The organism is Corynebacterium comes (assembly GCF_009734405.1).
In the GTDB taxonomy this organism is placed as follows: domain Bacteria; phylum Actinomycetota; class Actinomycetes; order Mycobacteriales; family Mycobacteriaceae; genus Corynebacterium; species Corynebacterium comes.
In genome coordinates this window covers 909084-965108 of the sequence record NZ_CP046453.1, presented here as the reverse complement: position 1 = coordinate 965108, position 56025 = coordinate 909084, and the positions used below count along the sequence as shown (strand labels likewise).

Annotated in this window: 56 protein-coding genes (2 of these 56 running past the window's edge); 33 read left to right on the top strand and 23 right to left on the bottom strand. The window is 66.8% G+C overall.

All coding sequences use genetic code 11. From position 1 onward, the window contains the following. Together CETAM_RS04760 and CETAM_RS04755 are read left to right on the top strand one after the other, a co-directional pair. A protein-coding gene (locus CETAM_RS04760) for an ATP-binding cassette domain-containing protein (RefSeq protein WP_156229372.1) crosses the window boundary here: on the top strand, positions 1–1217 show its 3' portion. The gene continues 1126 nt to the left of window position 1, outside the view; the window shows 1217 of its 2343 coding nt (coding positions 1127–2343); its start codon lies off the left edge, out of view; its stop codon occupies positions 1215–1217. Positions 1218–1442: 225 nt separating this feature from the next. Continuing rightward, a complete protein-coding gene (locus tag CETAM_RS04755; RefSeq protein ID WP_156227467.1) occupies positions 1443–2546 on the top strand; it encodes a baeRF2 domain-containing protein in 1104 nt (367 codons plus the stop codon). A gap of 63 nt (positions 2547–2609) precedes the next feature. On the opposite strand, the gene CETAM_RS13700 is transcribed toward CETAM_RS04755, so the two are convergent. From CETAM_RS13700 to CETAM_RS04740, 3 genes are read right to left on the bottom strand one after another with little or no spacing between them, the layout of a single operon-like run. Beyond that, positions 2610–3116: an SRPBCC family protein gene (locus tag CETAM_RS13700; RefSeq protein WP_197085797.1), complete on the bottom strand. Its 507-nt coding sequence runs from the start codon at positions 3114–3116 to the stop codon at positions 2610–2612. A gap of 5 nt (positions 3117–3121) precedes the next feature. Further along, positions 3122–3664 carry an O-acetyl-ADP-ribose deacetylase gene (locus CETAM_RS04745; RefSeq protein ID WP_156229371.1) on the bottom strand — a complete coding sequence of 181 codons (543 nt, stop codon included), beginning with the start codon at positions 3662–3664 and terminating at the stop codon, positions 3122–3124. Between the two features lie 18 nt (positions 3665–3682). Then, the gene (locus CETAM_RS04740; protein WP_156227463.1) at positions 3683–4123 is read right to left on the bottom strand and encodes a methyltransferase family protein; all 441 of its coding nucleotides are present in this window, start codon (positions 4121–4123) and stop codon (positions 3683–3685) included. Positions 4124–4314: 191 nt separating this feature from the next. On the opposite strand from CETAM_RS04740, the gene CETAM_RS04735 reads away from it, so the two are divergent. The 7 genes from CETAM_RS04735 to CETAM_RS04705 all read left to right on the top strand — a co-directional run bounded on the left by CETAM_RS04735 (position 4315) and on the right by CETAM_RS04705 (position 11576). Beyond that, the gene (locus CETAM_RS04735) at positions 4315–5112 is read left to right on the top strand and encodes a hypothetical protein (protein ID WP_156227461.1); all 798 of its coding nucleotides are present in this window, start codon (positions 4315–4317) and stop codon (positions 5110–5112) included. Continuing rightward, the gene (locus CETAM_RS04730; protein WP_156227459.1) at positions 5099–5836 is read left to right on the top strand and encodes a GntR family transcriptional regulator; all 738 of its coding nucleotides are present in this window, start codon (positions 5099–5101) and stop codon (positions 5834–5836) included. Before CETAM_RS04735 ends, CETAM_RS04730 begins: the two co-directional genes overlap by 14 nt. 304 nt (positions 5837–6140) lie before the next feature. Then, entirely contained in the window at positions 6141–7091 is a 951-nt protein-coding gene (locus CETAM_RS04725) for a phosphotriesterase family protein (protein WP_156227457.1), read from the top strand. Between the two features lie 10 nt (positions 7092–7101). After that, positions 7102–8070, top strand: coding sequence for a phosphotriesterase family protein (locus CETAM_RS04720; protein WP_156227455.1), 969 nt, complete (start codon positions 7102–7104; stop codon positions 8068–8070). A 28-nt stretch (positions 8071–8098) separates the two neighbouring features. Continuing rightward, the gene (locus CETAM_RS04715) at positions 8099–9226 is read left to right on the top strand and encodes an FAD-dependent monooxygenase (RefSeq protein WP_156227453.1); all 1128 of its coding nucleotides are present in this window, start codon (positions 8099–8101) and stop codon (positions 9224–9226) included. 108 nt (positions 9227–9334) lie between these two features. After that, positions 9335–10225: an alpha/beta hydrolase gene (locus tag CETAM_RS04710; protein ID WP_156227451.1), complete on the top strand. Its 891-nt coding sequence runs from the start codon at positions 9335–9337 to the stop codon at positions 10223–10225. 85 nt (positions 10226–10310) lie between these two features. Beyond that, positions 10311–11576, top strand: a complete 1266-nt coding sequence (locus CETAM_RS04705; protein ID WP_156227449.1) for an MFS transporter — start codon at positions 10311–10313, stop codon at positions 11574–11576. Between the two features lie 72 nt (positions 11577–11648). Here CETAM_RS04705 and CETAM_RS04700 read toward each other — a convergent pair whose 3' ends face one another. Continuing rightward, positions 11649–12704 (bottom strand): zinc-dependent alcohol dehydrogenase family protein, encoded by a 1056-nt coding sequence (locus CETAM_RS04700; RefSeq protein ID WP_156227447.1) that lies wholly within the window; start codon positions 12702–12704, stop codon positions 11649–11651. A gap of 636 nt (positions 12705–13340) precedes the next feature. On the opposite strand from CETAM_RS04700, the gene CETAM_RS04695 reads away from it, so the two are divergent. The 3 genes from CETAM_RS04695 (at position 13341) to CETAM_RS04685 (ending at position 14992) form a co-directional block, all read left to right on the top strand. Beyond that, entirely contained in the window at positions 13341–13670 is a 330-nt protein-coding gene (locus CETAM_RS04695; RefSeq protein WP_156227445.1) for a hypothetical protein, read from the top strand. A 46-nt stretch (positions 13671–13716) separates the two neighbouring features. Continuing rightward, on the top strand, positions 13717–14187 hold the full coding sequence (locus tag CETAM_RS04690) for a hypothetical protein (RefSeq protein ID WP_156227443.1): 471 nt from the start codon (positions 13717–13719) through the stop codon (positions 14185–14187). Between the two features lie 346 nt (positions 14188–14533). Next, complete coding sequence (locus CETAM_RS04685) at positions 14534–14992, top strand: GNAT family N-acetyltransferase (protein WP_156227441.1); 459 nt, start codon at positions 14534–14536, stop codon at positions 14990–14992. 34 nt (positions 14993–15026) lie between these two features. Here the strand turns inward: CETAM_RS04685 and CETAM_RS04680 are convergent, their stop codons facing one another. Beyond that, on the bottom strand, positions 15027–15626 hold the full coding sequence (locus tag CETAM_RS04680) for a L,D-transpeptidase (protein ID WP_156227439.1): 600 nt from the start codon (positions 15624–15626) through the stop codon (positions 15027–15029). Between the two features lie 79 nt (positions 15627–15705). Beyond that, complete coding sequence (locus CETAM_RS04675) at positions 15706–16617, bottom strand: MBL fold metallo-hydrolase (RefSeq protein WP_156227437.1); 912 nt, start codon at positions 16615–16617, stop codon at positions 15706–15708. 132 nt (positions 16618–16749) lie between these two features. Between CETAM_RS04675 and CETAM_RS04670 the strand changes: the two genes are divergently transcribed. The 5 genes from CETAM_RS04670 (at position 16750) to CETAM_RS04650 (ending at position 21127) form a co-directional block, all read left to right on the top strand. After that, positions 16750–18465, top strand: a complete 1716-nt coding sequence (locus CETAM_RS04670) for a CocE/NonD family hydrolase (protein WP_156227435.1) — start codon at positions 16750–16752, stop codon at positions 18463–18465. Positions 18466–18578: 113 nt separating this feature from the next. Further along, the gene (locus CETAM_RS04665; RefSeq protein WP_156227433.1) at positions 18579–19193 is read left to right on the top strand and encodes a metallophosphoesterase family protein; all 615 of its coding nucleotides are present in this window, start codon (positions 18579–18581) and stop codon (positions 19191–19193) included. A gap of 87 nt (positions 19194–19280) precedes the next feature. Then, positions 19281–19820 carry a PepSY domain-containing protein gene (locus CETAM_RS04660; RefSeq protein WP_156227431.1) on the top strand — a complete coding sequence of 180 codons (540 nt, stop codon included), beginning with the start codon at positions 19281–19283 and terminating at the stop codon, positions 19818–19820. Positions 19821–19859: 39 nt separating this feature from the next. Further along, complete coding sequence (locus CETAM_RS04655) at positions 19860–20486, top strand: MBL fold metallo-hydrolase (RefSeq protein WP_156227429.1); 627 nt, start codon at positions 19860–19862, stop codon at positions 20484–20486. Between the two features lie 74 nt (positions 20487–20560). After that, the gene (locus CETAM_RS04650; RefSeq protein WP_156227427.1) at positions 20561–21127 is read left to right on the top strand and encodes a protein-L-isoaspartate O-methyltransferase family protein; all 567 of its coding nucleotides are present in this window, start codon (positions 20561–20563) and stop codon (positions 21125–21127) included. Here the strand turns inward: CETAM_RS04650 and CETAM_RS04645 are convergent. Continuing rightward, entirely contained in the window at positions 21124–21843 is a 720-nt protein-coding gene (locus CETAM_RS04645) for a PIG-L deacetylase family protein (RefSeq protein ID WP_156227425.1), read from the bottom strand. The genes CETAM_RS04650 and CETAM_RS04645 overlap by 4 nt on opposite strands. A gap of 57 nt (positions 21844–21900) precedes the next feature. Further along, the gene (locus tag CETAM_RS04640) at positions 21901–22536 is read right to left on the bottom strand and encodes a MarR family winged helix-turn-helix transcriptional regulator (protein ID WP_156227423.1); all 636 of its coding nucleotides are present in this window, start codon (positions 22534–22536) and stop codon (positions 21901–21903) included. Between the two features lie 93 nt (positions 22537–22629). On the opposite strand from CETAM_RS04640, the gene CETAM_RS04635 reads away from it, so the two are divergent. After that, complete coding sequence (locus CETAM_RS04635; RefSeq protein WP_156227421.1) at positions 22630–24798, top strand: MMPL family transporter; 2169 nt, start codon at positions 22630–22632, stop codon at positions 24796–24798. An 18-nt stretch (positions 24799–24816) separates the two neighbouring features. Here the strand turns inward: CETAM_RS04635 and CETAM_RS04630 are convergent, their stop codons facing one another. The 4 genes from CETAM_RS04630 to CETAM_RS04615 all read right to left on the bottom strand — a co-directional run bounded on the left by CETAM_RS04630 (position 24817) and on the right by CETAM_RS04615 (position 29246). Continuing rightward, the gene (locus tag CETAM_RS04630; protein WP_156227419.1) at positions 24817–25650 is read right to left on the bottom strand and encodes a GNAT family N-acetyltransferase; all 834 of its coding nucleotides are present in this window, start codon (positions 25648–25650) and stop codon (positions 24817–24819) included. A gap of 106 nt (positions 25651–25756) precedes the next feature. Continuing rightward, positions 25757–26608 (bottom strand): formate dehydrogenase accessory sulfurtransferase FdhD, encoded by an 852-nt coding sequence (fdhD, locus tag CETAM_RS04625; RefSeq protein WP_156227417.1) that lies wholly within the window; start codon positions 26606–26608, stop codon positions 25757–25759. Then, positions 26609–28924: an FdhF/YdeP family oxidoreductase gene (locus CETAM_RS04620; RefSeq protein WP_156227415.1), complete on the bottom strand. Its 2316-nt coding sequence runs from the start codon at positions 28922–28924 to the stop codon at positions 26609–26611. A 31-nt stretch (positions 28925–28955) separates the two neighbouring features. Further along, on the bottom strand, positions 28956–29246 hold the full coding sequence (locus CETAM_RS04615; protein ID WP_156227413.1) for a DUF6457 domain-containing protein: 291 nt from the start codon (positions 29244–29246) through the stop codon (positions 28956–28958). Between the two features lie 519 nt (positions 29247–29765). Between CETAM_RS04615 and CETAM_RS04610 the strand changes: the two genes are divergently transcribed. Next, a complete protein-coding gene (locus CETAM_RS04610; protein ID WP_231587584.1) occupies positions 29766–31673 on the top strand; it encodes a BCCT family transporter in 1908 nt (635 codons plus the stop codon). Positions 31674–31679: 6 nt separating this feature from the next. On the opposite strand, the gene CETAM_RS04605 is transcribed toward CETAM_RS04610, so the two are convergent. Next, positions 31680–32837 carry a PQQ-dependent sugar dehydrogenase gene (locus CETAM_RS04605; protein ID WP_156227409.1) on the bottom strand — a complete coding sequence of 386 codons (1158 nt, stop codon included), beginning with the start codon at positions 32835–32837 and terminating at the stop codon, positions 31680–31682. A 241-nt stretch (positions 32838–33078) separates the two neighbouring features. Between CETAM_RS04605 and CETAM_RS04600 the strand changes: the two genes are divergently transcribed. Continuing rightward, a complete protein-coding gene (locus CETAM_RS04600) occupies positions 33079–33561 on the top strand; it encodes a COX15/CtaA family protein (protein WP_156227407.1) in 483 nt (160 codons plus the stop codon). After that, the gene (locus tag CETAM_RS04595) at positions 33554–35050 is read left to right on the top strand and encodes a multicopper oxidase family protein (RefSeq protein WP_197085796.1); all 1497 of its coding nucleotides are present in this window, start codon (positions 33554–33556) and stop codon (positions 35048–35050) included. Before CETAM_RS04600 ends, CETAM_RS04595 begins: the two co-directional genes overlap by 8 nt. Positions 35051–35068: 18 nt before the next feature. Here the strand turns inward: CETAM_RS04595 and CETAM_RS04590 are convergent, their stop codons facing one another. Next, positions 35069–35677 (bottom strand): class I SAM-dependent methyltransferase, encoded by a 609-nt coding sequence (locus CETAM_RS04590; RefSeq protein WP_231587583.1) that lies wholly within the window; start codon positions 35675–35677, stop codon positions 35069–35071. Positions 35678–35814: 137 nt separating this feature from the next. On the opposite strand from CETAM_RS04590, the gene CETAM_RS04585 reads away from it, so the two are divergent. Further along, the gene (locus CETAM_RS04585; RefSeq protein WP_156227403.1) at positions 35815–36687 is read left to right on the top strand and encodes a hypothetical protein; all 873 of its coding nucleotides are present in this window, start codon (positions 35815–35817) and stop codon (positions 36685–36687) included. Between the two features lie 145 nt (positions 36688–36832). Continuing rightward, positions 36833–37243 carry a DUF1304 family protein gene (locus CETAM_RS04580; RefSeq protein ID WP_231587582.1) on the top strand — a complete coding sequence of 137 codons (411 nt, stop codon included), beginning with the start codon at positions 36833–36835 and terminating at the stop codon, positions 37241–37243. On the opposite strand, the gene CETAM_RS04575 is transcribed toward CETAM_RS04580, so the two are convergent. Both CETAM_RS04575 and CETAM_RS04570 read right to left on the bottom strand, forming a co-directional pair. Next, on the bottom strand, positions 37224–38225 hold the full coding sequence (locus CETAM_RS04575; RefSeq protein WP_156227401.1) for a zinc-dependent alcohol dehydrogenase family protein: 1002 nt from the start codon (positions 38223–38225) through the stop codon (positions 37224–37226). The two genes, CETAM_RS04580 and CETAM_RS04575, sit on opposite strands and share 20 nt — an antisense overlap. 47 nt (positions 38226–38272) lie before the next feature. Next, a complete protein-coding gene (locus CETAM_RS04570; protein WP_156227399.1) occupies positions 38273–39940 on the bottom strand; it encodes an ABC-F family ATP-binding cassette domain-containing protein in 1668 nt (555 codons plus the stop codon). A gap of 120 nt (positions 39941–40060) precedes the next feature. On the opposite strand from CETAM_RS04570, the gene CETAM_RS04565 reads away from it, so the two are divergent. Both CETAM_RS04565 and CETAM_RS04560 read left to right on the top strand, forming a co-directional pair. Beyond that, on the top strand, positions 40061–40597 hold the full coding sequence (locus tag CETAM_RS04565; RefSeq protein ID WP_156227397.1) for a DUF488 domain-containing protein: 537 nt from the start codon (positions 40061–40063) through the stop codon (positions 40595–40597). Positions 40598–40607: 10 nt separating this feature from the next. Next, entirely contained in the window at positions 40608–41573 is a 966-nt protein-coding gene (locus CETAM_RS04560; protein WP_156227395.1) for an NAD(P)/FAD-dependent oxidoreductase, read from the top strand. An 11-nt stretch (positions 41574–41584) separates the two neighbouring features. Here CETAM_RS04560 and CETAM_RS04555 read toward each other — a convergent pair whose 3' ends face one another. Both CETAM_RS04555 and CETAM_RS04550 read right to left on the bottom strand, forming a co-directional pair. After that, positions 41585–42301 (bottom strand): SCO1664 family protein, encoded by a 717-nt coding sequence (locus CETAM_RS04555; protein WP_156227393.1) that lies wholly within the window; start codon positions 42299–42301, stop codon positions 41585–41587. Continuing rightward, positions 42298–42978 carry a histidine phosphatase family protein gene (locus tag CETAM_RS04550; protein WP_156227391.1) on the bottom strand — a complete coding sequence of 227 codons (681 nt, stop codon included), beginning with the start codon at positions 42976–42978 and terminating at the stop codon, positions 42298–42300. The genes CETAM_RS04555 and CETAM_RS04550 overlap by 4 nt, the downstream gene beginning before the upstream one ends. A 326-nt stretch (positions 42979–43304) precedes the next feature. On the opposite strand from CETAM_RS04550, the gene CETAM_RS04545 reads away from it, so the two are divergent. Both CETAM_RS04545 and CETAM_RS04540 read left to right on the top strand, forming a co-directional pair. Continuing rightward, complete coding sequence (locus CETAM_RS04545; protein ID WP_156227389.1) at positions 43305–44015, top strand: IS6 family transposase; 711 nt, start codon at positions 43305–43307, stop codon at positions 44013–44015. Positions 44016–44358: 343 nt separating this feature from the next. Continuing rightward, complete coding sequence (locus CETAM_RS04540) at positions 44359–44958, top strand: hypothetical protein (RefSeq protein ID WP_197085795.1); 600 nt, start codon at positions 44359–44361, stop codon at positions 44956–44958. 430 nt (positions 44959–45388) lie between these two features. On the opposite strand, the gene CETAM_RS04535 is transcribed toward CETAM_RS04540, so the two are convergent. Continuing rightward, the gene (locus CETAM_RS04535) at positions 45389–46099 is read right to left on the bottom strand and encodes an IS6 family transposase (RefSeq protein WP_156227387.1); all 711 of its coding nucleotides are present in this window, start codon (positions 46097–46099) and stop codon (positions 45389–45391) included. A 222-nt stretch (positions 46100–46321) separates the two neighbouring features. On the opposite strand from CETAM_RS04535, the gene CETAM_RS04530 reads away from it, so the two are divergent. Genes CETAM_RS04530 through CETAM_RS04515 form a run of 4 tightly spaced genes read left to right on the top strand, consistent with a single transcriptional unit; the run spans position 46322 to position 51468 of the window. Continuing rightward, entirely contained in the window at positions 46322–47710 is a 1389-nt protein-coding gene (locus CETAM_RS04530) for a sigma 54-interacting transcriptional regulator (protein WP_156227385.1), read from the top strand. Between the two features lie 10 nt (positions 47711–47720). Beyond that, positions 47721–49739: a vWA domain-containing protein gene (locus CETAM_RS04525; protein WP_156227383.1), complete on the top strand. Its 2019-nt coding sequence runs from the start codon at positions 47721–47723 to the stop codon at positions 49737–49739. A gap of 54 nt (positions 49740–49793) precedes the next feature. Beyond that, positions 49794–50147, top strand: a complete 354-nt coding sequence (locus tag CETAM_RS04520) for a hypothetical protein (RefSeq protein ID WP_156227381.1) — start codon at positions 49794–49796, stop codon at positions 50145–50147. 52 nt (positions 50148–50199) lie between these two features. After that, entirely contained in the window at positions 50200–51468 is a 1269-nt protein-coding gene (locus CETAM_RS04515) for an NAD(P)/FAD-dependent oxidoreductase (protein ID WP_156227379.1), read from the top strand. A gap of 15 nt (positions 51469–51483) precedes the next feature. Here the strand turns inward: CETAM_RS04515 and CETAM_RS04510 are convergent, their stop codons facing one another. Beyond that, a complete protein-coding gene (locus CETAM_RS04510; protein WP_156227377.1) occupies positions 51484–51882 on the bottom strand; it encodes an SRPBCC family protein in 399 nt (132 codons plus the stop codon). Between the two features lie 2 nt (positions 51883–51884). Further along, positions 51885–52982: an alkene reductase gene (locus tag CETAM_RS04505; protein WP_156227375.1), complete on the bottom strand. Its 1098-nt coding sequence runs from the start codon at positions 52980–52982 to the stop codon at positions 51885–51887. Between the two features lie 115 nt (positions 52983–53097). Between CETAM_RS04505 and CETAM_RS04500 the strand changes: the two genes are divergently transcribed. Continuing rightward, positions 53098–54159, top strand: coding sequence for a tocopherol cyclase family protein (locus CETAM_RS04500; RefSeq protein WP_156227373.1), 1062 nt, complete (start codon positions 53098–53100; stop codon positions 54157–54159). 1 nt (position 54160) lies between these two features. Here the strand turns inward: CETAM_RS04500 and CETAM_RS04495 are convergent, their stop codons facing one another. Then, positions 54161–54766, bottom strand: coding sequence for a hypothetical protein (locus tag CETAM_RS04495; RefSeq protein ID WP_156227371.1), 606 nt, complete (start codon positions 54764–54766; stop codon positions 54161–54163). A 110-nt stretch (positions 54767–54876) separates the two neighbouring features. Continuing rightward, the gene (locus tag CETAM_RS04490; protein ID WP_156227369.1) at positions 54877–55446 is read right to left on the bottom strand and encodes a dihydrofolate reductase family protein; all 570 of its coding nucleotides are present in this window, start codon (positions 55444–55446) and stop codon (positions 54877–54879) included. A 46-nt stretch (positions 55447–55492) separates the two neighbouring features. Between CETAM_RS04490 and CETAM_RS04485 the strand changes: the two genes are divergently transcribed. Beyond that, positions 55493–56025, top strand: partial view of a type 1 glutamine amidotransferase domain-containing protein gene (locus CETAM_RS04485; protein ID WP_156227367.1) — the 5' portion only. It continues 172 nt past the right edge of the window; the window shows 533 of its 705 coding nt (coding positions 1–533); the start codon lies at positions 55493–55495; the stop codon falls past the right edge of the window.

The window sequence follows — 56025 nt, the reverse complement described above, 5'->3', positions numbered from 1 at the left end:
TGGGCTCCGCGCTCACCGACATCACCTATGTCTTCGACGAGCCCACCGCCGGGCTGCACCCGCATGACATCCAGCGGATGAACGCCCTGCTGCTCGAACTCCGGGACAAGGGCAACACCGTCCTCGTCGTCGAGCACAAGCCCGAGACCATCGCCATCGCCGACCACGTCATCGACATCGGGCCGGGTGCCGGCCGCGCCGGCGGTCTCATCGAGTTCGAGGGGTCCGTCGAGGAACTCGCGGAGTCCGACACCGTCACCGGCCGGCACTTCCACGACCGGACCCGGCTCAAGCCCACCACCCGCACAGCGAAGGGCGCCATCGGGATCCGGGGTGCGAACCGCAACAACCTCCGCGACGTCGACGTGGACATCCCGTTGGGCGTGCTCACCGCCATCACCGGCGTGGCCGGCTCCGGCAAGTCCTCCCTCATCGCCTCCCTGCCCCACCGTGATGACACGGTGCTGGTCAACCAGTCCGCCATCCGTGGCTCGCGGCGCTCCAACCCAGCCACCTACACCGGTGCCCTGGAACCGATCCGGAAGGCCTTCGCCAAGGCCAACGACGTGAAACCGGCGCTATTCTCCCCCAACTCAGAGGGCGCGTGCCCCAACTGCAAGGGTGCCGGCGTGGTCTACGTCGACCTGGGCATCATGTCGGGCGTGGACGTCCCCTGTGAGGTGTGTGAGGGACGCCGTTTCGATGAGGCCGTGCTCGACTACCACTTCGGGGGCAGGGATATCGCCCAGGTGCTGGCCCTGCCGGCTGCCGAGGCCGCCGATTTCTTCCGCGCGCCCGAGTCCAAGGTGCCGGCGGCAGCCAGGATCTGTGGTCGGCTCGTCGACGTCGGACTGGGCTACATCACCCTCGGGCAACCCCTGACCACCCTGTCCGGCGGTGAGCGTCAGCGTCTCAAGCTGGCCTCCCACCTGGCGGAGAACACGGAGGTGTTCATCCTCGACGAACCGACGACGGGTCTGCACCTGGCGGACGTAGAGATGCTCCTGGGCCTGCTCGACCGCCTCGTGGACGCCGGCAGGACGGTGGTCTGCATCGAGCATCACCTGGCGGTGGTGGCCCACGCCGATCACATCATCGACATCGGCCCCGGCGCGGGTTCCGACGGCGGCGAGGTCACCTTCACCGGCACACCCGCCGAGATGATCGCCGAAGGGAAGACCCTGACCGGGAAATACCTCGCCGAATACGTCTCATAGGCGCCGTCTTCATGATCTGCCCGGCCGGGGGCCGACGGGTGGGAGCTGCGGAGTCTGTCGGAGATACTCCGGCCCCCACCTTGTATGTACATGTTCCTGGACATACGGCGGAAACTTCAGCCTGTTTCCGACAGTTCCCACCGGCACAACAGGCCACCCCCTTGAAAGTGGGCGTGACCCGTGTCACCCTGACTGGAACACGTACCCATCTTCCAGGAGGCACCCGTGAAACTCCCATGGCTCAAGTCTGCGCTCGAGAACAACGACGGCCCGTTCCTGACCGTCTACCTGGACACCACCCGAACTGACCCCGCTGCAGCCTCCGAAGTGGAGGCCCGGTGGACGCAGTTCCGCGCGCAGGCCGCGAAAGCCGGCGCACCCGACGCGATCCTCGCCGAGGTCGAGGAGTCCCTGCTGCGTCAACCGAGCATCGGGGGAAGCCACGGTCGCGCCATCCTGGCCAACGGCGAGCGGATCCTCCTGGACCGGGTTCTTCCCGTCCCGCCGAAGCAGGAACTCATCGACTGGGGTGAGCGCCCCGTCATCCTCCCCCTCCTGCAGCTGACGCCGCACGCGGTCAGCCAGCTGCTCATCGAGGTTGACCGGGCAGGGGCTGACCTGCACCTGCGGGCACCCGAGGACCCCGACCTGACGAAGAACGCCGGCGGTCACGGCGAGGACCGGTCGATCAACGGCGGCCACGACGAGCTCCACAAGTCCCGCGCCACAGGCGCCGACTCGGGCAGGGGCTGGCGCACGGACAACTTCGAGGCACGCGTCGAGGACTCCTGGGAACGCAACGCCGAGGCCGTTGCCGAGCAGGTGAACAAACTGGTGATGAAGCGCAAGCCCCACGTGGTCTTCCTCACCGGCGACGTCCGCGCGGAGTCGCTGCTCAAGGCCGAGCTGCACAAGGAGGTTCTGGGCCGCCTGAAGGAACTCTCCGGCGGCACCCGTGGCCTGAGCCTGGAGAGGGCACCGTTCCGGGAGGAGCTCGCCCGGGCCGTCCGCGACCATATCGACGCCACCCAGCAGGAGTACGCCGAGAAGTTCCGGGAGACCCAGGGCCGGGACGCCGGATCTGTCGCCGGGGCGTTCCACGTGGCGGAGAGCCTGCGCCGCGGACAGGTGGACGAGCTCCTCTTCAACCCGGGCCGAGAGCCGGAGGACATCGAGGAGCTGCTGCACCAGGCGATCATCACGGACGCCGGGGTCTACGCCCTCGATGAGGAGACCTTCTCTCTGCCCGACGGCGTCGCCGCCCTCCTGCGCTGGGACGACGGGAGCACCCCGGCCAGCACCGTGTCCAGCATGTCCGGCACGCCCTGACGCCGGGGATCCGGAGCGGGACCACGTCCCGCCGCGGGCAGCAAAAGAGCAGAAGTTGCGCAGTCAGCCCGCGAGCCGCCGGACTCGCCCGGTGACGCCGTTGCCGTGTGCCCCGCAGGTGCGGCGCAGTCCCCGCTGCCCGGCGGCCATCACCATGTTGTGGGCCGCGACCGCCGCCGGGCGCAGCCGGCCGAGCAGCCGACGGCGGGTGACCACACACCACATGATGGTCACGACGGTGGTCTCCCCCGCGGGCCGCAGATGCACCGTACCGACACCGCGCAGGTCCCCGGCGACGGAGAAGGCGGCACCGCGGGGGGTGTGCTTCTCCACCAGACACAGGGTGAAATGCAGCCGGTAGCCCAGCGGACTCTGCACCACCAGGTCGCCGTGCAGCCCGTCCTCGGCCATCTCGACGCGGTGCATCCCCGGCCACCAGCCCGGCCAGGAGGAGATGTCGGAGAGCGCCTCCCAGACACGCCCGAGGTCCGCGCCCGCCTTCCAGGTCGTCTCGAAGTGGAAGGGCGCGGACTCGCCGTCCCCCGGGCGGGTGTGCCGGTGACCGGGCACTGCCGCTAGCCCTTCCGGAGGCGGTCGAGGTCGGCCAGCGCCCAGGCGAAGGCGGCGCTCGCGGCCTCCCCGAAGGGGACGAAGATGACCTCCCTCACGACGCGACCCACTTCCTCCGCCAATCCGTCCGCGGTGCTCACGGCGATGCGGGCGGCGTCGTTGATCGGCCAGCCGTAGACACCGGCGGAGATCGCCGGAAAGGCGACGGACCTGGCGCCCAGCGAGGCGGCCAGCAGGAGGGACTCGCGGTAACAGGACTCGAGGACGTGGCTGCGGTCCTCCCTCGTGGAATAGACGGGTCCCACGGTGTGGATCACCCACCGGGCCGGCAGATTCCCGGCCGTGGTGGCGACGGCCCGCCCGGCCGGCAGCCCGTCCGGGTACTGGTCGATGCGGATGCGTCGGGTCTCGGCGAGGATCGTCGGACCGCCGACGCAGTGGATGGCGGCGTCGACTCCCCCGCCGACACGTAGTTCCGAGTTGGCCGCGTTGACCACGGCGTCGACACGGATGGTGGTGATGTCGCCTGGTTCGACACTGATCTTCATGGGCTTCATGGCCCCACCCTAGACCCGGAAAATCCAGCGCGGAACCCGTCGTGAGTACTCCCGGTAGTCCTCGCCGAAACGTGAGGTCAGGGCAGCTTCTTCGGCGGGGATCTGCCACCTGCCGATGGCCCAGACGAACCCGGCGACCGGCACCAGGGCGAAGACGGAACGCCGGGCCACAGCGTGGGCGACCAGAAGCCCGGCCAGCGCCAGGTACATGGGGTTGCGGGTCAATCCCAGCACGCCGCGGGTGACCAGGGTCGAGGCCGCCTCCACGTCCACGGGGTCGATGGTGGTCCGGACGTGGAGGAACTCGCGCACCGCCCCTGCGCCGACCGTGCCCGCGGCGGCCGCGACGGGGAGGGCGGGGAGGATGGCGGGGGGCGTCGATAAGCGACCTGTGAGCAGGCGCTGGGCGGCGGCGGCCGTGGCGAACAGTACGGCGGGAGGAATCCTCATGGCACTCAGAGGCTGCGGCGGCCCATGTCGGCCCCCACCGCCGCCGGTTTCTTTCTGAACAGCACGGTGATGCTCCTGTCCTCGGGTGACACAGTGCCCGTCATGTTACTGCGAGGGCGGGATGCCCCGACCGGATCACAGGTCTCGATTGGGCGGCAATCCTACGGCCGACACCTGACTAGGCTGTCTGTATGGCCGTTCCCACCTACCCGCTCGCCCGCCCGCCGGCGGGCACGGACGTCCACTCGCTGCCGATGGAGAGCGTCAGCCAGGCGATACTCTTCTCGCATCTGCGCACGGCGGAACTCATCGAGACAACGGGCACGCTCATCCCCGTGCGCCTGATCCCGGACCTGGTCCGCGGCGGCTGGCGGGTGCTCTGGGGTTACGGCACGATCGGATCGCTGCCCCCCGGCATGCGGGAGGTCTTCCCCGACATCGACCGCGTCCACGCCGCCCGGTGGGAGCCGCTGACGTTCGCGCGGGTGTTCATCAACAGGGAACGCGGGCTTCTCGACGTCGCCGTGGAGCTGCCCGCCCCCGAGCTCACCGTCCCGTGGAATTCGCTGCCGGAGGGCGCCCTGGTACTGCCGCAGGGGCGGCGCTGGCCGGCGGACCTGCCGGCGGGGCCGGACCGCCAGCTGCTGGGCCTGCTCAGGGGGGAGGAGGTGACCCTAGGGGGCGAGGTCGTGGCCACCCTCGACCCGGTGCTCGCCCACCGAATGCGGTCCCATCTGGCCGGTGACACCCCGCTGGGTGTACGCGTCTTCATGGTCAACGGGGAGGCGTTCCTCGACGTCGACGCCGGGGAACCGGTCGCGGTGCACCCGCTGCCGGAACCCGAGCCTGCCCCGGAGCCGGAACCCGAATTCCCCCTGGAGGGGCCGTGGGCGGTGACCATGGAGGCCGCCGACCTGGTCGACCCGATTCCCACCGGTCCCCGAACCATCTCCTTCCCTGTGGTTGACTCAGACCATGTCGACCGGTGAGCTCGACCCCGTATCCGGGGTCCCCATGTACAAGCAGATCAAGGAGATCCTCCGGAGGGAGATCACCAGCGGGACCGCCGACCCGAAGACCCCCATGACGGAAGCGCAACTGCTGGAGCGTTTCGGCGTGAGCCGTGCCCCGATCCGACAGGCCCTGAGCGATCTGACGACAGAGGGGTTCGTCTACCGCAAGCAGGGCAAGGGCACCTTCCCGGTGGTGGGTGCGCGGGTGGACCGCCCGGCGGACATCCGGCCCGGCGGCCTGTTCCAGTTCCTTTCGGCCAAGGGCCTGAAACCCACGTCCGTGGTCTCCACCCCTGAGCGGGTCATTCCTCCGGCCCGGCTCCGGAGCCGGCTGGGTCTGCCGGAGGATGAGCGGCTGCTCCACTTCACCCGGCTGATGTCGGTCGATGGTGAGCCGCTGGTCGACGCCGACGTCTACATCCGCTCCCCCGAGGGCTTCCTTCCCACCGTGGAGTACCTCCAGGAGCAGGGTTCGGCGATGGATCTCCTGGAGCGTGAGTACGGCATCACACTGGACCGCGCCGAGCACGAGGCGTGGGCCACGGCGGCCACCGCCGAGCAGGCCAGCTCGCTGGGTGTGGCGGAGGGCAGTCCCCTGCTGGCGATCGAGACGATCTTCTTCTCCACCGGTGGAGTTCCCGCCGGCTGGCGTCTGGCGATGCATCAGGCCGAGGAATTCAAGTACCACTTCGTCACGTAGCACCATTGATCGCCGCATTCAGGCAGTTGACAGGGTGATTCCGGACATGCCCACCCGAGGGTCGCGAACCTCTTGACTTTGGCATGACATTATGCCAATCTTAACGCAACGACGTTAGGAAGGTCACATTCCCAGGGTAGTGTGCTACGGCTCGCCAGCGGACGGCAAAGCTCTCCGGCACACCAGTACCCTCGTCACCCGCCGCACCCCCACCACGAAAACCCAAGGCTCCACGGGCACCTCCGCCCGACCTTCGGCCATCTTTCGTGACCCCCCACGCCACCAACGCTGAAAGGTCGCGCCCATGACGACAGTCAACACCGTCCTCGGCCCCGTTTCTTCCGCGGAGTTGGGCACCATCGCGGTCCACGAGGCTCTGCTCTCCGTGTTCCCCGGCGCCCAGTACGCCCCCGACATCACCTTTGACCGCCCGCAGATCTTCGCCACCCTCAAGGCCAGGCTCGAGGACTTCCGCTCCCACGGCGGCGGCACCATCGTCGACGCCACCGGCATGTTCCACGGACGTGACCTCCCCCTCCTGGAGGCGCTGTCCAGGTCCACCGGCGTCCACATCATCGCCTCCACCGGCCAGGGCCCCGAGGCCATGCTCGGCGGCTACTTCCTCACCCCGCAGACCAACCCGCCGACCCCGTGGCCGGCCGAGAAGTTCGCGGACCTCTTCGCCAGGGAGGTGACCGAGGGCATGGTGGTTCCGCGCGTCGAGCGTCGCGCGGGCGCCGGCCTCATCGTCACCGCCGTCACCCGGGAGGGCCGCACCGCCACCGACGAGTCCCTCCTGCGCGGTGCCGCCCGCGCAGCCCGGGAAACCGGTGCCCCGATGTCCTTCCAGTACGGGGATGACGCCCTCGGCGACCTCGAGATCGTCCTCTCCGAGGGCCTCGACCCCTCCCGAGCTCTCGTGGGCGGCTGCGACCGCGTCGACGCACCGGTCGTCGAGATCGCCCGCAAGGGCTGCTATGTCGGCATCGACAACGTCGGCACCTCCGCCGAGGGTCTGCTGGACGACACCGCACGGGGCGAGCTCATCCGCACCCTCATCGCCGAGGGCCTGGGCGGGCGGATCATCTGCTCCTCGAACGCCATCGGCGTCGCCAAGGGCCTCGAGCCCCGCGAGGTCCCCTACAGCACCGTCGCCGCAGAATTCGTCCCGGGACTCGGTCTGTCCGAGCAGGACGCCGACCGCATCCTCCGTGACAACCCGCGCAAGTTCATCACCCTCCACGAGACCAACTAAGGAGCACACGTTGTCTTTCGTCAACACCGTCCTCGGCGCGATCCCGGTGGAGGAACTCGGGTTCGTCGCCATCCATGAGCACATCGGCTACGGCATGCCCGGCTCCGAGCTCGACACCACATGGTGGAAGTCTCCGGAAGTGCGCTACGAGGAGACCGTCCCGAAGCTGCGCAGGTTCCACGAGAACGCAGGCGGCGCCGCCACCTTCGTCGACGCGACCGGCATCTGCAACGGCCGGGACATCCCCTACTACCAGTCCCTCTCCGAGAAGACCGGCGTCCACATCGTGGCCTGCACCGGCTTCGTCGGCGGCGACACCGCCCTGCCCCACTTCGAGCGCGCGTCCGTCGAGTACCTCACCGAGGTGTTCATCCACGAGATCACGGTGGGCATCCAGGGCACCAACGCGAAGGCCGGCGTGATCAAGGTCGGCGTCTCCCGCGGTGGCCGCATGACCGAGCTGGACAAGCGCATCTACCGGGCCGCAGCCCGGGCCGCAGTCCAGACCGGCGTGCCCATTATGACGCACCTGGCCATCGACGCCGAACCCGCCATCACCATCTTCCAGGAGGAGGGCCTCGACCTCGACCGTGTCCTGTTCGGCCACGTGGATGACGGGGTCAACCACGCACAGACCCCGACCGAGCGGATCCTCGACGTGGGCGGCCGTCTGGGCTTCGACACCTTCGGCTACGAGACCGAGCTGCCGGACCCGCCGTTCTGGGCACGCCCCCGCAAGGACCGCATGGACCACTTCCTGCGCACACTGGCCGGCGGCCACGTGGACAAGGTCCTGGCCTCCGCGGACGCCAACTGCTCCCCGCTGGGCTGGCCCGGCGTGAAGGGCCACACCATCAACTACATCTTCGAGGTCCTCATCCCGGACCTGAAGCGCAACGGCATCGACGACGCCACGATCCACCAGATCTTCCACGACAACGCCTACTCCTACCTCGCCCAGCAGACCACCCAGGCCTAGCGCCGTCCTCACGGAGAAGAGAAGAACCATGAAGACCGAAGACATCAAGAACCTCAAGATCGCCGTCATCGGCGGCGGTTACGCCGGCGCCACCGCTGGTCTGGCTCTGTCCCAGATCGGCGCCGACGTCAAGGTCTACGAACAGGCCCCCGCATCCGGTGAGGTCGGTGCCGGCATCGGCCTGCGCCCGGCGTCGGTCAAGCTGTTCAAGAAGCTGGGCATCTTCGAGGCCATCGAGAAGGTCACCTCCCCCTCGGACTACTTCGAGATCCTCGACGCCAAGGGCAACCTGATCAACCGCGAGGTCTGGCCGCACCTGGAGGAGGGCGAGGAGAAGCACCACACCCGGATGATCCACCGCCGTGACTTCATCGACGCCCTGACCAGCCAGCTTCCCGAGGGTGTCCTCCAGTATGGTTACCGCGCCGAGGAGATCACCGACAACGGCGACTCCGCCACCGTGAAGTTCGCCAACGGTGAGGAGGAGACCTTCGACATCGTCGTCGGCGCCGACGGCATCAAGTCCCGCGTGCGCGCACTGTGGTCCGACTCCCAGCCGGTCATGCAGCACGCACACGCCTACCGCGCGGTCATCGACGGTTCCATGGGCGAAGGCCTGCTCGTCGACGACAACCTGCGTCTCTACCTGGAGGCCGAGACCGGCCGGATGATCTACTTCCTGCCGCTGCGCCACCGCGGCGAGAACGGCCAGATCTCCTTCGACATCACCGTCCCGCACGAGGACACCACCTGGAACCCGAACGTGTCCAAGGCGGAGGTGCTCGAGATGCTGAAGAACTTCGACGAGCGCCTGATCCGGATCGTGGAGAAGCTCGACTGGGAGCAGGTCAACCAGCGCTCCGCCGCCGATCTGGATCCGCAGGACAAGTGGAACTCCGACTCGATCGTCCTCGTCGGCGACGCCGCCCACGCCATGCTGCACCACCAGGGTCAGGGCGCGAACTCCGCGGTCATCGACTCCGGTGTCCTCGCCGACTGCCTCGTCGAGGCCGACACCGTGGCCGAGGCGCTGGCGCTGTACACCTCGAAGCGCAAGGAGCCGGTTCAGGAGCTGCAGCGTATCTCCCGCGAGTCCTGGAACGCGGAGTCCGCCGGCAAGACCGCCTTCCCCGAGAAGGAGAAGATCGACTACTAGTCGGTCCCACCACCCCACATTCTGATGGCGTCGTCGCCGCTGACCCCCTGGAGCCTGGTCAGCGCGGGGGCGCCATCGCCACACCCTGCAACTCAAGGACGCGAAGAGATGACCCTGCACCCCGAGATCCAGAAGATCGTCGACCAGATCCCGCCGGCCTCCACCACCCCGCCGAACCCCGCCGACATGCGCGCTTTCGAGGCCGGTCACGTCGCCCCGCTCGAGGAGCGCACGCCGATCGCCTCCGTCGGGGACGCCACCCTCGCGGATGTCCCGGTGCGGATCTACGCCGACACCGATGAGCCGAAGGGGACGATCGTCTACTTCCATGGCGGAGCGTTCTTCTCCGGCAGCCTGGACACCCACGACCACGTCGCCCGCGCCCTGGCCAGGGAGACCGGCTGGCGGGTGATCTCCGTCGGCTACTCGCTGTCCCCCGAGGTCGCCTACCCGGTGGCCCTCAACGAGTGCTACGCCGTGGTCCGCGAGGTCGCCGGCTCGCTTTCCGACGCCGCCCCGCTCGCCCTCGCCGGCGACTCCTCCGGCGGCAACTTCGTCGCCGCAGTCACCGCCATGGCCCACGACGACGGCTTCGACCGGATCACCCATCAGATCCTCTACTACCCCTCCGTCGACCTCGACTTCGACCAGGACCGCTGGCCCTCGCTGAGTGAGAACGCGGAGGGTTACGGCCTGGAGTACAACGGCCTCGCCCCCTTCAACTCCTTCTACCTGGAGGGCGGTGCGGACCCGGCCGACCCGCTCGTTTCACCGATCAAGCGTGCAGACCTCTCCGGCCTGCCGAAGGCCCTGGTCATCACGGCAGGCTACGACCCGCTGCGCGACGAGGGCGAGGCCTACGCGGAGAAGCTGCGGGAGGCGGGCGTCGAGACGCAGCTGAAGCGTTACGACGCCGCCAACCACGGCTTCGTCGTCAACTTCTCGTGGATCCCCGAGTTCTACGAGGTCTTCCACGACACCGCCCGTTTCCTGAACTGATCCACCCGCACACGGCGCGCATCAACTGCTGGTGCGCGCCGTTTCGCCTACCCAGACCCTTCATGTGACCCGGAAAGAGGCCACCATGACCACCGCCACCGTATCCACCACAGCCCCCAGGCAGTCCTTCTGGTCCTACGAGAACAAGCTCGTCACGGTGTTCTTCTTCGCCGTCGGCCTCGTGTTCTTCGACCGCCTGATCATCAACTTCCTCATGCCCTTCATCCAGGCGGACCTGGGCCTGAGCAATGCGCAGGTGGGTCAGCTCGCCGGCGCCGCAGCCCTGACCTGGTCGATCGCCTCCATCGTGGGTGGCCGCATCTCCGACCGCGTCAAGAGCAAGCGCCTCTACCTGGTCGTCCTCATGGTCGCCTTCTCCGCGGCGTCGTTCCTGCAGGGCTTCGTGGGCACCTTCGTGCACCTGATCCTCCTGCGCCTGCTCATGGGCATGTTCGAGGGCCCGACCATCCCGGTCACCCAGTCGGTGCTGGCGATGGAGTCCTCCCCGCACCGCCGCGGCTTCAACCTCGGCTTCACCATGAACACCGCCAACGGGCTCTTCGGCGGCGTGCTCGCCCCCGTCATCATCGTCGCTCTGGCCACCATCTTCGACTGGCGCACCGCCTTCTTCTTCACCATCGTCCCGGGCCTGATCATGGCGTTCGTCATCTGGAAGGTCATGCGCGAGCCGCAGGCCGTCACCCCCGAGGCCAGCGACTACGCCCACCCCGACCACAAGGCCGGCCTGGGCGAGGTCCTGCGCAACCGCAACGTGCTGCTGTCCATCGTCATGTTCTCCGGCTTCATGGTCTACCTCATCTCCCTGCAGGTCTTCGGCCCGCTGTTCCTCACCAACATCCGCGGCTGGACCGCCGGCTCCATGAGCCTCATCCTCGCCGCCTTCGGCGTCGGCACCGCCATCTGGGGCTTCGTCGTCCCGCTGATCTCCGACAGGATCGGCCGCAAGCCCACCGCGGTCGTCTTCGGCCTGCTCTCCTCACTCGCGCCCATTTCCTTCGTCTACATCGCCAACCCGGGCCTGCTCAGTCTCGCGGTGTTCGTCTTCGCCGCCGGCATGGGCGTCGGCGGTCTGGCGATGTCCGTCATCCCCGCCGAGTCCGTCCGCCCGGCCGTCGCCGGACTGGCAGTCGGCCTGCCGGTGGGCATCGGTGAGTTCGTCGGCGGCTTCCTCAACCCGGTGATCACCGGTGCCGTCGCCGACCAGTACGGACTGGCCTCCGCGCTGTTCATCTCCTCCGGCGGCGCGCTGGTGGCCACCTTCTTCGCGCTGTTCCTCAAGGAGTCCGCGCCGAGCAGGGTCGGCAACACCCACACGGTTGTCGTGCCGTAGCTCAGGCAGCCAGAAAACCCGGCCCCGGGATTTTCCCGGGGCCGGGTTTCTTCAGGCTCTGCGGCCGGATGTTCAGGCGGTCAGCAGCACCTTCAGCGCCTTGGTCTCCGCAGCCCGGCCGAAGACATCGTAGGCCTCGAGGATGTCCGCCAGTTTGAAGGTGTGGGAGACGAACGGGGTGGCGTCCAGCTTCTTCGAGGCGACCATCTTCAGCAGGATATCGGTGGTGTTCGTGTTGACCAGGCCCATCGTCATCACGATGTTCGAGATCCACAGGGTGTCCAGCGGCAGGTCGACCCCGGTGCCGTGCACACCGACGTTGGCCACGGTGCCCGCCGGGCGGACGATGTCCAGGCACATGGTGAAGGTCTGCGGAATGCCGACCGCCTCGATGGCCACGTCCACGCCCAGACCGTCGGTCAGCGCCATCACCTGCTCCTTCCAGTCCGGATCGGAGGAGAGGACCCCGTCGGTGGCACCGAACTTCTTCGCCTCCTCGACCCGGTTGGCATCCAGGTCAATGGCAATGACACGGGAGGGCCCGTAGAGTCCAGCAGTCAGCATCGCCGCCAGCCCCACCGGGCCCGCGCCGATCACGGCCACCACATCACCGGGCTTGACGTTGCCGTACTGAACGCCGATCTCATGGCCGGTGGGCAGGATGTCCGAGAGCAGCACGCCCTCCGCATCGCTGACCCCCTCCGGCAGCTTGTGCACCGAGGTCTCCGCGAAAGGAACCCGGACGTACTCCGCCTGGGTGCCGTCGATGAGGTGGCCGAAAATCCAGCCGATGCCGGGTGCGCCCTCGTCTGCACGACAGTGGGAGTAGACCCCCTTCTTGCAGTAGTCACAGCGTCCGCAGGCACTCACGCAGGAGAGGATGACCCGGTCCCCCACCTTGAGCGTGGTCACCGCGTCGCCGACCTCGGTGATCGTGCCCACGCCCTCGTGTCCGAGGATGCGGCCCTCGGTGACCGCCGGGACGTCGCCCTTGAGGATGTGCAGGTCCGTGCCACAGATCGTGGTCGCGTCGATCTTCACGATGATGTCGGTGGGCTTCTGGATGACCGGGTCCGGCACGTCCTCCCAGGACTTCTGGCCGGGGCCGTGATAAACGAGAGCCTTCATTGGTTTCTCCTTGTTCAGGGATGCAGCATTCAGAGGGAAGCGATGGCGAAAAAGCTCGGAAGTCTGAAATCACGCAGCGACCTGTCCCCTTGGCGGGGATGGTCACGCCCATGATTTTAGTTCTGCGGGCAACATCTTTCGGCCGGTTCCGGAAACCTTCTGCTCAAAGGTGCGGGCCCACCCCTGATGCGGGTCGCGTCCACCCTCCACCAACCGGACCCGCCGCTAGATCAAGGTGCGATAAACCGGCGCGCCCCGTTCACGTCATCTTTTCCTCGAGCTCCCAGGCCGGCTGACACCATAGCTGCGGTGGCCTGCGCACCGCCCGCAGGAGGACCCCGGCCAAGGTGCGCCTGGCGAGGGGGTCGCAGTGCCGACAGGTATCCCCTACGGGGAAGTGGTGGAAGGACGAGAGGAAGCTGCTGGCGGGCTGGAGATGGTCAGGCCTCTCCGGCAAGCTTGCCTGCCATCGCCGTTTCAACTGCGGCAACCGCTGCATCGGGACACCGCTCCATGACAACGTCCTCGGCTTCCACGAGCGGGCAAACACGTCCACGGTTTCAGGTGAGTAACGCTTTCATAACCGGAGAATGAATATAAGCTGTTACTTGACACAGAATGCGTTAGACTTTTCTTATGCCTGGACTCCGGAGAAGCTCCCCCCTCGATGCGCTGGCCGAATACTCAGACAGGGCCGTGTATGTGGATGGAGTGACAGACAAGGTCACTGCCCGCCAGTTGATTGACAGGGTGATCACGGTGGCTGAACTCATCGCCCTCCCCGAGGTGCACGTCTGGGCCGACGCCGAGGCTCTCCCCCTTCTCGCCGCAGCCGCGGCCGGGATCAAAGATCTCCCGGAAGGCTTTCAGCTGCGCCAGATCGCTGAAAAACCCCTCGCCGTGGCAGAGGGGGGTCTGACATGGCTGTCACGCGACCTGCTGAAACACCCTGCCAACGTCGGGTAAACCTCCTGGTGCCGGCGGAGGGCCCTGTCCCGGATGCGGGGCCGCCATGAAGAAAAGCTGGGTGCTCATTCCTGCCGTCGCCTCCGTGAGTCTGACAGGATGCGGATCACTGGAACCGAGCACCGCCTTGACGGTGACGGTCAGCGGCCACTCGGACCAGGTCAGCAGGGAGCGGGGAGGCCAGGAGCGGTGCTCATATTTTGACGGCTGGCTCAGCTCCGGTGACCGGGTTCTCCTGCGGGATTCCGAAGGGGAGATACTGGGGGTGTCTGATCTCAGGGCTCATGAGCCCTTCCGCGACAGCTCCCAGGGACCTGGTGGGACCACCGTGGTGTGTTCCTGGGAGGCAAGCTTCCAGGATGTTCCGGCCAATCGCCTTGCCTACACCCTCGAGGTGGCTGATTTCGGCGAGGTGGCGCTCTCACGGGAAAGCATCGGGCAGGGCGAAGTCAGTCTTCGTCCGCGTAGTGCGATGGGCGTACTGGCCGGGGAAGACGTGCTTTTCGCGGTCCACTGAAACCCTTCCGCCAGGCCGGGATGCCCCTGCCCATTTCCACTTCCCCACCGGCATCAATCCACCCGCCCGCCGGGGCTCGTCAGGTGCTTTCTGCGCCCTCGGAAGGCTTTGCCGTTCCGGTATACAAGGGATGGGCCAAAACCGTGCAGACGTCCTGGAAAACAGCGCCCCGCAGGACCTGGCCACACGGGGCATTTCACCTTCGTCTTCATACGGCCGGCAACTCTGCGGCACCACCTCCCCGAGCAGGGACAGGTGCCGAAATCATCCGTCTTCGGCTCGGCACGGCCGTATCATGGCGCCAGGAACACATCCCCCGGCGAGAATCGACCGTAGGCAGGCCACCATGACAACCATCCGACCTCTGCGTGCCGACGAGCAGGCTCTCCTCGCCCAGGCCACCCTGGGCAACGTGAACTGGGCCGGGCCCCGCATCGCCCTCGACGACATCAGGACCACACCCGAGCTGTCCCACTACGTGGCCTCCGACGAGGGGCTGGTGGCGGAGGACGGCGGGCCGGTGGGCGTGGTGTGGCTGCGTTTCTTCCCCGCCGACGCTCCCGGCTACGGCTTCGTCGATGAATCAATTCCCGAGTTGAGCATCTGGGTGGCCGAAGGACACCGGGGAATGGGCCTGGGCGGTCAGCTGCTGACGGAGATCATCGAGCTCGCGCGGGAGAAGAACATGCCGGGCATCAGCCTGAGCGTGGAGAAGGGCAATCCTGCCCGTCACCTCTACGAGCGGCACGGTTTCCTCCCGGCCGGTGGTGGACGCGATCCGGGCACCCTGGTGCTGCGCTTCTGAACCCTCCGGCCTGAACCGCGGTAACGGGATCACCTCAGTAGATGTGGACCATGTCGCCGGCCTGCAGCTCATGGAAATAGATCTCCGCCACCCCGGGGGCGAGCCGCACGCACCCGTGGGAGTCCCCCTCCGGATCTCCCTCATGGAAGGCGTGGCCGACATCGGTGAAATACACGGCGTAAGGCATCGGCGCCATGTCGAAGACGTAGGAGACGTCATGCTCCACCTTGCGGGAGACGTGGAAGCTGGCCCGCGGAGTTTCGTAGCCCGGGCCGCCCTGACCGATCGGGAACGCTCCGTGGGTGATCTCGCCGTTCTCCTGCAGCCAGGCCCGCTGACCGTCGAGGTCGACGCAGGCGCGGGCGACCGGCGGGCAGGTGCCGTAGTCGAACGGGGGCTCAGCCCGTTCGGGCCCGGGTTCCGCCGGCGCCACCGCCGGCGCCACCGCCGGCGCCACCGGGGGCTGCGCCGAGGGCCGTGAGGCCTCTTCCGACCGTCCCTGGTGGTCCGCGTCATCTGCGGAGTGCAGGGTGGCCGCGGCCACCGCACCGGCGGTGGCGGTCATCGTAATGACGCCGACCGTGAAGAAGGTGGCACGGCGCCGCAGACGGGTGGAGCGGGGATCCGGGGGCATGCAGCCAGCCTAGATCAGGATCAACCCCGAAAGAATGGTGGCCGGGGCCGGCGCGGACTCAACCGCAGCCGACGCGTGGTCAGCGGTGGAGGTAGCCGTGCACGGTGGTGAAGAACGGTGACGGCTCCAGGGTGGGGTCCTTCTCGTAGCCGAGTTCGGTGGCGATGGCCTCGTAGGGCGAGTACGGGGAATCCGTCTCCTGGGCGCCGTGGCGCTGGACGGCCGCACGGATGCGGGCCTCGATGTCCAGGCTGTCCTGGAGGGCCCTGTGTGCCGTGGCCCGGTCCAGCTCGACGCCGTAGGGCTCGCCCACAGCGTTGCCGTAGGGGTGGCCCTGATACATGCGGTCGGGCTTGAGCACGTCACGGAGATACTTGAGGGAGGAGCGGTAGGCTTCGGGATCCTCGTAGCCGGGGAAACCGTTGGCGGCGCCGTGGATCTGCACGGCGTCGCCGACGAAGACGTCGTTCTGGCCGTCGATGACGTAGGCGACGGAGCCTTCCGTGTGGCCCGGGGTGTGGTGGACCGTGACGGTCACTCCCCCGCCGAGGTCGATGGTTTCGCCGCCGCGGACAACCACGGTCGGCTGCATCTCGCCGGAGATGACCTTCTGGGCCATGGCGGTCTGCTGGGCCTCTGCGTCCGGGTTGTCCAGGTACTGCGCGCGCAGGCCCAGGTAGTTGTCCACGTGGGCGCGTCGGGAAGCAAGAAGGGGAATATCGGCTTCATGGAGGACGACCTTGGCCTTACGGCCGGTCATCTCCCAGAGGGCGTGGGCGCCGCCCATGTGGTCGATATGTCCGTGGGTGAGCAGGATCCACTCGACGTCTTCGATACGACGCCCGATCTTCGCCAGTTCCGGGGCCATGCCTTCGGCCGGCGAGGAGGCGATGCCGGTGTCGACGATGGCGAGGGAGGGGGCGTCGATGAGGAAGGTGTACAGACCGAATCGGCCCCACGGGGAAATGAGCGGGTGAACGGGAGTGGTCATGGGGGTTTCTCCTGGAGGGAGTTGAGGGCGGGCCTTGCTAACACCACTTTAGTATAATAATATGTCCTATGTCACGCCTCTGGGAAAACCCACCTGGCGACCCCGTGCAGGACGCGAAGGAGCAGCCCACACATGGCCGATTACACCACGATCACCGCCGGAAACCAGCAGATCGCAGTGCGCAAGGACGTGCGTATTCCCATGCGGGACGGCGCCCTCATGGCCGCCGACGTCTACCACAAGCCCGACGACACCCCCCGCCCTGCGCTGATCGCCCTCTCCCCTTATGGCAAGGAACTCCAGGCACTGTCCTTGACCATGCCCGCCCAGTACCGCCCCTCAGTCCTTTGGGACGGCTGCATCGAGGCCGGCGACATCGCGCGCGTCGTGTCAGAGGACTACGTCCACGTCATCGGCGACGTCCGCGGCACCGGCTATTCCGAGGGTGAGCACATCGGCAACTACAACGCCGGCGGCACCTCCCTGGGCGAGGACGCCTACGACCTCATCCAGTGGGTCGCCGAGCAGCCCTGGTGCGACGGCAACGTCGGCATGATCGGCACCTCCTACTTCGGTTCCATGTCCGTCCTCGCGGCCGCAGAGAACCCGCCGGCGCTGAAGGCCATCTTCGTCAACGGAGGCCACTACGACTTCTACGAGACCACCTACCACGGCGGCGTCATGTGGCTCATGCCGCGGGCCGCCCGGGAAGGCCGTGGCGGCGACTCCGGCTGGGCATTCACCGACGGCGTGAAGTCCCGCATGCTGGAGGAGTTCAGCCCCGAGGAGGTCCGGGCCCGCGTGGCCGAACGCCTCACCGACGCCGACGTCGCCGGTTGGCCGAACATGTTCCACCTCCTGCACTACCCCAAGAACCACGAGGCGTGGTTCGACATCGTCCTCAACGACCTGGACGGGCAGTGGTACGAGGAGCGCAACCCGATCACCCTGGCGAAGAACATCACGATCCCCACCTACCTGCAGATCGCCCAGGGCCGCGGCTGGACCATGGACGGCACCATCGAACTCTTCGACACCGTCCAGGGTCCGAAGAAGCTGGACGTCCTCCCCTACCCGCCGATGAACTCCCGCCCCTTCGTCGACGCCCACGACGAGATGTTCGCCTGGTACGACTACTGGATCAAGGGCATCGACAACGGCGTCATGGACGGGCCGACCGTGAGCATCCACGTCGAGGGTTCCAACCACACGGAGACCGGCACGCAGTTCCCGACCAGGGAGATCGAGTACCGCAACCTCTACCTGCGCCCGCGCCACGTCCTCTCACAGACCCCGGAACCGCTGGGGCCGGAGTACGCCGCACCGGAGTCCTTCACCCAGCTGCCGATGACGCTGACCAATGACACCGCCATGATCTCCTGGTCCACCGCCACGTTCACCGAGCCGACCCAGATGATGGGCACCGGCGCCGCCCACATCTTCGCCGCCCTTGACCAGGACGACACCAACTTCATCCTGCGCCTGTGGGACATCGCGCCCAACGGCAGGCGCCAGCTGGTGACCACCGGTTATCTCAAGGCCAGCCAGAACGAGCTCGATGAAGACCGCTCCACCGAGGGCAACCCGATCCACCCGCACACCTCGAAGAACCCGGTCACCCCGGGTGAGATCAACGAGTACGTCATCCGCATCTACCCCTTCGCGGCCACGTTCATGCCCGGCCACACACTCCTCGCCGAGCTGTCCAACAACGAACCGATGTCCGACGAGCACAACTCCCTGCTCCCGCCCGACGCCTTCCACCTGCCGATCGGCCGCCCCACCACCACGACCGTCTACCGCGACGCCCTCCACGAGTCGCGCCTGGTGCTGCCCTACGTGAAGTAGCCCCCTGCTTCCCGACGCCCGCCCCGCCCGGTGTCGTGGCGGGCGTTTCCGTACGGAACGCAGCGGTCTGAACCTATCCTGGAGATACGAGTAACTCCTGCGGAAAGGCCGTCATGCTCACCATCGCTGGCATCAACCGCCCGGTCGACTTCCTCACCTCCGACCATCACTTCGGGCACGAGCACATGTCGGGTGTGTTCGGCCGCGACTATGAGGGGCGGGTGGGTGAGATGAACGCGATGATGATCGAGCGGTGGAACGCCGTGGTGGATCCCGGGGACACGGTGCTCCACATCGGGGACTTCGCGATGGGCGTCCGGGCCGAGACACTACCCCTCGCGCAGCAGCTCAACGGCACGATCCTGCTCATGCCCGGCAACCACGACTCGATCTCCCTGCTCCAGGATCCCGGGTACGCGGAGCGCAAGCGACCACTCTACGAAGCCACTTTCGCCCTGATCCTCCCCGAGACCGGCGACCGGCTGGTCACCAGCGCCGGCAACGAGGCCATCGTCTCCCACTATCCCTTCCCTTTCGTGGACCCCCACGCCTCGGAGGAAATGCTCGCGCTGATGCCGGTCGACGACGGCCGCACGCTCCTGGTTCACGGCCACACCCATGAGCCGGAGGTGGTTGACGGCCGGCAGTTCCACGTCGGCGTGGACGCCCATGACTTCTACCCGGTCCCCGCATCCGTGGTCGAAGAGTGGATCGACGCCAACTCCTGAGAACTCTCCTCCTCGCTCCATGTTCATCCTCTACGGTGAAAAGAGATCGACACATAAGCCGAATCTTCAACAAGGAGTGAGAAAACCATGACCTCCCGCCACATCCTCGCCGCAGGAATCACCGTCAGCGCCGCCCTTTTCCTGGGCGCATGCACCGGATCCGACGATGCCTCGACACCGGACACCGCCACCGCCACCGACGAGACGTCCACCGCCACGGAAACAACCGTCGCCGATCGACAGACCGGCGACGACCCGGTCTTCGGCGCCATCGACGCCGTACTCGCTCAGCACGGCGACGGAATCATCGTCGACATTGACCGTGAAGACGACCGCGAGACCTACGACATCGACGTCGTGGTGGGCAACGAGGTCATCGAGCTCGAGGTCGACTCGGACGGCACCGTCCGCGAGGACGAGCGGGAGGGCGAGGATGAGGACGTCGTCAAGGCACAGGCCGCCACCGTCACCGCTGCAGAGGCGATCCGCGACGCCTTGAACCAGCACCCGGACGGAATCCTCGACCAGGCCGAGCTGGACGAGGACGACGGCGTCCTCCGCTGGAAGATCGAACTGGACGACGCCGACCGCAAGGATCTGGTCGAGCTGGAGCTGCCCGCCAACTAGCGGTGGCCGGGCCCGGGTCGGGCAGGCACAATTGAGGCCATGAAGATCACCCGCCGATACCATTCCTGCGTGGAACTGTCGAAGGGCCGGTCCAGGCTCATCATCGACCCGGGTTCCTTTCAGGTCCCGGACAACCTGGCCGAGGTCGACGCTGTCCTGGTCACCCACATCCACCCCGACCACGTCGATGTGCAGGCCCTGGCCGCCGCCCGGCGGCATAACCCGCAGATCGCGATCTACGGGCCGGCCGAACTGGCCGACCACACCGACCTCGATGTCATCACCGTCGCCGACGGTGACATCTTCACCGTCGGAGCCATCGAAATCGCGGTACATGAGGCGCCGCACGGCACAGTCACCCGCTCCACGCCGCTCCCCACAAACCTCGGTTTCCTTGTCGACGGTCGCGTCCTCCACACCGGCGACTCCTTCCCCGTGCTCGCAGGCGTCGAGGTCGCTCTCATTCCGGTCAGCGCGCCCTGGCTGAAGATGCTGGACGTGGAGGATTTCCTCCGGGCCAGCAGACCGATCAGATTCATCGGCGTCCACGACGGCATCGACAACGAATTCGGCTTGAAGCTACGCAGGGGCCTGCTGGGCAGGCTCGCCGAGGAACACGGACTGGAGTATCTGCCGCTGCGACCCGGGGAGTCCGTCGAAGTGTGATCGGAGGGTTCCTTTTCATGCGCTGAGCTGCTATGATTCCGGAAAATGCCGCGTCAGCGCACGGAGGTGCCCTCATGAACAACCGGGTCAGTAGTGCGATGGCGCGTGTCAACCGCGCGGGCTTCCTTCCCGCCCATGCGCGGGGGGAGGCCTATGTGGACGCCCCCATCGCGATCGGGCACGGCCAGACCAATTCCCAGCCCTTCACCGTGGCCTTCATGCTCACGCTTCTCGACGTCCACCCCGGCCACCGCGTCCTCGACGTGGGTTCCGGTTCAGGGTGGACCTCTGCGCTGCTGGCGGAGCTCGGCGGCACCGTCAGCGCCGTCGAACTCGTCCCCGAGCTGGTTGAGTTCGGACAGAACAATCTGCGGGCTGCCGGCTTCGATGACATCACGGTCCACCAGGCCACCGACGGGGTCTTCGGGCTGCCGGACCTGGCACCCTTCGACCGGATCCTCGTCTCCGCCGAAGCCGATGAGATCCCGCAGGATCTCATCGATCAGCTGAGAATCGGCGGCCTGATGGTCATCCCCGTTTCCGGCACCATGCTGCTGGTTGAGCGGCTGTCCGAGGACGAGTCGGCGGTGTCCCGGCACGGCGCGTTCCGTTTCGTGCCGCTGCGGCGGTCACGGGACTAGATCTGCTCGAACACCCGGAAGGAGACGGCGTGCTCGCCGTCCGGCTGGGAGAGCATCTCCGGTATGAACTCCTCGGGCTTCGGATGATCCGGCAGCGCCGCAAGATAGACCTCGTGGCAGCTCAGGGATCTCACACCTGCCTGGTGTGATTCCTCATCGACCACGACGCGGTGGGTCGGCTCGCCCGGGTTGACCACCAGCAGGCGGCTCGTCTTGTGCGCCGGCAGGTCCAGGTCACGATGGACCCACGGGTTGTCGGCGTCGCGGACGGCGTCGACAGTCATGAGCCCGGCCACCCGGTGGTCCGCCTGGTTGAAGGTGCCGTAGGCCTCGAGCTCGAAGTTCGCGGTGATGACCGTATCCGGCCGGAACTCACGGATGCGCTCCGCGATGTCCCTGCGCAGCTCCATCGACTCCATGAGCTGGCCGTCCGGGTGATGCAGCAGGGTCAGATCAGTCACACCGACGGCCTCGCAGGCCCGGTGCTGCTCCTGCGCACGCAGCGGGCCGACCTCCGCCGGATCCAGGTGGCGGATACCGGCCTCACCGTGGGTGAGAAGCAGGTAGCTGACCTCCACCCCGGCGCGGGTCCACATCGCCACGGCACAGGACAGGCCGTACTCGGCGTCGTCGGGGTGGGCCGCCACGACGAGAACCCGCTTGAACCGGGACCAGTCGTAGTTCGGCAGGACGGCGGTTTCAGGAGACGTTGTCATGGCATCACAGTACCGGCAGGAGGTACCGTTCCGCCCGCAGATCAGAGGCGCGAACTGCTACTCCCCCGCTGTCTGCCTGACCCATTCCATCCCCGTCTCCAGTTCGACGGCGGTGTCACGGAGGAAGCGGATGACCACGTCCCGCTCCGCCGGACTCAACCGGGCGGCGGCATGGAAGCGCCGGGCCTGCTGGGCCCCGACCGTCTCCATCGCCACAGTTCGGGTTTCCTCGGTGATATGGATGCTGTGCGAACGACGGTCACTGGGGTGCGGACTGCGGGTGATGTGCCCGTCGCGTTCCAACCTGTCGAGAAGCTTGGTCGTCGAGGCGCTGGTGATACGAAGGTGGTTGGCCAGAACTGAGGCGGTCACCACCCCGCCGGTGTTCGAGGAGACGATGAGGAAGTGCAGTGCTCTCATGTCGGTCTTGCCCAGCTTCATGTACTCCAGCGACGCCTGGGACAGTCGCTCCTCGACGTCGCGGAGGTTTCCCATCGCCTGCATGAGGGCGGTGATCTGACGCATGTCCGCAACAGAGGTGCCGCTGCGGTCGACGAGTCTGCCCTGGGGGTCGTTCGCCTCTACCCCGTACATGGCGGCTGGCCTGCCGGGGGCATCGCCGGAAGAAGGACCGTCGGGCGCCAGCGAGGCGGCGTCGATCCCCTTAACGGGCTCCGGATGCTCCGATTTCATGAAAGTATACTAGCACGCCATATATTAAGCTAGGCTAGTTTCTTCCTAGGCTTATAAAGACCGTTCAGACATACGTCCCCCGGAAGGATCACCATGTACCCTCGCGTGCCCCGTTGGCTTCGTGTCCTCCTGCCCGCAGTCCTCATACTCGTGTGGTTGGCGGGTGCGGCCGTCGGCGGACCCTACTTCGGCAGGGTCAACGAAGTGTCGACGAACGATCAGACGCTCTACCTCCCGGAATCCGCCGACGCCTCTGTCGTCCAGCAGAAGCTCGGCGAATTCACCGACAGTGAGGCCATACCGGCGGTCGTCGTGTTCGTCGGCGAGCAGGTACTGAGCGACGCTCAGTTGGGGGCGATCGGGACCCAGCTCGAAGAGGTGGCCGAACTTCCCGTGGTCGCCGGCGACGTGTCCCCGCCCATTCCCTCCGAGGACGGGCTCGCCGCCCAGGCATTCATCCTCCTGGATGCCACTGCCGATACCGGTGAAGCCGTCGAGTCCCTGAGCGGGACGCTTCGCGACGGGCAGCCCGACGGCGTGTCCGTCTACGTCACCGGCCCGGCCGGCTTCGCCGCCGACCTGGGCGCGGCTTTCGCGGGCATCGACGGGCTTCTGCTCGCGGTGGCACTGGTCGCGGTCTTCACCATCCTGATCATCGTCTACCGTTCCCTGCTGCTGCCGATCGCTGTGCTCGCCACCAGCATGTTCGCACTGTGCGTGGCGCTGCTGAGTGTGTGGTGGTTGGCCAAGGCGGACGTTCTGCTGCTGAGCGGCCAGACCCAGGGGATCCTCTTCATCCTGGTCATCGGCGCCGCAACCGACTACTCACTGCTCTACGTCGCCCGCTACCGCGAGGAGCTCAGGCACACCCCGGGCACGTGGGAGGCCACCTTCCGCGCGCTCCGCGGTTCCCTCGAACCGATCCTCGCCTCCGGCGGCACCGTGATCGCAGGCCTCCTCTGCCTGCTGCTCAGCGACCTCAAATCGAACAGCACGCTGGGCCCGGTGGCCTCCGTCGGCATCATCTTCGCCATGGCCTCTGCACTGACCTTCCTGCCCGCTCTGCTCTACGCCCTCGGCCGTACCGCCTTCTGGCCGCGCCGCCCCGTCTACGATCCCGAGGCCGGCGACGGGGCCGCCTCCACCCAGGGTCTGTGGGCCCGGGTGGCCCGCAACGTGAAGCGCAACCCTCGGGTCCTGTGGATCGGCACGACGATCGTCCTGGCGTTCGGCGCCCTCGGCGCAACCCAGCTGCAGGCCGGCGGCGTCGCACAATCGGAGCTGATACTCGGGGAATCGCAGGCACGCGCAGGCCAGCAGGCGCTCGGAGAACACTTCCCCGGCGGCTCCGGGTCGCCGGTCTACGTCCTGGCCGATCAGACGCAGGCTTCCGAGGCCGCCCGCGTGATGTGGGGCCAGGACGGCATCGGAGGCGTGAGCGTCACCGCGCAGGACTCGCCTACCGGCAGTTCCCCGGTCGATGAGAGCGGAAGTGTGCAGCCGCTCTTCGGCGCCGGTCCCCCGCCGGAGCCCACGGTCGTCGACGGTCGGGTGCTGCTGCAGGGCACGCTGGCTTCCGCGGCTGACTCCGCCGCAGCCCAGGAAACGGTCCGGGAGCTGCGCGCCGGGCTGGAAAGCGTCCCGGGCGAGGTCCTGGTCGGTGGAGTGACCGCCACGGCGATCGACACCAATGACACCGCAATCGATGACCGGAACCTGATCATCCCGGTTGTCCTGGTCGTCATCCTGTTCATCCTCATGCTCCTGCTTCGTTCAGTCATCGCCCCGGTGCTCCTGGTTCTCACGACCGTCCTGTCCTTCGGCACCGCCATGGGCGTCGCGGCGCTGGTGTTCAACGAAATCCTGGGATTCCCGGGAGCGGACCCGGCGGTACCGCTGTACGGCTTCGTGTTCCTGGTGGCACTCGGAATCGACTACAACATCTTCCTGATGACCCGGATCCGCGAGGAGTCCCTGACCCATGGCACGTACCAGGGGGTGCTCCGCGGACTGACGATCACCGGCGGGGTCATCACCTCTGCCGGCATCGTCCTGGCGGCAACCTTCGCGGCGCTGGCGGTCATCCCGATCCTGTTCCTCGTGCAGCTCGCCTTCATCGTCGCCTTCGGCGTCCTCCTGGACACCTTCGTGGTGCGCACCCTGCTGGTCCCGGCCCTCGCCTACGACATCGGGCCGAAGATCTGGTGGCCCTCCAAGCTCGCCGAGGGCGAGGAGGCCCCGGCGCTGAGCCACGCCCGCTGACCTGGGGAACCTGAACCCTCAACCCGCCTGCCAGCACTCGAAAATTCCTGAGGGCGTGACACCCAGGCGCCGGTTGATGTCGAGCATGTGCCGGTTGTCCTCCGCGTTCCAGGTGTACACGGTGCGCACCTGTGGCATCTCGCGCCCGAGCTGCAACAGATTGGCGCTCTTCAAGGCCATCCCCAGGCCGTGCCCGCGGTGCGCCCCGACGACCAGCGTGTCCTCCTGGAAGGCAAGGTCGGGGCGAGAAGTGGGACACGACAACTGCGTGTACCCGGCGTAGTCGCCGCTGGCCTCATGGACCGCGACGGTCCACAGGGTTTCCCTGCCTGCCCGTCGGGCAGCGTCCCCCGCCTCTCGGATACGCTGCGCGTCCCACGCCTCCCGCTCGTGTGCCTGCCCGCCCCACGGCATGTCGGTGCTCATCGTCTCCTTCAACCCCGCCAGACCGGATTGATGTGCTTCCGGCACCGGTCCCCGCCAGGAGTGGAAGACATAATCGGGGTGATTCCCCGGCGCCGGGACAGTCACGGGGAGGCGCAGTGCACCGGCGACCTCCGCCTGGGCCAGGGTGAAACCGTGCGCGGACAGGTCGAGGCCCGCCGGATGCCGAACGGCGACGACCGGGCGGAGGGCTCGGAGGGCGTCGAGCAGCGGACCAGGATCCACGCCCGGGGTGAAACGGATCGCCGCCTCGAGAGTGTCAACGTTGTCCGCCAGCGGCAGTGTCGACCAGGCGAAACCGAGGAGCTCAGGGTCCGCGTAGGTGACCAGAAGCTGCTGCTCGGCACCACGGGTACCGGTGCGGACGATCAGCTCCTCGGCGTTCGTGATGAAATCAGCGTGGCCCATCAGGTCGCGATCGATGCGTTCCCACAGCGCGGCAACATCGGCGGGGTGGCCGGGTCGAGCGCATCGTGCCTCGTCACGGTGGACATGCGCCCATGGTAGTCCCTGTTCAGACGCTCCGGTCCGGCTGCGGCGCAGGTTTGAGCGCACCGGAGTAGAGGTTGAAACGTTCGCCGCGGGTGAATCCGGTCAGCGCCATCCCGGCCTCGCGGGCCAGCTCGACGGCCAGCGAACTTGCCGCGGAGACCGCAACCAAAGCGGGGAAGCCTGCCATCACGGCCTTCTGCACCAGCTCGAAGGAGGCACGGCTGCTCATCACCAGGATGAGGTCCCGCGCGGGCAACCGGTCCGCCAGCAGCAGTGCACCGATGACCTTGTCTGCGGCGTTGTGTCGACCGATGTCCTCGCGGATGAGCACCGGCTCACCGTCGAGGGTGAAGGCACCTGCGGCGTGGATGCCACCGGTGCGTCGAAAAGCTTTCTGCCCCTCACGAAGCTTCTCCGGCAGCCCGATGACCACCTGCGGGTCCAGCTCCACGGGCTCGATCGGATGGGTCCGTTTCCCCATGATCTGCTCGATGGAGGTCGATCCGCACACCCCGCAGGCGGAGGTGGTGGTGACGTTGCGGATGAACTCCCGCCCCGGTGACCTGACCCCCCGGGCCAGGTCCACCTCGAGCAGGTTGTAGGTGTTGTGCCCCTCGGCGTCCGTACCGGCGCAGTAACGGGCCTCCGCCACATCCACGCGCGAGGTGATCAGGCCCTCGCCGTGGAGGAATCCGTGGATCAGCTCGATGTCGTGACCGGGGGTGCGCATGGTGGTGCTCAGGGTGGTGCCGTTGACCTTGATCTCCAGCGGCTCCTCCCCCGCCACCGAGTCCGCACGGGTATCGGTGACGTGGCTGCCGTCCGGTTCGACGGAGACGCGGGTGACCGCGAAATTCCTGGTGATCCGGCCCATCTACTTCGCCTCCGCGATATTTTCCGCGCGTGTTCCCAGCGGCTCAAGACGCACGACCACCGACTTGGAGACCGGGGTGTTCGACTTCTCGGCGACCATGTCCATCGGCACCAGGACATTGGCCTCGGGGAAGTAGGTGGTCACGCAGTCCCGGGCGGAGGGGTACTCCACGACCCGGAAGCTGGGCGCCCGACGCTCCTCACCCTGGAAGACGGAGACGATGTCCACCAGGTCACCGTCACGCAGGCCGCGCTCCCGGGCGTCCTCCGGGTTGACGAAGACCACCCGGCGGCCGTTCTTCACCCCGCGGTAGCGGTCGTCCAGACCGTAGATGGTGGAGTTGAACTGGTCGTGGGAACGCACGGTCTGCAGCAGAAGGTATCCCTCGGGCAGGTCGATGACGTCGGTCTGGTTCACCGTGAGCTGGGCCCTGCCGGTCAGCGTGTGGAAGACGCGTTCGCGGGGACCGTTCGGCAGCGCGAAACCACCCGGATTCTGGATCCGCCCGTTGTAGTCGTCGAAGCCCCTGATGGTGGCCTCGATGTGGTCACGCACGACGCCGTAGTCATCGACCATGGGCAGCCAGAAGTCATCCCCGAAGGTGTGGTGGCCGATGTGGCCGATGATCCCGGGCTCGGACTGGAGGTTGAGATCCTTGTTCGCCCTGCGCCTGCCCAGGGAGGCGGAGACCACGCCGACCGAGTTCTCCACCGTCAGCCGCTGCCGGCCGGAGGCCTGGACGTCCTCGTCGGTACGCGCCCTGACCGGCAGGATGAGGGACTTCTCCCCCGGCCAGGCGTGGGAGCCGTTGGGCTTGGTGGACAGGTGGACGGTGAGTTCCTGGTTGCTCATGGCCTTCTCCAGGCGGGTGGTGTCCGATCCCACGCGCACCAGGTTGCCGCCGAGCGACATGAAGAACCTGGTTTTTCCCTGCCACATCGCACGCAGCGCGTCGACGGTGTCCAGGCCGGGTTCGCGGGGGACGTCGAAACCGAAGCGGTCCTCCAGCGCCTGCAGGAATCTCTCCGGCATCTTCTCCCAGATGCCCACGGTGCGGTTGCCCTGGACGTTGGAGTGGCCCCGGAGCGGGGCGGTACCGGCCCCGGGCCGGCCGATGTTGCCGGTCAGCAGCAGGAAGTTGACCATCTCGCGGATGGTGTAGACGGCGTTCTTGTGCTGGGTCACGCCCAGGGTCCAGGTGACGATGATGCTGCGCGACTCCTCGACCATGTCCGCGGCCTTCTGGACCTCCTCCATCGTCAGACCGCAGCCGCGCAACAGTTCCTCGTCATCGAGGCTGCCCAGGTGTGCGATGGTCTCCTCGACCCCGGAACAGAACTTGTCCAGGAATTCGTGGTCGATGGCGTCGCGGCGGATCAGCTCGCGGTTCAGGGCCTGGAAGAAGGCACGGTCCCCGTCGAGACGGACCTGCAGGTACTCATCCGCCAGCTTCTCGGAGATCCCCAGCACCCCCTTGATGGACTGCGGTCCGGAAAACGCGATCAGGCCGGTCTCCGGGATCGGATTGATGGCCAGGATCCTGCCGCCGTTGGCCTTGCACTTCTCGAAGGCGGTCAGCGCACGCGGGTGGTTGGTGCCCGGGTTCTGTCCCACAGAGATCAGCAGGTCGGTGATGTGGAAGTCATTCATGGTCACCGACCCCTTGCCCAGGCCGAGGGTCTCCGTTAAGGCGGTGCCCGTGGACTCGTGGCACATGTTGCCGCAGTCCGGCAGGTTATTGCTGCCGTGGCGGCGGGCCAGCAGCCCGAACATGTAGGCCGCCTCGTTGGAGGCGCGGCCGGAGGTGTACCAGATGGCCTCCTCCGGACTGGTCCGCTTCAGCTGATCGGCGATGATCCGGTAGGCCTCATCCCAGCTGACGGGGCGGTAGTGCTCGTCGCCGGTGGAACGGTCATAGAGCAGTGGAGTGGTGATCCTGCCCTGCTTGCCCAGCCAGTGGTCGGTCTTCTCCCGGAGGCTCTGGACAGAATGCCGCGCCCAGAAATCGACCCCCGCACGGTCCGGCGTGGTCTCCTCCGCGATGGCCTTCGCGCCGTTCTCGCAGAACTCCACGAAGCCGATGTCGCCCTGGGCGGGTTCCGGCCAGGCGCAGCCCGGACAGTCCACGCCGCCGTGTTTGTTCATGGTCAGCAGCGGCAGGATGCCACGGGCGGGTACCGCGTGCTGCATGGCGTGGACTATCCCGGGTAGACCGGCCGCGGCCCTGGGCCGCCGGGTGATCTTCGGGTGGTCGAATTCGTTGGCGACGGCATTGACAGCGGAAACCTGGGGACCCTGGGGACGAGGAGTAGCCATGATCACACTCTAGCCGCCCCGAATGGCCCTGTTAGGCCTTCCGGAGCAGGTGAAGGACCTGTCCGATGTTCTCCCGCGCCTTATCGACGACCGCTTCCGGCCCCGCGTCAGTTCCCACCGCCCGGCCACTGGCCAGACCCACCAGGAAGGCGGTGAGCGGCGCCGCCGGTCGGGAGGGGCCGTGTGCCACGTCCCGGGTGAGGTCGAGCAGCTCATTGACCAGCGCCTGGATCACCGCCGGATCCTGGCCCAGCCCGGCGGAGACGGACTCCAGCCAGACGTGCGCATTCTCCAGATCCGGGTCGGACTTCTTTTCGCTCATGCGTGTTTCGCTCCATCTCTGAAGGCGTTCCGGGGCGATTGAGTGTTCGGTGTGGACGATTCGCCGAACACACTCCTGAGCACACTCTACGTCGCGCTCACCGACCAATGTCCATCGAGGAGGCGCCTCTCAGGTTGGCCAACCCCACCCGGTTCGGACTAAAGTCCTGAGAGTCCACCAGGGACCCTGACCGTAAATGGCAGCTGTCCGGCCCTGGCCACCGAGGTGGCATCGAAGGGCTGGACGGTGACGCCACCGTCCATCACATAGACGTACGGGATCCCTGTGCCGAAAGACGGGTCTCTCCCGCAGGGGCGATAGCAGCCTCGTAGCCGAGCCGCCCACCAACAGTCGCAGCCGGAACCAGTCCACTCCAAGGTCTCCACAGATCCCCGTGGAAATACCGAAAACAGCAGTCGGCCGACCGGTCACCGATCAAGCAACGCCATCACAGTGAGGAAAACCATGCCCCCGTCTCCGAGGAAGCGCCCTGAACAGCAGGAACACAGACCGAGTCATGTGGCTCAACGAATTCTGGACCCGTTGAAGGGTGCCTCCGAAGCACTCTATCCGCATAATCTCCACCCGGGGCTCGTTCCCGGTATCAGCGTGGAGGATCAACGCAGGCAGTTCGGCCTGGATCGTGTGGTGTTCTTCTCCACGGCCGTGCTCATCATCGCCTTCATCGCATGGGGCATCATCAATCCCTCGTCTGTCGGCGAAGTATCCTCCGTCGCCTTCTCATGGGCGATGATCAACGCCTCCTGGCTCCTCAGCCTCGTCATGGCCATGGGCCTGCTGGTCATGCTGTTCCTGGCGTTTTCCCGCTTCGGCCATATTCCGCTGGGCAAGGACACCGATACGCCCGAGTTCTCCCGCTTCTCCTGGGTGGCCATGATGTTCGGCGCCGGCATCGGCGTGGGCATCTTCTTCTTCGGCCCCTCCGAACCCCTCTCCCACTTCCTGTCGCCGCCTCCGCACACCGTCGAGGCGGGTACCCGGGAGGCGCTCCACCAGGCGCTGGCACAGTCCCACTTCCACTGGGGCCTGGCTATCTGGGGTCTGTACGCCCTGGTGGGAGGCGCTCTGGCCTACTCGACCTACCGTCGCGGCCGGGCGTCACTGATCAGCTCTGTTTTCCTTTCCCTTCTCGGCGCCAAGAACACCGAGGGGTTGGCCGGCCGGATCATCGACATCCTGGCCATCATCGCCACTCTCTTCGGAACCGCAGCCACCCTCGGTCTCTCTGCCCTGCAGATCGGTAAAGGCGTGGAGATCATCTCCGGGGCAGGTCCGCTGACCAACAACGGGATCCTGCTGATCATCGGCGTACTGGGCGCGGGATTCATCATCAGCGCCGTCTCCGGTGTGTCCCGCGGCATCCGCTATCTGTCCAACATCAACATCAGCCTGACCTTGTCGCTGATCGCCTTCGTGTTCCTCTTCGGACCGACACTCTTCCTGCTCAACCTCATCCCCTCCGGCGTGGCCACCTATCTCGACCAGATGCTTCCGATGATGGGCAAGTCCTTGACCTGGGGCGAGGAAACCGTGGAGTTCCAGGGCTGGTGGACGTCCTTCTACTGGGCCTGGTGGATCGCCTGGACCCCGTTCGTGGGCATGTTCATCGCCCGCATTTCGCGTGGACGCACGATTCGTGAATTCGCGCTGGTGACCATCGCGGTGCCCAGCTTCATCCTCATCCTGGCGTTCACCATCTTCGGTGGCGCGGCCATCAACTTCAACCGCGAGGGCGTCGAGGCCTTCGACGGCACTGCCGGCAATGAGCAGGTGCTCTTCGCCCTGTTCGACCAGCTGCCGCTCAACGCGATCACCCCGTTCCTGCTCATCCTGGTGCTGGCGATCTTCTTCGTCACCTCCGCCGACTCCGCGTCCGTGGTCATGGGCACCATGTCCTCGAAGGGTAACCCCGCGCCCAACAAGTTCGTCGTGGTGTTCTGGGGCCTGTGCATGATGGGAATCGCCGCGGTGATGCTGTTGGCCGGTGGCGAGACCGCCCTGACCTCGCTGCAGAACCTCACCATCCTGATCGCCCTGCCTTTCTCGGTGGTGCTGATTCTGCTCACCGTCGCTTTCCTGCGGGACCTGACCACGGATCCGGCCGCCATTCGACGGACCTACGCCAGTGCTGCCGTCCAGAATGCGGTGGTCCGCGGTCTCGAGGAACACGGAGACGACTTCGAGCTCACGGTTTCCTCTGCTCCGAAGGGCCGCGGCGCGGGCGCACACTTTGATTCCACCTCCGAGCGGGTGACCGACTGGTACCAGCGGACCGACGACGAGGGCAACGAGATCGACTACGACTACGAGAGCGGCCAGTGGGCGGACGACACCACTCCGGAGAAAGCTGCCTTGTTCGACGGCGCCACCGACCTGAGGGACGGTCAGACGCCGCCGAGCGGGTAGGTCTGGTCAGGCAGGGCGCAGTTCCAGCAGGCGCCCGCGGTTGCCGTCCTCCAGGACCCAGAGGGCACCGTCGGGGGCCTCGGCAACTGCCCGGATACGCTCGCCCATGTCCCACTGTTCGACGGCGTCCGCGCGGGTGCCGTCGATCTGTACCCGGACCAGACGTTCACCGGACAGGCCACCGATAAAAGCGTTGCCCTGCCAGCCTTCGAAAAGCTCGCCGCGGTAGATCATCAAACTCCCCGGCGAGATGGACGGCACCCAGTATTCTGCCGGGGCCTGGAAACCATCGCCGGAGGCGTGATCCGGAATGGGGGAACCGTCGTAATGCACCCCCATCGAGGCCTCCGGCCAGCCGTAGTTCTGCCCCTCGACCAGCAGGTTGAGTTCGTCGCCGCCCCGGGGGCCCATTTCGGATACCCAGAGGTTGCCTTCTTCGTCCTCCGCGATGCCCAGCGGATTGCGGTGCCCGATCGTCCACAGCTCGGCCGCCACGCCCCCCTCCTCCGCCCAGGGGTTGGCCGGTGCAGGCTCCCCGTCGAGGGTGAGGCGTACGACCGCACCCAGGTTCGTCTCCTTCTCCTGGGCGGGACCGAACTTCTGGCGGTCGCCCGAGGTGACGAACAGGTGCGCGTCCCGGATGAGCATGCGCAACGAGAAGTGTCCGTCGCCTGAGGTGGGCGTCTGCTCCCAGATGACGTCGAGATCAGTCAGTGCCGCCGTGTCGGGGTCCAGCGTCCCCCGCCCCACCACCCCCTGGGCGCCGAGATCATGGTCGCGGACCCAGCTGAGGTAGACGGTGCCGTCAGTCTCGAAATCGGGGCCGAGGATGATGTCGTGCATGCCCGCCTGCCCGGCATGGTGCACGTCCGGCATGCCGCTGACCTGGGTGACCTCACCGGTCCGCTGGTCCCGCAACTGCAGCGAACCGCCCCGCTCGGAGACGAGCAGATGATCGGTGCCGGGAAGGAAGCTCATGGCCCAGCCCTCGTCGAAGGAGCCGTGCTCCGCGACCGCGAACGCCTCCAGTCCACTGAAGGGAAGCTGCGGGGTCACCTGCGAGGAACCGTCGGAGGAACCGGAGGACAGTGGGTTCGCCCCGGCGCACGCGGTGAACGTCAGGGACAGGGAGGTGACAGCCGCAATGGCAAGGAGTCGTCGCATGGCCGGATTCTAACAGCCTGTCCTCCCCGGGCACTGACTGTTTTTCCCCTTATCACGCCTGGTCAACATGCACATTCCATAGTGGAGACCTTGGCCAAAACTTAACCTCAGGCTCCTTGACTCGGCGCTTCCCGGCGGCGTTAACTGAAGTCAATGAGTTGACGCGTTCCCCCCTTGATGTACTCCTTGCCGCCAACAGCAGCGCCCACCGGAGGTGGGCCCTATCTCCAGAGGAGTCATCATGAGAACTGCCTACCGCTCGATCGCCTTCGTCATGTGTGGACTTGTCATGCTGCAGGCCGCCTCCGAGGCCTGGTTCGCCGCCGGCGCCGGAAAACACCTGGCCGAGGGAGGGACGATTGACATGTCCGACACGTCCAGCCCTCCTCCCTTCCCGGAAGTGTGGGGTGTGGTCATCCACTCGATTTCCGGTACGTACGTGATCCCGGTCGTGGCCGCCATCCTCCTGATCGTGGGCTATCTGGTTCACGACCGTCGAGCACTGGGACTCGCCGCCCTGGTCGCCATCCTCGTCGGTATTCAGGTGACACTCGGCCTGACGGCCCCGTCGATCCCCTTCCTGGCCTTCCTCCACGGCTTCAACGCTCTGCTGATCTTCGGCACCGCGCTCACAGCCGCCCGCGCACTTGAGACCAGGCACGTCACCCGGGCCGCCGCCCCGGCAGCCGCACCGTCCCGTCCCATCGTGGGCAGTGGTGTCTGACCCGGACCGTCCCACCGAAAGCTCGGGAGCAGACCTCCGCTTTTCGACGACCGCCCGCCGGGCGGTCGTCATCATCCTCAGCGTCGTACTCCTCGGGCTCGGGTGGCTCTGGTGGGACAGCCGCGTACCCGCCACATACTCCCTCGCCCCGGCAGCCGCCACGGGTATGGCGCATCCGGCACAGACGTCTCACACGGACCAGGTCGACGTCACCGGCCTTCAGGCGGACCCCGATCGGCCCGCCGATGTCCGGATGGAACTCAAGGCCCGGTCCGCCACCCTCAGGAACTCCAACGGAGGCTCATTCCAGGGCTACACGCTCAACGGCTCCACGCCCGGGCCCGAGATCCGTGCCCGTCAGGGGGACATGGTGGAGGTCGTCCTGCACAACATCGACATCGCGGACGGTACCACCGTGCACTGGCACGGCGTCGACGTCACCGCCGCCATGGACGGCGTCGCCGGGGTGACCCAGGACGCCGTGAAACCCGGCGGGTCTTTCACCTACCGTTTCGTGGCCGAGGATCCGGGAACCTACTGGTACCACGCGCACCAGGTCTCCCACGAGCAGGTGATCGGCGGTCATTTCGGTGCGCTGGTGATCGAACCCGGGTCGGATGAGCGGCCGACGTCGGACGTCACCATGCTCATGCACACCTACCCCGGCGGTTCCCGCACGATCGCGGGAACACCCGGGGAAACCCGGAAGGACACGGCCCCGGGCACGACCGTTCGCGTACGCGCCATCAACACGGACAATGTCACCACCTCGGTCTGGGTCGCAGGCGCGGACCCCCGGCTACTGGCCGTCGACGGAAGGAACCTGCACGAACCGGGCGTCGTGAAGAATCAACGGATACGGCTCGCAGCGGGGGCACGTGCGGATCTGGAGGTGACCGTCCCCAGGGACGGGGCCGTCCGAGTCCAGTCCCCCGGAGTTTCCCTGGTGCTCGGCCCCCCGGGCACCGGGGCACCCGAGGCGCCGACGCCCGCGCATGAACTCGACCTGCTGAGTTACGGCACCCCGACGGCCGTTCCCTTCGACGTCGCCGCACCCGACCGCGCCTACGACTACGACATCGGTCGACGGATCGGATTCCTCGACGGACGCCCCGGATTCTGGTGGACCATCAACGGTCGGATGGGTCGCCACGTGCCCATGTACATGGTGCGCGAGGGGGAGGTGGTGTCGATGCGCATCACCAACCGCTCCTCAGAAGTACACCCGATGCACCTGCACGGCCATCACGTGCTGGTCACCGCCCGTGACGGCCGACCCGCGAGCGGCAGCCCGTGGTGGGTGGACTCGCTGGATGTCGACGCCGGCGAATCCTTCGACGTCATCTTCCTCGCCGACAACCCGGGCATCTGGATGGACCACTGCCACAACCTGCCGCATGCCGTCGAGGGTCTGATGACGCACATCTCCTACGAGGGGGTCACCACACCGTTCCTGCTGGGTCGGGATTCCGGCAATGAGCCCGAATGACCGAGGGCTCCGGTCACCTCAGCGTGAGATCGGCTCGACCGTCGCACGGGCAACCAGGTAGGCATGCGGGGAACCCGGGTCCCAGGACGTGCCCTCGACATCGAAACCGGCGCGCTCCACCGCCAGCGTCATGTCCGGCAACGGCCACCGGTAGGCGACCTCCACCGGGTGCTCCATCGGCTCCAGGTGAGGACCGGAGAAGAAGGACATGAGCAACGACCCGTTGTTCGCGGTGATCGTCCGGAGCGTTGCCAGCGCATCCGGCAGTTCCTCGGGGCCCATGTGGATGAGCGCGTACCAGGCCAGGATGCCCGCCCACTTCTCCCCCGAATCTGCGAGGTCCTCGACGGAACCACGACGGAAGGTCACCGAGGGGTGTGTTTCCCGGGCCAGGTCAAGCATCCGCTCCGCCGGCTCCAGGCCCTCGACGTCGTATCCCAGCGCCATCAGACGGCCGGCCCACCGCCCGGTGCCTGATCCGACGTCGAGGATTCTGCCGTTGACTGAGGCCGCCCACGGTTCGATCAGGTCCCGGTCGGGGTCTCCTTCGGCGACGACAGTGCCGAGCATGGTTTCCGGGTCGAACGTCTGCGCATCGTAGGGGTGGCTGGCGTCATGGTTGCTCATGCCGCCAACCCTAGTCAGTGACGCACCCCCGCGAGCGGTACATGACTCCAGCCCTCGCTCAACGCAAGGTCCCGGTCCGTCTACCCGGCGCCAGGGCATCCGCCCACCCTAGGATGATCCGTAGGAGGTGGATTCCCGTGACTGACAACGATCCTCGACCACACCGTCTGCTCGGCATGGCCCTCATCGTCCTGGGCTTCGGCGCCGCCACGGTCGCCCTCGTCGGTCCCCTCGGGGCAGGCTGGCTCGAGTACCACGTCTCGCCCGGCGCGGCCGGTCAGGCCCGGGGCGGCGATGTTGCCGGGCTGATGCTGGTGGCGCCGGTGGCCTTCGCCGCGGGAATCCTGGTGCTCCGTCATCATCGCCTCGGCCCGGTCCTCGCTCTCAGCCCGGCGGCCTACGGGATGTACATGTACTTCCAGCTGGGGGTCAGCGGTGACTCCGCCCGTTACCCCGGCAACAGCGAGTACTTCTTCCCGCTCCTGCTGGGCCTGTTCGTCCTGTGCGGACTGATCATGCTCATGGCCGCACGGGTGCCTGCCCCTGACCTCGGTAGCCCCTCGCATCGCCTGGACCGGACCATCGGCGTCTACCTCCTGCTGGTCAGTGCGTTCCTGGTGTTCGGGCTGCATCTTCCCGGGCTGCTCGCGGTCTGGCGTGGCCAGCCGACGGTGGAGTATCTCGCCGACCCCGGCCTGTTCTGGTTGGTGAAGATGATGGATCTGGGCGTCATCGTGCCGATCTCGATCCTCGTGGGTATCTCACTGCTCCGGACCCCTCGGCGGGCGGGGCTGCTCCGCTACGGAATGACCGGGTGGGCCGCTCTGCTCGCGTCCTCGGTCGCAGGCATGGCCGTCGTCATGCAGACCACCGGTGATCCCGCAGCCTCAGGAATCATCACTGTTGCCTTCAGCGTCTTCGCGCTGCTGGCCATCGTGCTCGCTGTGCTGGTTCACCGTCCGCTTGTCACAGCTCAGGAGCCCGACCGGGGGCGTCGCATGGCCGAGTGAATTGGGGTCATCCAGGGAAAATCTCCCCGTCTCTTCCACTGCGCTCAGGTATCCAGCCAGTTCAACCAATAAGATTGAGCAGCAGAACACCTGACCTTGAGAGCCAGGAAGTAGTCCCTCCGCACGGCAGGTCGAGGAGGCCGCCATGACACACACGCTGAACCTCGTCGCTCAGATCGCAGCACTGGTGGGCGCTGTGGGCTCCATCGCCGTGTCACCCCTGGAGATGTTCCTCTACGGGAAACCCGCCGCACGCAAGTTCCTCAACGTCCACACCAACAATATCGACGACGTGCGGATGTGGGCGTTCGTGGTCGGCGCCCGGAATCTGATAGCGGGCACCGGCATGCTCTTCGGTCTGGTGACATTCTGGACCGGCAATCAGTCGACTGGCACGATCATCGTCCTGACCGTCGCCTGGTACATGCTGCTGGCCAGTCTCGCCATGGGTGTCGCAGACATCCTCGGTTTCTGGAAGCCACGGGGTGGAAGCATCCGGGGGACCATCGGATCCAGCATTCCCCCTCTCGTGGTGATCATCGTCTCCTACCTCTGAGGGTGAGCACCAAGGATCCGGAGGCGCGACCGCTGCGCAGATCAGCCACGGCCGTGGCAGCCTCCTCGAAACCGTAGGTGGTGATCTGGGCGCTCAGCCGGAGGCGGTCGGCCAGCCGGAGGAATTCCATGCCGTCGGCCCGGGTGTTCGCCGTGACGGTGCGCAGGTCCCGTTCGTGGAACAGGTGCTCCCCGTAGCTCATGGCCGGCACGTCGCTCATGTGGATGCCCGCCAGCGAGACGGTGCCGCCAGGCGTGGTCGCCCGCAGCGCTGCGGGCACGATCTCGCCGGCGGGAGCGAAGACGATCGCTGAGTCCAGCGGCTCCGGAGGGACGTCGAAAGTGTCTCCGACGAAGACCGCACCGAGGTCACGAGCCAACTGGCGGTTCCCCTCTCCCCTGGTCAGCACGTAGATCTCGGCGCCGGCGGCCGCCGCCAGCTGCGCGGTGATGTGTCCGCTGGAACCGAAGCCGTAGATGCCCAGGCGGCCGCCCGGCGGCAGTGCCGCGCGTTTGAGGGCCCGGTAGCCGATGATCCCGGCGCAGAGCATGGGTGCGGTGCGCACGGCGTCGACAAGCGGGGACAGACGGTAGGCGAAGGCCTCGGGAACTGTGGTGTACTCGGCGTAGCCGCCGTCTGCGTCCCATCCGGTGTAGGTGGAGTTGGGGCACAGGTTCTCCCGGCCCGTCCGGCACCACCGGCAGACGCCGCAGGTGTGCCGCAACCAGGCCACCCCCACCCGGTCCCCGGGACGCAACTCGACCACCGCGGACCCGACGGCCTCGACGATGCCCACGACCTGGTGGCCGGGGACCACCCCGGGCCGGTGGACAGGCAGCTCCCGGTCGATGACGTGCAGATCGGTGCGACACACTCCGCACGCTTCGACCTTGACCAGAACCTCGCCGGCACCCGGTTCCGGAACGGGCACCTCGGTCAGTTCAAGGTGGCCGGGCACGTCCGTGGTCTTCCAGGCTCTCATGGCTTCACTATCGTCCCGGTCGCGCGGGCCGGTCAACCCCTGACGCCTCAGACCTCGCTGACCTTCCCGGCCTCGACCTGCCAGTGCCGGTCGGTGCGGACAGTGTCGAGCATCCGCCGGTCGTGCGTCACCAGCAGCAGTGTCCCGCTGTAGGACTCGAGCGACTGTTCCAGCTGTTCGATGGCCTCCAGGTCGAGGTGGTTGGTCGGCTCATCGAGCACCAGCAGGTTGACTCCCCGGGCCTGCAGGACAGCCAGTCCGGCGCGGGTGCGTTCGCCGGGCGAGAGTTCGTCGACCGGTCGGTTCACGTGATCTGCCCGCAACCCGAACTTGGCCAACAGGGTCCGTACCTCCTCGCCGGTGAAGTCGGGAACCGCATCCCCGAAGGCCTCCGCCAGGGGCTGGGATCCTGCCAGCACGGAACGCGCCTGGTCGATCTCGCCGATCTGCACGCTGGCGCCCAGGCCGGCGGTTCCCTCATCGGGGAGCTGTTGCCCGAGCAGCGCACGGAGCAGCGTCGATTTTCCGGCGCCATTCGGTCCGGTGATGCTGATCCGCTCCCCGGCGTTCACCTGGAGCGACAGTGGACCGAGCGTGAACGACCCCTGCCGGTAGACCGCGTCGTTGAGCGTCGAGACCACTGAACTGGACCTGGGTGCGGAACCGATGCTGAACTCGAGCTTCCACTCCTTGCGTGGTTCCTCGACCTCATCAAGCCGGGCGATCCGGCTCTCCATCTGACGCACCTTCTGGGCCTGCTTCTCGCTGGACTCCGTGGCGGCCTTGCGCCTGATCTTGTCGTTGTCCGGCGCCTTCTTGATCGCGTTGCGCACGCCCTGGCTCGACCATTCCCGCTGGGTCCTGGCCCGGGAGACGAGGTCCGCCTTCTTGTCGGCGAACTCCTCGTATTTCTCCCGCTGCTGACGGCGAACCGTCGCGCGTTCCTCCAGATAGGCGTCATAGCCTCCGCCGAACACACGGTTGGTGCCCTGCACCAGATCCAGTTCAAGGACCTGGGTCACGCAGCGGGCGAGGAACTCGCGGTCATGGCTGACCAGCACCACTCCCCCGCGGAGTCCCCGTACGAATGACTCCAGCCGCTCGAGCCCGTCGAGGTCGAGGTCATTGGTGGGTTCGTCCAACAGGACGATGTCGAAGCGCGAGAGGAGCAGCGCCGCCAACCCCACGCGGGCGGCCTGCCCACCGGACAGCGAGGTCATCAGTTCCTCCTCCGCCCGGTTGCCGTCGAGTTCGAAGCCCAGATCGGCGAGCACGGCCGGAATGCGCTCCGTGAGGTCGGCGGCACCGCTGGCCAGCCAGCGATCGAAGGCCACCGCGTAGGCGTCGGCCGGGTCCACGCCGTCGGCCCCGGACGGGGCCGGGTCGCCGAGGGCTGCCGCCGTGGCCTCCATGTCTCTGGTGGCCTCGGCGCATCCCGTCCGGCGGGCGATGTAGTCGGTGATGGTCTCACCCGCGACACGTTCGTGCTCCTGGGGCAGCCAACCGACGAAGGCGTCGGCAGGTGCCAGCGTGATGGTCCCTGCCTGGGGGGTGTCGATGCCCGCCAGCAGCCTGAGCAGCGTGGACTTTCCGGCGCCGTTCGCACCGACGACGCCGACCACGTCACCGGGAGCAACGGTCAGGTCAAGCGAGTGGAAGAGGGTGCGATGGCCGTGGCCGCCGGCCAGGTCATGCGCCACGAGTGTTGCAGTCATCGCCCTATTCTGTCACTGACCTGAACAATGACGGCATTCCCGGGTGGTTCAGACGTGACCCCTTTTTCTGTCTGATCCTGCGCGCTAGACTTGTTGTCCCGGGCCACATGGAGGCTTGTCATGCCGATCTTCACCGTCGGTCACTCCAACCACAGCTTCGAGAAGTTCCTCGGCCTGCTTCTCGACGCCGATGTCAAGGCCGTGGTCGACGTGCGCAAACTACCAGGTTCGCGGAAGTATCCGCACTTCAATGACGATGTGCTGGCCGCCGAACTACCCGGGCACGGCATCTCCTACCGCCGGGTGGAGGCCTTGACGGGGCGTCGGAAAGTATCCGGAACGGTCCCCTTCGAGGTCAACGGGAACTGGCGCAACCGCAGCTTCCACAACTATGCCGACCACGCCCTCTCCGAAGAGTTCTCCGCCGCCCTCCACCAGCTTCGCGACGCAGCACTGCCCACCCCCACCACGATCATGTGTTCCGAAGCGGTCTGGTGGCGCTGCCACCGCCGTATCATCGCCGATCATCTTCTCGCCGCCGGTGAGGACGTCCGCCACATCATGGGCCCCGGCCAGATCACGCCGGCCACGTTCAACGAGGGTGCGGTCATCGGCGAAGACGCGAAAGTCCGGTATCCGGAAATCCGGGAAACGTAGGCTGGCAGACATGAGCACACAGCTTCCTGACGCGGTGGACGTCCTCGTCGTCGGCGGCGGGCCCTCCGGCCTGGCAGCCGCGACCTGGCTGGGGCGATACCAGCGGTTCACTCTCGTCGTCGACGCCGGTGAGTACCGCAACAGCGCAGCCGACCATGTGCACGGACTGCTCAGCCGCGACCCCGTGGCACCACAGGAGCTGCGCGCCGACTCCCTGGCCGGGCTGGAACAGTATCCCCTGGTCAGGCTGCATCACGGGATAGTGAACTCCGTGAGCCGCGACGAGGACGGCCTGTTCCATGCCACCGTCGACGGCAGCCACCAGGTCTCCGCCACGCGTATCGTGCTGGCGACCGGGATACGCGATCAGTTTCCGCACATCGGCGGATTCGACGAGCACTACGGCATCGACGTACACCACTGCCCGGCCTGCGACGGATTCAACGCTCTCGGGGAGGACGTGCTCGTGCTCGGTTCCAGCAGCCGTATCCCGGGTTTCGCGGCCGGTTTCCTCGAATGGGCCCGAAGCGTGAAGATCGTCACCAACTCCCTTGACCCCCACTTCGATGAGAGGCAGCGGGCGGCTCTCCGGGATCACGGGATCAAGGTGGTCGAGGGAATCGCCGAGGCGTTGGTCGGCGATCCTGGTCAGCTGCGGGGCATCTCGCTTGCCGACAGCTCGCTGGTGCCGGGCTCCAGGGTGTTCTTCTCCTACCGCTACCTCCCCACCAACGACCTCGCAGCCGATCTGGGTTGCGAGCTGAACCGTGACGGGTCCATCGTGGTCAACAAATACCAGCTGACCAGCATCAGTGGCGTCTATGCGGCCGGCGACATCACCACCAACCTCAAACTTGTCCCGGTCGCGATCAGTTCAGGAACGATCGCCGGATACGCCTGCGCGGCGTCCCTGCGCGGGCACGGCACCACACCGCCGGCACCCCCGCCCGCACCGCCGGCGCGGTGGTTCATCTGAGCTCCGGCCCCTCACACCAGCGGCCACGGAAAGTTGTGGTGCGATCGGGGGTGCGGCAGGTGGGGCATGCGCAACAGCCGTGAGGCGCGGCGCTGGAGTGCCTCCACCTCCTCGGGGTCGAGGAGGACGGCGACGTCGTCAGGCAGCTCCTGCATCAGCGGCTCGACCGCCGAGAGCAGCGACTCATCGATCTGCTCTCCCGCGAAGTCCCAGATGACCGTGCGCAACTTCGGCGCAGCGCTGAAACACAGTCCGTGGTCGATGCCCCAGACATGATCGTCGGCGTCGAGAAGCACGTGGCCCGACTTACGGTCTGTGTTGTTGGTGAGTATGTCGAACACCGCAATGCGGCGCAGTTGCGCATGCAGATCGGGGCGGGTCTCCAGTAGCGGGAAATAGTGCAGTCCGTCGTTCTCGATGTACCACTGCACTGAGCCGATCCCGAAGGGCCCGTCCTCGCGCGTCACCGTCGGCGGGACGATGTGCCACCCGAGGTGTTCGCTCAGGCGGAACGCGGCCACCTCACGGGCGTGGAGCCCCGGCGCGAAATCGCGCAGCGGCCGTTCCCCCAGCTCCGGCTTGTAGATCGCCCAGCCGTATTCCTCGCTGCGGGTGGCCTCCAGTACAAAGGTGAGGTTGCTCGACCCGGCAAGTTGCGCGACAACGTTCAGTTCGCCGTTCTGGAGCAGCTCAAGCTCCCGGGCAAAAGGCGGCGTCGGGGCGCTCACGACCGCTTCTCTCCCCGGGGGTGTGCCACCAGGTCCTTCACTGACCCGGTGGTCGAGTTGGTCTCCAGCATCGCGGTCCCACCATCGGAGGTGAACTGCGCGACCGACACGGAGGCAGGCTCGATGGTGATGCCCTGGAATGAGTCGAGCGGAGTGCCGCCGAGATGTGCGACCGCGGCCTTGATCGGGTCCGCGTGACTGAAGCAGACGACCACCTCCCCCTTGTGCCGGGCGGCGATCTCCTCGAGTGACGCGGCCATCCGGGCCTGCATCTCGACGAAGCTCTCACCACCGGGGAAACGGAATTCCGACGGCTTCTTCTGGACGGTCTTCCACTCGGGCAGCCGGGAGAGCTCGCCCAGTTGTCCACCCGTCCACTCACCGAAGTCGCACTCCACGATGCCCTCCCAGATGATCGGGGTCAGCCCGAGCCGCTCGGCGGTGGGCGCCGCCGTCTCCCGGGCGCGCTCCATCGGCGACGTGTAGATCGCGGCCAGCGGCAGCCCGGCCAGACGCTCCGCCACACCGCGGGCCTGTTCCTCCCCGGCCTCGCTGAGGTGAAGCCCCGGCGCGCGGCCCGGCAACACCTGACCGGTGGTCGGGGTGACGCCGTGGCGCACCAGGATGATCAGGGTCGAGGGTGCTGGCCGGTCTCCGGAAACGATCTCTGTGCCCATCGCCCGGATCATAGTCACTGCAGCGACCTCCTGCCTAGATTCCTGGGTGCTGCTGCACACTCGCGTTTTTAACGAAAACGATGAATTTCCCACCTGCATTGCGCCGCGTGCCATCAAATAGTCAGAAAGTGGAATATTCCATGTGCAACAGCACCCCAGGAATGTCGACAACCTAGCGGGCGGTGGGGACGGGCGGCCACGGACGGCGCCGGGCCCGTGCGGTCCGATTTTCCCAGCTGACGGATGCAACCAATGGCACTGTTGTGCCTGGTGGTGCTGTTGCAAAGTTGGGGCAGTAGGAAGATCGGAGTGAAATAATCAGGCCCGTGGGCATCTTCTCGGGTCGTCATTTTCCTCGCGAGGTCATTTTGTGGGCGGTGCGGTGGTATTGCCGCTACGGGGTCAGCTACCGGGATCTCGAGGAAATGATGACCGAGCGTGGTGTGCCGGTCGATCACACCACGATCTACCGGTGGGTGCAGAAATACGGTCCTGAGCTGGACAAGCAGACTCGCTGGTACCGGCAGGTACCCGACTGGCAAGCCAGTTCCTGGCGGGTGGATGAAACCTATATCCGGGTCGGCGGGAAGTGGTGTTATCTCTACAGGGCGATCACCGCTGGTGGGCACACCCTGGACTTCTACCTTTCAACGAAGCGCAATGTCGCGGCGGCCAAGCGTTTTCTGGCCAAGACGCTGAGGTCAATCGTGTCGGCCGGGTTCCCGCGAGTGATCAGCACCGACAAAGCCCCAGCCTTAGCCAAGGCGATTGCCGAACTGAAGGCGGAGGGAATCTGCCCGCCAACAGTGGAACACCGGCAGGTGAAATACCTCAACAACGTGCTGGAAGGTGACCATGGCCGGTTGAAACGGATCCTCGGGCCGAAGGGGGCGTTCAAAAATCGGACGTCCGCCTACCGGACGTTGAAAGGGATGGAGGCGATGCACTCACTGCGGAAGGGGCAGGGCACGATGTTCGCCTACGGGCAACCGAACCCGGACGCGGTGATCGTCAGCCGGGCATTCGAGGCTGCCTGACAACGCCGACACGCAGCGAGCATCAGACGATGAAAGACTGGGTCGTCACAGCTCTCCGCCCGGAGTTTGCAACAGCACCAAATCATGTCCCATACTCAGAAAATGTATCAGAACCCATTCATGGAGCCAGGAATCGGCACATAGATTCCGGCACTGGGTTTCGCTACAAGATTACGCTGGCCCCACCTTGATATATGGGCGTGTTCCGGGATTCGGGTTTTTTGTGTCGGAAACGAACGTTTTCGACACGGCCACGCACCGGGTAGGAAATGCGCCATACCCTGCCCTTGCGCAAGGTCGAGAAAAACGTTCAGGGTCAACAATCCGTGCCACACTTCCCCTCATGGACTCCTACCAGTTTTCCTTCGCCTCGTTCCTCTCCCTGGTCATTCCGCTCGTAGTCATCCCCGCGGCGATCGGGGTGGGGATAATCTGGCTGACGACCCGCTCTGCGACGTCGGATCCCCGTCCGGCTCCCCACGGGGTCCGACCGTGGGTGGGATGGTTAACCGGTGGGCGCCTGGGCCTATGGACGACGGGACTTGCGGGTGTGGTGTGGGGGTTTCTCGCGTGCGCGGGCTGGCTGAGCTGGACCGCATCCGATAAAGACGGAGGGTTTACCGGCCCCGGTTTGCCGGCGCCAACTAGTTTCCCGACCTGGCAGGTGGTCGCCTGCGGGATCACGGTGGTGGCCGGGGCCGTGCTGGTCTCGGTGTGTTCTCGTCGTCTGGTCCCGGGCGCACTGGCCGCGGCTTTAGGGGTGGCGACGGGGTTTTCCACCGCTTTTGCCGTAGGCGTCGCCACGGAGGTCACCAGCCAGGAAGGAATCGGCGTGGGACTATCGATGATGGGGCTAACCATCGGCCTCGGGATGGTCACGTGGTGTGTCGCAGGTGTGCGGGACTGGCAGATCCGCCGGCACCCGCGGGACAGGCGGGCCTGAGGGGGATACGGCGCCCAGGCCAGGGATGAGGTCACTGCTCACCGACTTCGATATCACCCTGGGACAGTAACTAATCCGGTGCTGTTGCAAACTCGCGTTTTGGGCCAAATTGGTGGAACCGCCACCCATCGTGCGCTGCATGCTAACGAATAGAGAGCAATCCGAAATCCCTATTTGCAGCAGCACCCCCTCGTGCCCACTATCCGGGCAGCGGTGCGTCCCAGGTTGTGCGACGTCTCCCGCTACGTCGTGGCCTCGGAGGTCATGACCGGATGCAGGTTACTGACGCTTAAATCGCTTTTCTGATATGTACATTTGCGCTCAGTGTGGCAGCGGACGAACTCGAGACGGCTGGTGCTGTTGCAAAGTAGGCGGGGGAGCTGCGAAGATTCGGTTTTTCATCCACTGATGCTCGCTGCAGCTGGCGTTCTTAGGCCCTCTCGAACACCCGGCTGACGATCACCGCATCCGGGTTCGGCTGCCCGAAGGCGAACATCGTCCCCTGCCCCTTCCGTAATGAGTGCATCGCCTCCATCCCCTTCAACGTCCGGTACGCGGAAGTCCTATTCTTGAACGCGCCTTTGGGGCCCAGGATCCGTTTCAACCGCCCGTGGTCGCCCTCGAGCACGTTATTGAGGTACTTCACCCGCCGGTGTTCCACCGTGGGAGGACAGATGCCCTCCGCCTTCAACTCGGCAATCGCCTTGGCCAGGGAAGGTGCCTTGTCGGTGCTGATCACCCGGGGATACCCGGATGACGCGGTAGACCGCAGTGTCTTGGCCAAGAAGCGTTTGGCTGCGGCCACGTTCCGCTTCGGGGAGAGGTAAAAGTCCAGGGTCTGGCCACCAGCGGTGATCGCACGGTAGAGATAGCACCACTTCCCGCCGACCCGGATATAGGTTTCATCCACCCGCCAGGACCGGGCCTGCCAGTCGGGCACCTGCCGGTACCACCGGGTCTGCTTGTCCAGTTCGGGGGCGTATTTCTGGACCCACCGGTAGATCGTGGTGTGATCGACCGGCACGCCACGCTCGGTCAGCATTTCCTCCAAGTCCCGGTAGCTGACCCCGTAGCGGCAGTACCACCGCACCGCCCACAGGATGACCTCGCGAGGGAAATGACGACCCGAGAAGATACCCATAGTCGTGATCATTCCACGGCGACCGCCACCCCACCCCTACTTTGCAACAGCACCATCTTCACTGCCACCGCCTCCGGTTCATTGACGTCCCGGCCGGAGCTCGAACAACTGCTCAACCAACTCCGCCGGTTCCGGTACTCTTCCCGCCGATTTCTCGGCAGAGGTTCCGCAGTCCGCCACAGGCCCCTCGACGGATGTGCCGACGGAGGTTAGCCTGAGGTGGTGAGTCTTCCGCCCAATGCGTCCACGATCGGTGAGCTCAGGGCCACCGGTTACACCCACCGTCCCCTGCGGGCCGAGATCCGCGGGAACCTCCTCGCGATGCTGGCCGCGGGAGAGGACCCGTGGCCGGGTCTCCACGGCCTCCAGCACACCGTGATCCCCCGGGTCGAGCGAGCATTGATCGCCGGGCATGACATCGTCCTGCTGGGTGAACGTGGCCAGGGAAAGACACGCCTGCTGCGGTCGCTGACCGGCCTGCTCGACGAGTGGACGCCGGCTGTCGCGGATTCCGATCTGCGCGAGGACCCCTTCGCCCCCATCACCGAGGCGACACGTCGACGCATCGAGGAGCAGGGCGAGAACCTCCCGATCGTCTGGGTGCACCGGGATGACCGCTACTCGGAGAAGCTTGCCACGCCGGACACGTCGGTGGCGGACCTGATCGGCGACGTCGATCCGATGCGGGTGGCCGAGGGGCGTCGACTGGGGGATCCCGAGACCATCCACTACGGCCTCATCCCGCGCTCCAACCGCGGCATCGTGGCCATCAACGAGCTGCCCGACCTCGCCGAGCGCATCCAGGTCTCCATGCTCAACGTCATGGAGGAGCGCGACGTGCAGATCCGCGGCTATATGCTGCGCCTGCCGCTCGATGTGCTCGTCGTCGCCTCGGCGAACCCTGAGGACTACACCAACCGCGGTCGCATCATCACCCCTCTCAAGGACCGTTTCGGCGCGGAGATCCGTACCCACTACCCCATCGCGCTGGAGGACGAGATCGCGGTCATCGAGCAGGAGGCCACCCTGGTCGCCCATGTGCCGCCGGTGCTCCTGGAGATCCTGGCCCGTTACACCCGGGCCCTGCGCGAATCATCAGCGGTCAACCAGCGCTCCGGTGTCTCGGCGCGATTCGCCATCGCGGGCGCGGAGACCGTCGCGGCCGCGGCTCGGCACCGCGCCGCCATCCGGGGTGAGCAGCACGCCGTCGCAAGGCTCGTCGACCTCGAGGCGGCCGTCGACGTGCTCGGCGGCAAGATCGAGTTCGAGTCCGGCGAGGAGGGCCGCGAGTGGGAGGTGCTGGGATACCTGCTGCGTACCGCCACTGCGGAGGCGGTGCGCGAGCACCTGCGCGGCATCGACTTCGCTCCGTTGGTTGAGGCCCTGGACGGCACCACCACGGTCTCCACCGGCGAGCAGGTGACGGCGATCGAGTTTCTCGCGGGCCTGCCTGATCTCGGCGGGTCCGACCTGTATGACCAGGTTGCCGACAGACTCGGCGCCACCGACGAGGGGACGCGCGCAAGCGCGATCGAGCTCGCGTTCGAGGCTCTCTACCTCGCCCGGAAGATCGCGAAGGATTCCGGCGAGGGCGAGACCATCTACGGCTGAGGAGGCCGACATGCCGAACAGTTCCGTCGCCCCGGGAGGCGACCGCCGTCGCTCCCGCTACGGCCGTTATACCGGTGGACCCGATCCGCTGGCGCCTCCGGTAGACCTGGCTGAGGCGCTGGATGCCATCGCGGAGGAGGTCATGGCGGGCTACTCCCCCGAACGGGCCCTGCGCGAGTACCTGCGTCGCGGCGGTGCGGGGCGGGAAGGTTATGACGATCTCGCCCGGCGGGTGGCGGAGCGACGGCGGGAACTCCTGCAACGGCACAACCTGGGCGGCACCCTGCAGGACATCCGGAAGCTTCTTGACGAAGCCGTGCTCGCCGAGCGCAGCCAGCTCGCCCGCGACGTCACCATGAACGACGACGACCGCGCCTTCCGTGAGATGCAGATGGCCAACCTCCCGGCCTCCCCCGCCGCCGCCGTCAACGAACTGTCCGGCTATGACTGGCAGTCCACCGACGCTCGGGAGAAGTTCGAGCAGATCAAGGACCTGCTCGGTCGCGAGGTGCTCGATCAACGTTTCGCCGGCATGAAGCAGGCCCTCGAAGGAGCCACCGACGAGGACCGCGCGGCGATCAGGGAGATGCTCCAGGACCTCAACGCGCTGCTGGACAAGCACCGCCGCGGTGAGGACACGCAGCAGGACTTCGCCGACTTCATGCGCAGGTACGGGGAGCATTTTCCGGAGAACCCCCGGAATGTCGATGAGCTCATCGACGAGATGGCACGCCGTTCCGCCGCCGCGCAGCGGATGCTGAATTCGATGAGCGAGGAACAGCGCCGTGAGCTGATGGAACTGTCGGCGCAGGCCTTCGGCTCTCCCGATCTCATGACGCAGCTGGGCGCGCTCGACGACAACCTGCGCTCGATACGCCCGGATCTCGACTGGTCCGGTTCGGAGGACTTCTCCGGCGAGCAGGGTCTGGGACTCGGGGACGCCACCGGTGCGGTGCAGGATCTCGCCGAACTCGACGAACTCGCCGAGCAGCTCGGTCAGGGCTACGCCGGCGCGCACTCCTCCGACATCGACCTGGATGCCGTCAAGCGTCAGCTCGGCGAGGAGGCGTCGGTGTCCGCAGAGACCCTCGCGGAGCTTGAACGCGCCATGCGTGAGAGCGGACTGCTGCGCAACAGCGCGGACGGATCGTTGCGGCTCTCACCGCAGGCGATGCGGCGGCTGGGCAAGACTCTGCTTGCCGACGCCGCGAAGAACCTCAGCGCCCGCAGCGGCGCCCGCGACGCCAGGTTGGCAGGAGCCTCCGGCGAGCAGACCGGCGCATCGCGGCCGTGGGAGTTCGGTGACACCCAGCCCTGGGACGTGACAAGGACGGTGACGAATGCGCTGCAGCGGACCGCGGCGGAAGAATCAGCCCCCTCCGCCCGGGTGCGGATCGAGGTGGGTGACGTGGAGGTGGTGGAGACCGAGGCGCGCACGCAGTCGGCGGTGGCCCTGCTGGTGGACACGTCCTATTCGATGGCCACCCAGGGGCGCTGGGTACCGATGAAACGCACCGCGCTCGCGCTCCACCATCTCGTGTCCACGAGGTTCCGGGGCGATCAGCTGGCCTTGATCGGCTTCGGACGCCGCGCCATGAACGTGGACATCGATGAACTCACGGCGTTGCCGCCGGTACACGAGCAGGGCACCAACCTCCACCACGCCCTGTTGCTGGCTGAGCAGTTCTTCGCCCGGCACCCGAGCATGAATCCGACGCTGCTGATCGTCACCGACGGTGAGCCCACAGCGCACCTGGAGGCAGACGGCACGACCTGGTTCGACTGGCCGACGCATCCGGAGACGCTGCGCCAGACCGTGACCCAGCTGGACCGCGTCACCCGGCGCGGTGCCCGCACGACGTTCTTCCGCCTCGGCGACGACCCCGGCCTGGAGAGGTTCCTCAATCAGCTCGCCGACCGGGTTGGCGGGCGTGTCACGGCACCGGAACTCGACGACCTGGGAGCGGCCGTCGTCGGTGAGTACCTGCGGTTCCGGGAATCCGGTTTCGGTGAGGTCGACTGGGGATAGCGGGTGTGACGCCCGGTCACGCGAGTTATTATTCAGGGAAAGGTGGTGATCCCGATGTCGCGGAACCCGTCCGAGGCGGCACGCAGACTGGCACGTCTGTCGCTGTGGATGCTGCTCGTCTTCGTGGTGTGGACGATCATCTTCATTCTGGCCACGGAGCCGATGCAGCGGATCCTCTTCGGCTTCACGCCCAGCCATCCCGGCGACACGTTCTACATTGAGGCGTGGGGCCCGTGGATCGCCACCACCCTCGTGTGGGTCATCCCCCTGATCGTGGGACTGGTGCTGGCGGTACTCGCCGCGATGAGGGGCGCCGGCAAACTCGCGTGGTCGGGTATCGCTATCCACGGTCTGTTGCTCGCGTTCTTCATCATCCCCAACGTCATCGACCGGCTCATCAACCTCTGAACCTGCCTGGCGTGGTCGTATTAAACTCGGGAGCCCGGAACAAGGAGAAGTCATGGACGCAGACGTCATCGTCATCGGAGCCGGCCTGGCTGGGCTGCAGGCCGCGCGCACGCTGCAGGAAGAGGGACTGACGGTCACCGTGCTGGAGGGGGCCGGGGAGGTCGGCGGCCGGGTGCGGACGGACCGGGTCGACGGTTTCCTCGTCGACCGCGGCTTCCAGATCCTCAACCCCGCCTACCCTGCCGTGCGGGATTTCATCGACGTGCCTGCGCTGCGGCTGCAACGCTTCGGCGTCGGCGTCGTCGTCCGCAACGGACGTGGCCTGACGACGCTCGCCCATCCGCTCCGGCACCCGCGCCTGCTGCCGGAGACACTGCGCAGTGGTTACGTCACCCCCGGCGAGGTCTTCGCGTTGGCCCGGTGGTTGGCGCCCACCCTGATCCGTGAAACGGCCTCATCCCGCGCCACGGACGACATGACCCTCGCAGCCGCGCTGGATGCCGCCGGCGTGACGGGTCCGTTGCGCCGGAACGTCCTCGACACCTTCCTCAGCGGCGTGCTCGCCGACGCCAGCGGCACCACCTCCGCCAACTTCGTGCGGCTGCTTCTACGTGCCTTTGCCTTCGGGGCACCCGGGCTTCCGGCACAGGGCATGCAGGCCCTGCCGGAGCAGATGGCCGCGCAGCTCAACCGGGCGCCCCTCACGGAGCTGAGGGTCACCACCGTGCGCGACACCGGAGGCGGTGTGGAAGTGGAGACCGACGCCGGAGTCATGGGCGGGCGCATGGCTGTCGTGGCGGCGGGCCCGGTGGAGGCCGCCGAGCTGACCGGTATGACGGCGCCGGCCATGAACGGGCTGACCACGTGGTGGTTCTCCGCACCGGAATCGCCGCTGGGGCAGAAGTTCCTCCTGCTGGACGCCTCCGGCCCCGCCGGCGGCCCGGCGGGGCCGGTCGTGCACGCCGCCGTGGTCTCCGAGGCCGCCCCCTCCTACGCCCCCGCCGGCAGGCACCTGGTGGAGGCGACGACGTTGCTGGACTCGAAAGGCGGCGGCGCGGACGAGGCGGCGGTCCGCCGTGATCTGGAGCGGATGTACGGCACCTCCGTGACCGTGTGGGAGCTCATCGCCCGCCACGAGATCCCCCGCACGCTGCCGGCCCAGCCGCCGCCGCTGATCGACCGCCGCACACAACGCGTCGGCGACCATGTCTTCGTCGCCGGAGACCACCGCGACACCGCCTCCATCAACGGCGCCCTCACCTCGGGCGACCGGGCAGCCCGGGCCGTCGCCGGCCTTCTGCGGGGACCGAACCAGGCCTGAGGGTGCAGTACCCCCTCAGTGGACCAGCCGCCGCAGCGCCCGACGCATCAGTGGCCGGTACGCCATCAGGACCGGCCACGGCCCCGTCATCGTGATGCCGGCGGTCGTGCCCGGCGCAGCGCGGCCGGCTGCCCGCGCCCTGAGGCTGTGGTGCAGGACCAGTTCCACCGGCCCGACGCGCACCACCCAGGACCACGAACGCGATTCCGGATCCACCGACAGGACCTGGAAACGGGCAGTCACGACCCCCAGCGCGGTTACGGTGCCGGTGGTGCCGCGCTGCAGAACAGGCGTCGACGCCGCCACGCTGTTCAGGTGCGGGGCCCAGGTGATCCACCGCTCCGGGTGGAGGTAGCGTTCCCACGCCACGTCGGGTGACGCGGGGCCGTGCACCTGCACCCTCACTGAGGCCACGGCTAGGTGCGCTGGAGGACGGGGTAGTCGGTGTAGCCCTTCGCACCGCCGCCGTAGTAGGTCTCCGGGTCGGGGTCGTTGAGGGGCCCGTCCTCGCGCCAGCGCTGGACCAGGTCCGGGTTGGCCAGCGCCGACCGGCCGACCGAGACCGCGGCCGCGCCGGCCCGGTCGATCAGCCCGAAGGCTGTGTCGCGGGTGCTGAAGCGGCTGAAACCGGTGTTGAGGATGAGCGGGGCGCCGAATCCCTCGCGCAGGGCCTGGACAAGCTCACCCTCCGGCTCGTGATGGACGATCTCGACATGGGCCAGGCCCAGGTCCGCCAGCCCCTCCGCCAGCGCCAGGTAGGTGGTCAGAACGTCCTCCCGGTCCTCTTCCAGCGCGCCCTGGATGTTGTGTTCCGGAGACAGACGCAGCCCCGTGTTCTCCGCGCCGATGGCCTCCGCCACCGCGGTGACGACCTCGATGGCGAAGCGGGCACGGTTCTCCGGGCTGCCACCGTAGGCGTCGGTGCGTGTGTTCGAGCTCGGGGCGAGGAACTCGTGGATCAGGTAGCCGTTGGCGCCGTGCACCTGCACACCGTCCATACCTGCCGACATGGCGTTGCGTGCACCGGCCACGAACTGCCCGATGATCTCGGGGATCTCCTCCTGGGTCAGGGCGTGGGGCACCGGGCCGTCAACCTTGCCGGAGGAAATGCGGATCGGGTTCGGGCTGGCGATCTCGCTCGGGGCGACGATCCGCCCGGTGCCCGTGAGCTCCGGGTGGGAGATGCGGCCGCCGTGCATCATCTGCAGGACGATGCGCCCGCCCCGGGCGTGTACCTCGTCGGTGATCTCCCGCCAGGCCGCGACGTGCGCCGCGGTCTCGATACCGGGCTGACGGCCCCACGTGCGGCCCTCCTGGACGGGCCAGGTGCCTTCGGTGATGATCATGCCGAAGGATGCGCGCTGGGCGTAGTACTCCTTCATCAGCTCGGTCGGGGTGCCGTCGGATTCCGCCCGGATCCTGGTCAGCGGTGCCATGACGACCCGGTTGTCCAGCTCAAGCTTGCCCAGTTCGGCCGGGGAGAACAGCGGATGTGCGGTGTCGTGATCACTCATGAATTCTGGTGGTCCTTCTCATGCTTCTCGGGAATGTTCTCGGTCCACCTCACTGCAACGACGGCCGCGGCCGTTTTCTTCCCCGGACCCCCGTGACCTGTGCTGTACTGGCCTCATGAGCTTCCTGCAGCGCTACCGCTCCACCGGAGCCGACCTGCCCTTCGGCGATCTCCTCCGGGCTCATCACGGCGTGGCGATGGAGGGCTACTTCTGGCGCATCACCGACCCCGGCACCGGCCGGGTCGTCATCGCGCTGTGCGGCGCGAACCAGGGTCCGCGGGGCTCGTGGGCGACGGTGGGTCTCGCCGCGTGGCCCAACGGATTCCTCCGCACCGATGCCCTGGATGGTTCGTGGACCGACCCGGACGGGCTCGGAGTGAAGGGCGGGACCGTCGGCCGGATGGGCTCCCCGGCCTTCGAGGGGGACGCGGACCGGCTCCGTGTCGATCTTGGCGCCGATGCGCAACTCGGCCTTGAGTTCCACGACCTCGCCCCTTGGCCGCACCGTTCCCTGGGCGGATCAAGCGTGTTCCAGGTCGTGCCCCGCCTCAACCAGTACTGGCATCCCTGGCTGCTCGGTGGCAAGGCGTCCGGAACCGCGATTCTGGGTGGTGAGACGTGGCGTTTCGAGGGCGCACAGGTGTACGCCGAGAAGAACTGGGGCCGCGAGGGCTTCCCCGAGGCCTGGTGGTGGGGCCAGGCGCAGGGTTTCGAGGAGCCCGGCGCCTGCCTCGCCTTCGCCGGCGGCCTGGTCACCGACGGCCGGATACGCGTGGAGGTCACCGGTCTGGCCGTACGGCTTCCCGACGGCCGCGTCATCCGCCTGGGTGACCCCGTAATCAGCCCGGTGCGTGCCCGCACCAGAGACGATCAATGGCACCTGTCCGGGCGCGGCTACGGCTGGCGCATCGAGGTCGACGCGACCGCGCCACTCGATCAGGCCTTCGTTCTCCCCGTCCCCCTGCCCAGCGAGCACCGCAACGTGCCCGGCGACCTGGAGCACCTCGTGGGTGACCTGGAGGTGAGAGTGCACCGCTTCGGCCGGCACGTGTGGACGGGCCGCACATCGCTCGCCGCCCTTGAGCACGGCGGACTCGCCCGCGCCCGGGAGGAACTGCGCCGCCGAGGCCTCGACGAGACACTGCCCTCGGCACCGCCGCTCCGGTCGGGGGCCTGACTCAGCGGAACTCGAACTCGATCTCCACCTGGTCGTCGATGCCGTGGATGATTCCCGTGTAGAAGTTTTCCGTCTGGTCCTCGAGGAGGTCGCGGTTCTCCTTGACCTGCTCCGCCTTCGCATCCTCGTTGAGGATCTTGGTGATCGTCTTCGCGGTGTCGATGTCCGGGGTGATCCAGCTGAGCGGGCCGTTGTTCTCGACCGCGATCTCGAACTTCGCTCTGTCGTGCCCGATGAAGATGAACTCGGGGACAGAGATGAGGTACCGGTTGTCCCCGGTCTCCTTGATGTTCACATCGCCACCCTCGATACCGAGCTTGGCGCGGTAGGTGTACTTCACGAACTGCGTACGCTCAGTGCCGGGCAGGTTACCCCTGTTAGCCCGCTCTTCCGACAGCCCCTGGACGTTCGCGCTGAGGAGTACCAGCTGTTCCTGACGATCGACGGCGGTGACGATCTTCTCGTTGCTCGATTCGGTGACCGTCTCGAGCGGCGCCTCGAGAGTAGGCATCTTCTTCAGAGTCCAGGCGCCACCCCCGAAGAACGCGAGCACCCCCACGAGCGACACCAGAGCCAACAGCGACACCGGAACGAGCAGCTTTCTCATTTGTTTCTCCTCATTTCACGTCCGCAGGCTCATGCTCAAGCGGTCAGGGCGGCACCGCCGCCAACCCGAGAAACTTTACACCGCAACTAAATTCCCCACCTCGAACGGGGTTAGGGCTCCGGGCCGACGACCCGAAACAGCAGGGCGGTGAACTGGCCGTCGCGTTCCACGTGCTCGCGGTGGAGCCGCAGGCGCCGCGGGAGGAGTGGTTTGCCCCGGCCCAGCACCACCGGGCACAGGTGGACCCACACCAGATCCAGCAGGCCGTGGTCGGCGAACTGGCCTGCCAGGTCTCCCCCTCCGATGATCCACACATCTTTCCCCCCGGCGGCCTCAACCAGACGGGGATGCAGGTCCGCCACGTCTCCGGCGAAAAGCTCGACCCCGGCGACCGGGGTGATGTCACGGTGGGTCACCACCCAGGACGGCTGCCCGTAGGGCCAGACGAAAGGCTGGCCCTCCTTGGTCAGCTCCCGTTCCAGCCAGGCGTAGGTGCTCGCGCCGCAGACAATCGCACCGACGTTCTCGATCATCCGTTCAAAGTCCAGCGTCGCAGCGTCGCCGTACCGACCCCCCGGGTCATCGGCATGCCCCGGTGTGGCGAAGAGCCAGGAGAGACTGTGGTTCTCGTCGGCGATGAAACCGTCCAGGCTGGTAGCGGCGCAGTAGATCGTCCTCATACCGCCAATAGTGGCACAGGTCACCTCCCCCGTGGAGGATGGAGGCATGAGCCCCCGCATCCTGCACGTGGTCACCAACACCGCCCATTTCGACGATCCTTCCCACGCCACCGGCCTCTGGCTGTCTGAACTCACCCACGCCTGGGAGGTGTTCGAGCAGCACCGTTTCGAACAGACCATCATCAGCCCGGCCGGCGGCTACGTACCCCTGGATCCGCGATCGTTGAAGTTCCCTGCCAAGGAGAAGACCGCGGAGGCATGGCTCGCCGACCCGGCGAGGATGGCGCTGCTGGGGGACACTCCCCGCGCCAGTGAGGTCAAGGCAGCCGACTTTGACGCCGTCTATTTCGCCGGCGGCCACGGCGCCATGTACGACTTCCCCGACAACACCGACCTCCAACGCCTCACCCGCGAGATCTTCGAGGCCGGTGGTGTCGTCTCCGCCGTCTGCCACGGTTACTGCGGCCTGCTCAACACCAGGTTGTCCGATGGTTCTCTGCTTCTCGACGCTCGCGAGATCACCGGCTTTTCCTGGCTGGAGGAGAAGCTCGCACTCGTCGACAAGCTCGTGCCCTACGA

Excerpts from the sequence above, each read along its gene's own strand:
- CETAM_RS04745 (WP_156229371.1), bottom strand. The coding sequence starts at position 3,664 with ATGAAGATCAGTGTCGAACCAGGCGACATCACCACCATCCGTGTCGAC.
- CETAM_RS04740 (WP_156227463.1), bottom strand. The coding sequence starts at position 4,123 with ATGAGGATTCCTCCCGCCGTACTGTTCGCCACGGCCGCCGCCGCCCAG.
- CETAM_RS04735 (WP_156227461.1), top strand. The coding sequence starts at position 4,315 with ATGGCCGTTCCCACCTACCCGCTCGCCCGCCCGCCGGCGGGCACGGAC.
- CETAM_RS04730 (WP_156227459.1), top strand. The coding sequence starts at position 5,099 with ATGTCGACCGGTGAGCTCGACCCCGTATCCGGGGTCCCCATGTACAAG.
- CETAM_RS04725 (WP_156227457.1), top strand. The coding sequence starts at position 6,141 with ATGACGACAGTCAACACCGTCCTCGGCCCCGTTTCTTCCGCGGAGTTG.
- CETAM_RS04715 (WP_156227453.1), top strand. The coding sequence starts at position 8,099 with ATGAAGACCGAAGACATCAAGAACCTCAAGATCGCCGTCATCGGCGGC.
- CETAM_RS04710 (WP_156227451.1), top strand. The coding sequence starts at position 9,335 with ATGACCCTGCACCCCGAGATCCAGAAGATCGTCGACCAGATCCCGCCG.
- CETAM_RS04705 (WP_156227449.1), top strand. The coding sequence starts at position 10,311 with ATGACCACCGCCACCGTATCCACCACAGCCCCCAGGCAGTCCTTCTGG.
- CETAM_RS04700 (WP_156227447.1), bottom strand. The coding sequence starts at position 12,704 with ATGAAGGCTCTCGTTTATCACGGCCCCGGCCAGAAGTCCTGGGAGGAC.
- CETAM_RS04695 (WP_156227445.1), top strand. The coding sequence starts at position 13,341 with ATGCCTGGACTCCGGAGAAGCTCCCCCCTCGATGCGCTGGCCGAATAC.
- CETAM_RS04690 (WP_156227443.1), top strand. The coding sequence starts at position 13,717 with ATGAAGAAAAGCTGGGTGCTCATTCCTGCCGTCGCCTCCGTGAGTCTG.
- CETAM_RS04685 (WP_156227441.1), top strand. The coding sequence starts at position 14,534 with ATGACAACCATCCGACCTCTGCGTGCCGACGAGCAGGCTCTCCTCGCC.
- CETAM_RS04680 (WP_156227439.1), bottom strand. The coding sequence starts at position 15,626 with ATGCCCCCGGATCCCCGCTCCACCCGTCTGCGGCGCCGTGCCACCTTC.
- CETAM_RS04675 (WP_156227437.1), bottom strand. The coding sequence starts at position 16,617 with ATGACCACTCCCGTTCACCCGCTCATTTCCCCGTGGGGCCGATTCGGT.
- CETAM_RS04670 (WP_156227435.1), top strand. The coding sequence starts at position 16,750 with ATGGCCGATTACACCACGATCACCGCCGGAAACCAGCAGATCGCAGTG.
- CETAM_RS04665 (WP_156227433.1), top strand. The coding sequence starts at position 18,579 with ATGCTCACCATCGCTGGCATCAACCGCCCGGTCGACTTCCTCACCTCC.
- CETAM_RS04660 (WP_156227431.1), top strand. The coding sequence starts at position 19,281 with ATGACCTCCCGCCACATCCTCGCCGCAGGAATCACCGTCAGCGCCGCC.
- CETAM_RS04655 (WP_156227429.1), top strand. The coding sequence starts at position 19,860 with ATGAAGATCACCCGCCGATACCATTCCTGCGTGGAACTGTCGAAGGGC.
- CETAM_RS04650 (WP_156227427.1), top strand. The coding sequence starts at position 20,561 with ATGAACAACCGGGTCAGTAGTGCGATGGCGCGTGTCAACCGCGCGGGC.
- CETAM_RS04645 (WP_156227425.1), bottom strand. The coding sequence starts at position 21,843 with ATGACAACGTCTCCTGAAACCGCCGTCCTGCCGAACTACGACTGGTCC.
- CETAM_RS04640 (WP_156227423.1), bottom strand. The coding sequence starts at position 22,536 with ATGAAATCGGAGCATCCGGAGCCCGTTAAGGGGATCGACGCCGCCTCG.
- CETAM_RS04635 (WP_156227421.1), top strand. The coding sequence starts at position 22,630 with ATGTACCCTCGCGTGCCCCGTTGGCTTCGTGTCCTCCTGCCCGCAGTC.
- CETAM_RS04630 (WP_156227419.1), bottom strand. The coding sequence starts at position 25,650 with ATGGGCCACGCTGATTTCATCACGAACGCCGAGGAGCTGATCGTCCGC.
- fdhD (WP_156227417.1), bottom strand. The coding sequence starts at position 26,608 with ATGGGCCGGATCACCAGGAATTTCGCGGTCACCCGCGTCTCCGTCGAA.
- CETAM_RS04620 (WP_156227415.1), bottom strand. The coding sequence starts at position 28,924 with ATGGCTACTCCTCGTCCCCAGGGTCCCCAGGTTTCCGCTGTCAATGCC.
- CETAM_RS04615 (WP_156227413.1), bottom strand. The coding sequence starts at position 29,246 with ATGAGCGAAAAGAAGTCCGACCCGGATCTGGAGAATGCGCACGTCTGG.
- CETAM_RS04605 (WP_156227409.1), bottom strand. The coding sequence starts at position 32,837 with ATGCGACGACTCCTTGCCATTGCGGCTGTCACCTCCCTGTCCCTGACG.
- CETAM_RS04600 (WP_156227407.1), top strand. The coding sequence starts at position 33,079 with ATGAGAACTGCCTACCGCTCGATCGCCTTCGTCATGTGTGGACTTGTC.
- CETAM_RS04590 (WP_231587583.1), bottom strand. The coding sequence starts at position 35,677 with ATGAGCAACCATGACGCCAGCCACCCCTACGATGCGCAGACGTTCGAC.
- CETAM_RS04580 (WP_231587582.1), top strand. The coding sequence starts at position 36,833 with ATGACACACACGCTGAACCTCGTCGCTCAGATCGCAGCACTGGTGGGC.
- CETAM_RS04575 (WP_156227401.1), bottom strand. The coding sequence starts at position 38,225 with ATGAGAGCCTGGAAGACCACGGACGTGCCCGGCCACCTTGAACTGACC.
- CETAM_RS04570 (WP_156227399.1), bottom strand. The coding sequence starts at position 39,940 with ATGACTGCAACACTCGTGGCGCATGACCTGGCCGGCGGCCACGGCCAT.
- CETAM_RS04565 (WP_156227397.1), top strand. The coding sequence starts at position 40,061 with ATGCCGATCTTCACCGTCGGTCACTCCAACCACAGCTTCGAGAAGTTC.
- CETAM_RS04560 (WP_156227395.1), top strand. The coding sequence starts at position 40,608 with ATGAGCACACAGCTTCCTGACGCGGTGGACGTCCTCGTCGTCGGCGGC.
- CETAM_RS04550 (WP_156227391.1), bottom strand. The coding sequence starts at position 42,978 with ATGGGCACAGAGATCGTTTCCGGAGACCGGCCAGCACCCTCGACCCTG.
- CETAM_RS04540 (WP_197085795.1), top strand. The coding sequence starts at position 44,359 with ATGGACTCCTACCAGTTTTCCTTCGCCTCGTTCCTCTCCCTGGTCATT.
- CETAM_RS04535 (WP_156227387.1), bottom strand. The coding sequence starts at position 46,099 with ATGGGTATCTTCTCGGGTCGTCATTTCCCTCGCGAGGTCATCCTGTGG.
- CETAM_RS04525 (WP_156227383.1), top strand. The coding sequence starts at position 47,721 with ATGCCGAACAGTTCCGTCGCCCCGGGAGGCGACCGCCGTCGCTCCCGC.
- CETAM_RS04520 (WP_156227381.1), top strand. The coding sequence starts at position 49,794 with ATGTCGCGGAACCCGTCCGAGGCGGCACGCAGACTGGCACGTCTGTCG.
- CETAM_RS04515 (WP_156227379.1), top strand. The coding sequence starts at position 50,200 with ATGGACGCAGACGTCATCGTCATCGGAGCCGGCCTGGCTGGGCTGCAG.
- CETAM_RS04505 (WP_156227375.1), bottom strand. The coding sequence starts at position 52,982 with ATGAGTGATCACGACACCGCACATCCGCTGTTCTCCCCGGCCGAACTG.
- CETAM_RS04500 (WP_156227373.1), top strand. The coding sequence starts at position 53,098 with ATGAGCTTCCTGCAGCGCTACCGCTCCACCGGAGCCGACCTGCCCTTC.
- CETAM_RS04495 (WP_156227371.1), bottom strand. The coding sequence starts at position 54,766 with ATGAGAAAGCTGCTCGTTCCGGTGTCGCTGTTGGCTCTGGTGTCGCTC.
- CETAM_RS04490 (WP_156227369.1), bottom strand. The coding sequence starts at position 55,446 with ATGAGGACGATCTACTGCGCCGCTACCAGCCTGGACGGTTTCATCGCC.